The organism is Acaryochloris sp. CCMEE 5410, assembly GCF_000238775.2.
Lineage (GTDB): Bacteria > Cyanobacteriota > Cyanobacteriia > Thermosynechococcales > Thermosynechococcaceae > Acaryochloris.
Window position 1 is genome coordinate 3,919,186 of the sequence record NZ_AFEJ02000001.1, and the last position, 57,298, is coordinate 3,976,483.

The window sequence follows — 57,298 nt, forward strand, 5'->3', positions numbered from 1 at the left end:
ACTAGCCCTCCAATTACCCCTCCAATTACCCCTCCAATTAGTCCGAGACTTATGGAAGTTGCGATTGATTCTTTGATTCCTTGATTGGGACTTGGATGGTGAGTTCTCTTTGATTCTTTAACTATACCAGCGCTTAATCCTTCAATTAGCCCTACAACTAGTCCAAAAATAAGCCCTCCAATATGCCCTTCAGTCTGTCCAAAAGTTTGCCTAAAAATTAGTCCTCCAAATAGTCCTCCAAATAGTCCTCCTATTAACCAGAACATCAGCTTTTGTCTGAAATTAGTCCAAGAGAACTTAGTTTTCCCTGTTACTTTAATGTCAGTGTTCCATTTTTCATGTCCTCGTTTTAATCCACAGCTTAGACCAATTATTAGACCTCCAATTAGCCCTCTGTTTAACTTGAATATTGGTCCTCCAATTAGGCTATCTAAAAGCCTTCCAATGAAGCCTCCAACTAATCCTCCGGTTAGTGAAAAAATTAGTATAGTTACCTGTCTAAAAAATCTTTTTTGGTCTGGTTTTAACCAAGATGGCTGTAAACCCTCAATCCAAAAACAGGTTGGTGTTTTATGGGTATCTTTGCTTTTGCTAAGGTTCTTGGCTAGCCAACCTAGGTAATCTAAAATCTTATCTGATGTTGGCAATTTTTTTGATCTATGAATGCTATTTTGACCATCTTTACTAAGTTGATGATGTATATATTTATCGATAATCTCATCACGACAGAGTGGCATGGTAAGTGAACCAATATCCTCATCTTGATAAGCAGCTACCAACATAGAGAGGAAAAAAGGTAAATAAGTTATGTCTTCCTCTTTATGAGTAAAATTCTTGCGTAATACACTTTTGAGTGATCCCTTACCTAAGTTATGAAAATAACTTTGAATTTGGAGTGTATCAGGTTTCTTTAAGTTAATGACTCCGTTCAAATATTTAAATATTTGAGTGTTGCTTTCTGGATTTTCATTCCCTTCACTTCTACAGCAAATTAGACATTTAGTTAATGGATTCTGTTCTAAGAAGCCATTTATAGATTGAATACATAGCCTCTGACTTTTTGTGTATGAAGATTTGATGCTATCTAACTCATCTATTTCTCTTAGATCATCTAATCCATCTAGAAATAGAAAAATATGATTTTGATCAATTAATATTTTGGTTTCTGATTTTGGAACGCCATATTTGTTTTTAATCTGAGTAAATAGCCATTTCTCAAACTCTTGTTCTTCATAAGAATATTGAGATAGGTCTAAAGGTATTGGGATAGGATTGTCAGATAGTGTTTTATGCTTTTGTAGAAAAACTATCTCTTCTAAAAGAAGTTGTTTAGCTGTTTCTAACAACTCATCAGTTTTTCCTGACCCATGTTCTCCAAGCATGAGGCATCTACCTTTTATATAGTCATGCTCTAAAAAAGAAACTGTTGTTGGGTGATCTGCATAATTTAGGATTGGTGGTGTTTTCTTGTCTGAAAAATTTTCATTAGGTGGTATGACTGTGAGAAGAGCTGTCTTATGCTTAAGACCAATACGAAATTTGGATTCATATCTTGAGTCTTTAAGTTTTAAAATGACTTCTTTCCAAACTTTTTTGAGTAAGGTTTGACGAGTAAATAAGATTTCTTGATCTTTGATTTTTGCTTGTCTAGGGAATAAATTATTAGTGGTTTTTTGTATGCCTTCAATAACTGTAGGAGCGTTCTCAGTAATCTTTGCTAGTGCTGTAATTATTGAAGACGTACCTAATGTATTTAGGATGTTTTGCCAACTGCTAGCCACTTCAATGGCATCAGATGGGTTGGCTTTGCTACTGGTTGCAATGGTAGACACCCACGATATAATGTCATGAATCATAATTTTTACCGATTTATAGAGATTCTTTTGGAATGACTCTCTTAATGCAGATAAAATATTTTCGATTTATAGATAGTATTATAAGACAGGTGATTATGTGAATGGAGGTTCTTGACCAACTTGCTTGGTTCAACGAATGTCACCTTGAATTTATAGCGATCTGATGATCGATGCTATGGCTTGATGACGGTATTTTCAGTGGTTTACAATTACATAAACTGAAAAATTAATTTTTGAGATGAGCATATGTCGAAAATAGTATGTGTTATTTTATTTGGCACCAATAAGTCTTTGGCATAGCCGGTCCTACTCTATATCTGTTGAAGCGTGATTAGTGTGTAAGACTTTTTTTCAGTAAGGAATTCTAGAATTTCTTTAGCAAGCACTCTTGAAAATCTTTCTAGTTTTAAGTTTGATATCTCTATCACGATTGAATAAAAATAGTGCTAAATAGACCAGTACAATTATCCCTACTTATTTTGTATGGATTAGAGCATTATGCCTCGTTTCCTCCATGTTGCTGATGTGCATTTGGGCTACACCAAATACGAATCACCAGAGCGTACCAAAGATTTTTTCCTCGCTTTCAGTGATGCGCTTGAACGCTATGCCATCGAACCCCAAGTCGATTTCGTCCTCATTGTCGGGGACTTATTTGAGCATCGTCAGGTCCTTCCTGCAGTCCTGAATCAAGCCCAACTCTGTCTGGATCGGCTACAAGAAGCAGGCATTCCTGTCTTAGCCATCGAAGGGAATCACGACTATCGACTCTATGGCACCAGTACCAGCTGGTTGCGATATCTGGCCGATTGGGGACGTCTGATGCTGTTGGAACCCAATGCTGAAGAAGAATTAGAACCATGGGATCCTGAAGCGAGGCGCGGTGGGTATATCGACCTGGACTGTGGTGTGCGAGTGATTGGATCTCGGTGGTATGGAGCAGCTGCGCCTCAAGCCATTCAATCCCTAGCTCCTCTGATAGAAAAACTCCCCTCTGGACCGGACCATACGGTCATGATGTTTCATCATGGTTTAGAAGGACATGTCTCCCGCTACAGTGGGGCATTGCGCTATCAAGACTTTGCTCCCTTGCTAACCGCAGGTGTAGATTATTTAGCCCTTGGCCATATCCACCGCAGCTACTCTGCTGAAAGCTGGATCTTCAACCCCGGCTCTATCGAAGCGAATAGCGTAATTGAAAACCAAGACCAGAATCCTCGGGGAGTGTTCTTGGTCAACCTAACCAAAAAAGGAATCAAAGCTGATCTCAAATCCGATTATTATCAACGCCATATTGAGCGCTTAAACCTAAAAGCGGATCCGAAGCAAACGGCTGCAGAATTGGAAGCAGCGGCAATTACTACGATTGAAACGGCCTATAAAAAAGGTAAAACAGAGGATGCCATCGTAGAACTAAAAATTCAGGGCACGATTGGATTTGAGCGTTCGGATCTGAATGTGAAAGAGCTGAGAACTCAACTCCATACCCTCAGTAAGGCTTTAATTATGCTGATTAAATATGAAGTCACTGGGGTTGAATATCACAGCTATATCAGCGATCAAGAAGAACTCCCCTCTCGCAACGATATTGAGCGATTGGTTTTTACCGATCTTTTAGCTGCGAATGCTCATTACCGAGACCAGGCAGAATCCCTTTCTTCGGGCCTTATGGATCTAAAAGATCGTCTGCTTAAACAGCAGACTGAACCCGAACTTTATCAATATGCTCAGGAACTGCTGTCTGCGAAGCCTTCTGAAGTGGATGAGCCAGTGCAAGATTAAACCAAAATTCTATTCCACAGGAATTTTGCACCGATCTGTAGAGCAATCAATTTGCTGTTGTCGTTCAGCTAAGATGGTTGCTAAATCTGCTCTGCCCGTCAATTTCAACCGCCAGTTTGCCCAGATGCCATAGATAAAGTCTGCGATGGGGCCAATGATGGGGAGCTTAGTGATGGCATAGACCCAACCCATCCCCAAGACTTCATAGACTTTGCGAAAAACGGGGACGCCCACCATTACCGTGCCATCAGGCAATAAGGCATGAATCGTTCCCATTGCCGTTTCAAAGTCAATGTTGCCATTCTCTTCTGGGGCATAATTCAAGTCTGCAATATCGACAAAGGCTACCAACCCTTGGCCTGCATCCCGGTTCTGTAAAAAGTTGACTTCTCTCAAACAGAGAGGGCAAGCGCTATCGTAAAGCAGCTTAATTTGCCAAGAGGGGTTTAAATCAGATACAGCGGCTGCAGTCGTACTGGGAGATGAGGTGGTTTCAGTAGTCATAAAGGCTAGATAGGAGCTTCTTTTTTGACTATAACCTTATCTTTATGAGCAATGGGGCTTATTCAAGTCTCCCTAGCAGGTCAGCCTAAGTTGATAGGGTTGTTCTCAGCATGTCATGGATCTGAGCAGGAAGCGGTTGGTTCCTAAAGTTAGGATGCTGGGCGTCAATTTGATGGGCTTTTTGAGTAATGGAGCTAAATTGACGGTCGGTTTGTTCTAAATCGCTGAAAATTTGCTGTGGATCGAACAGATGGGTCGTTGGTAGTGTTTTACCGAGGGTTTTGAGCACTAACCCGATGGGTACATTAATCGTTTCCTGCAGCTTGAGATAGCGTGCCAAAACAGGAGCAAATGCACTAATAATCGAACCAATGCCGCCCCTAGGTTGATACCACCCTACAAAATAGAGACCCTTGTAATCATCCAGAAATGCACCATCATAGCATTTGACCACTGAGCCTTGGACGCGCTGCAGCTCTGGTGCTAAAAACGGGTAAGCAACATAGTAGCCCGTGGCGCAAACGATCAGGTCGAAGTCTTCGCGGCTGCCATCTTCAAATTCCACTGAGTCTTCATCTAGCTTGCGGACGCCCGGTTTAGGAGTAATGCGACCATGCTTGATGTAGTAGGGAACTTCACTATTGATGGTGGGGTGTTTCTCAAAGATGCGATGTTTGGGGGCCGGCAGGCCATAGCTCTCATGTTTGCCAAAGGTCAGACGGATCAGCAGGTACACCATCAGCCGCTGATACCAGAGGGGACTAGGGCTTGTACTGTTCTTGCTGAGGTCAGCCACGGGAACACCGGCAAAGGTTTTGGGAATAAACCAAGGTACATCCCGCATACTCAAAACACATTTAGTCCCCACCCGGGCGGCTTCGGCGGCCAAGTCACAGGCTGAATTACCCGCGCCGATCACTAAAACGCGCTTGCCGATGAGCTGTTGAGGGCGTTTGTAGTCCTTGGAGTGAATGATTTCTCCGTTAAAGTGCCCTTCAAATTTCGGCAGTCGCTTGCACCAGTGATGGCCATTACAGAGCACAACCCCTTGATACAGTCGCTGTTCACCATTGGCAAAGCTGACTTCCCAAAGATTATCTTCGACGGGGCGAACAAAGGTGATTTCGCGGTTGAGTTCAATGGTGTCTCGTAATCCAAAATGATCGGTAAAAGCGTTAATATAATCCCGCATATTTTGAGCGCTGGGAAAGTCAGGATACGTGTCCGGCATGGGGAAGTTCGTAAACTGAGTGATGTTACGAGAAGAGATGATATGCGCCGTTTCGTAAACGCCATGGTACCAATTCCCGCCGATATCATCGCTGGCATCCACCTGGTCATAGGGAATTCCTGCTTCTTTTAGAGCCTGAGCCATTCCCAAGCCTGCGTAGCCAGCACCAATAATTAGATATTTTTCGGAGGTTGTTTGCACGGATTTTCGAGTGAATAACTGCGTTAAGACGGTTTTTGGTATTGTCGTTTGATCTGGTTTGTGGTCCATTGGAGCAGGCCCGGACAATAGCGTTTGATTCGGGTTAGGACTCGGGCTGGCAGATCAGGAAAGACTTCTGGTTTGTTCTGCTGAACGCCCTGAAGGGTGGCTTGCATGATTTTATGAGGATCTGTGGTCATCCAGTGGGGCAGTTCCGATTTCCCCTGAGCGAGGGAGCCAAAACTATCTGAGTTGAGAATCGGCGTCCGGCTAAAAAAGGGGTAGACCGTGGTGACTTTGATGTTGAAGTCTTTCACCTCGCTGCGGACCCCATCACTGTACCCCCGTAGCCCAAATTTACTGGCGGCATAGCCGGTTAACCCGGTTGGAGCAATCCAGCCAGCGACGGATGAAATATTCACGATATGGCCCTGGCGGCGGGTAATCATATCTGCTACAAACCGGTTACTCAAGCGCATGGGAGCCAAGAGATTGAGCTGCATCATGACTTCCCAGCGTTCGGTTGGGGTCTCATCCATGCGTCCATAGAGGGCAATGCCAGCATTGTTAATCAAAATATCAACAGGATGATTGAGGGCTTGAACGTTCTGATAAAGATCCTCACACCCGTCTGCCGTGCCTAGGTTGGCAACAAAACTGGGCAGTAGTTCTCCGGAGTGGCGGTCTGGATTGAGTTTTTCGGCCTGCTGTTCCAGCAAGGCCCCATCGATATCCGTGCGGATCACTCGACTGCCTGCCTCTAACAACAGTTGAGTCAGCTCGTGGCCAAATCCCCCGGTTGCTCCGGTTAAGAGAACGACGGCATTATTTAACTCGGTCATGGCTAGACCTTCAGTTACTGTGATCAAATTGTAAAAGATGTATGGATGTCAGGGATCTCTTGTCTATTCACTTTTATGATCGGGGGGCCTATCCCTACTCACCCTTGAGGCAATGAATGGACTTCCAAATCCGACCGGCTCAACAAACAGATCTCCCTAGGATTCGGGCTTGGGCTGTACAAGAATCTTGGAATCCGGGCCGGTATGACTTGGAGGTGTATTGGCGACAAAATAGTTTGCTGGTGGGGTGGTTAGGAGATCAGCCTGTGGGCTGTATTTCTGCAGCGGCATATGATGCAGACTTTGGTTTTTTAGGCTGTTATTTGGTGGATCACCGCCATCGAGGCCATGGCTATGGCCGATTCCTGTGGGAAAAGGCAATTTCGTCGCTACCAGCTCGCTGTATTGGCTTAGAAGGAGCGGTGGCTCTGCAGGATACCTATCTCCGTCATGGGTTTGTCAAATCTTGCCTGCATGTTCGCCATCAATTGAAGTCTGGTAATGGCAATCCAGTTGCGTCGTCGTTGCAGGCTATTCACTCCATACCGTTTGAGCAAGTGCTGGATTACGATACGCGTCATTTTGTGGGGATGCGATCGCAATTCTTGCAGCATTGGCTAGGAAGTCCGGAAATGCAGGGCTGGGGAGTTGTCCAGGCGGATCATCTGCTCGGATATGGGCTGATTCGTCCGGCGGATATGGGGTATCGGATTGGACCGCTATTTGCCGATAGGGCTGATGTGGCCCAGCAGCTGTTGGCTGCTCTATTGCAGATACCGCCCTCCGATCAGCCCGTTTATATGGATGTGCCGAAAAGTAATGAACAGGCGAATCAGTTGATGAAAAACGTGCAGGCTATTCCTTTGTTTAGTAATTGTCGGATGTATAAGGGAGAGTTTCCGGAGTTGCCCTTGGATGAAATTTATGGAGTGACCACTCTAGAAATGGGCTAGGGGCTGGGTGTGCGGAGGATAGTGCCTGAGAGAGGATGGGCAGTAGGGGTATAGGATTTGAGTCCATATTCGGCACCGTAATCCGTGCCGAGGCCAAAATACCACTGGTCTTGGTAGTGGGTGAGCGATCGCGCAAAGGTATCCGATTCAAACCGCAGAATTTCACACCAGTGCTGGGGGTGGGTGGCTTTCCTGACGCGATTGATAAACCGGAGTTTGCCTGCGTTTCGCTGTCGCTCACTCGTCAAAACAAACAGACCTTTAGGAGTCGTAATCACATCCCAAGGGACTTCCTGGGGCTTCAGTTGGACGCGCTCCACCTGGGTGTTGTTGGAGGCTAAGGAAGTGGCGATAAATAAACCAGGGGGTTGAAGATGAGGATCTTCACTGTTGAGCACTCGGACAGCTTGTGAAGTATGAGAGATATACCGGGAGCCTTTACTGATATAAGCCAGCTGGGATTGGGAAACCGCCGTTTTCTTGACCTGAGTGGCTTGCGGGTGATTGGGGAATAGAGTGGTTCGATCTAAATCTTGTCGTTGAATCGGTTTTAGAGTCGGCCCCAGCTGCCAAGGACGCCCGCTGACAAAGATATACAGAGACTCTTCAAACTGGACCATATGGGCAGGACTGGTGTTCAAAGTTTGGATATCTTGCCAGGTCTGTCCTTTATCCCCGGAGGTGATTAAATAGCCCCGGTTATCTGACCTGCGAATCACGGACCATAATTGGTCTGCGAATTTTGCAATGGACCAGACATGCACTCCCCCAGGCAAGGTGCGAATTTTTTGCCACTCCTGCTGTTGGAAACGGTAGATATTGCCCAAGTCCCAGCTTTCTCGAGCATCAATCCCAGGGGTATATAATTCCGAGTCAATGGTCTGAAAGCTGCGAATCTCTTCTTCTGGGGCAACGAACTTGAACTGAAATTGGTTGGCATTGGGGTCGAAAAACCACAAAGGAATTGGCCCTTGATTGGCATTGCTATCGCCATGACCGAGATAGATTTGATTCTGAAAAGGCACCATGACCCACACATTGCGAGCATAGGGTTGAGACTTGGCATACTGGCCGGTGGTAAAAGGCGAACCCAAGTTTTCGATGCGTGGAGTGACATCAGTGGTCGGAACCTGGGCACAGACCTGGGCAGCTGAAGAAGACCCTAAAGGCCATTGCAAAAACTGGGAGGCGATGGCACCAGTTCCTGCGATCACGCCGATCAGAATCAGCGCCCAGCGCCCATAGTGGGGTGGTTGAGGGAGAGAAGGTCTGATGTTCACAAGCAACAAGGGCTAGGCAAGTAAGACGGCTTGGAGCTAGAGCGCAAAGGCTGGCCATAGTCCCCAGAATATAGCGGATTAATAAGCTGGCTCAACTGGATAACAACGCATAACGTTTGGAATTGATCAGAAATTCGCAATGTTTCTTTACAAAATTTAGCTGTATGTGTTACATTTATTTACATAGTCAATTACGGAGCTTACACACATGACATCTAGCGGATATACCTCTGACGATCGCGGTCGCGTTAATCGATTTGCAGTAGAGCCTAAGACTGCTGCTAAAGCCGAGCCTGTATTTGGTTTTAATAAGGATGCTGAAAGATATAGTGGCCGTCTAGCTATGATCGGCTTCTTCGGAATTTTATTAATTGAACTGGCCACCAATCTCACCTTTGTCCAGATTGTGACTGGCGCATAGTTGCTAACACCATCATCCATGTCAAGCTGAGGTACTGCCTCAGCTTTTTGCTTTTTAAAGGTTTAAAGCGTCAAGGGACCAGAGATAGCCTTAGTCACCCCGTTGGATGGCATAGCCTACGCCCCGCACTGACAGAATCAAGTCGGGTTCTTCCGTATCTTCTTTCAGCTTGTTCCGAAGACGCGACATATGAACATCGACAACACGGGTATCAATCTTGCCGTCAGGGCTATAGCCCCACACCTTTTGTAAAAATTCAACTCTAGAGATGGGTTCTCCGGGGCGGCTGACCAACAGCTCTAGCAGATTAAATTCGAGATGAGTGAGCTGAATGCGTTCTTTATCTTTATAGACTTGCCGTTTATTGGTATCAATTTCTAGATGGCCGACCTGAATCACACCGGCTGATTTGTGGTGAGCAGAGTGGGATTTTGTGATCCGTCGAAGAATGCAGCGAATGCGTGACTCTAGCTCTTTGGGAGAAAATGGCTTGACCATATAGTCGTCTGCGCCCATTTCCAGACCTGTAATCCGATCGGCGACGTCTGAAAGAGCCGTCAACATAATGATGGGGACATCGGACTCTTGTCGTAGGGATTGGCAGACCTGATACCCGTTCAGCTTGGGCATCATGACATCCAAAATAATCAAATCTGGTTCTTGATGCTGAAACACTTGCAGGGCTTCCTCGCCATCAGCGGCAGTGATGACAACAAATCCCATCATGGAGAGACGAGTTTCTAGGATCCGACGAATGCTAGCTTCATCATCAGCGACTAGAATTTTTTGCTGCTGATCTTTCAAACTACTTTAGTATCCAAAGACAGACAACGTTGAAGAGATTAATACTCTTTGAACCATGAATAAAAAGCCCAATAAAGTATGAATATGAAGTTTTTTTACATATTCTTAGAGGCTTCTAGAACTTGAGTTTAGCAGTTGGTAGTCGGTTCACTGCATTGTTGTGTCAAAGTTTGCGCTTTCGGTGACAGAGACGCCACTGGAGACAGACAACAATTGCCTTTTGATGGGCAAGGGACAGATACAGTTCAACCCAGGATTAGGGTTGTGTGGACAACGATAGACCTGGATGTCAGTAGGATCAAACCTTACAAGACCTTGAATATCCATAGTTTGGACAAAAAGCCCTTAATTGTTTGACATGTCTTTACATTTCTGTTACATTTATTTACACAAGGTTACGACACACATGCATTAATCGGAGTCTACTCACATGAATACATCTAATAATTTCTTTGGATTTAACCCTTTTGCTGAAGCTTGGAGCGGTCGCTTAGCTATGGTGGGTTTCTACGCCGCTATCGTGATTGAACTGGTGACGGGCAAAGGCGTGTTGCATTTCTGGGGCTTGATGTAAGCGCTCAGGTTGATGAGCCAATCATCTCTAGCTCAACCTTAAAGAGATGAAATAGCCCTCATGCCTTGCCTGCACTTCATGGATAGAGACTGAAAATCACTATCTTGCAGCGCTCTGGAGTCTAAACCAGCTGACTTAGTGCAGCCCCAAAAAGTTCAATCCTTCTCTGTTAGTGGCCAGCCAGCCAAACTGCAAAAAAGCTTTTAATCCTCGCCAGATAAAGGTTTGCCGGTGGTAGGGCCCAGCAGCTTAATTCTCATTATCAAACAGACCTCAGCTACATAGCTGGGGTTTTCTTTTGGATGTATGTAACAACATGTCTCCTCAATATGAGAAGCCCAAACCCTTGTGAAATCGTCATTTCGAGCATATGAAGGAAGCGATGTTTTCATATTCTTGACAAAACGTTACACATTAAGTTACATTTATTTACATAAGATTCATTCCTCGTTTACGGAGTCCAACGCTATGAGTACACAAAATCCAATCTGGGGTTTCACCGACTTTGCAGAAACCTTTGGTGGTCGCTTGGCCATGATGGGATTCTTTCTCGCCCTAGTGACTGAAGTGCTGACCGGTCAAGGCATTGTCGGTCAGATTGCCGCCTTACTAAACTTCTAAACCAGTGTTTTGGGTTTAGAACGACTCTAGTTCATCTTTAATATTTTTTCCCCGGCATGTGCCGGGGAGTTTTATTTATCAGTTATCTGTGTTTACCCAAACATTGCCATTATGAAAAATTCATTTGTTAGTAAAGATTCAATCACTACCTATCTGCGTGAGATTAGCCGCTTTCCTCTGTTGAATCATGAACAAGAAGTCATCTTTGGCAAGCAGGTACAACGTTTAACAGCTTTGCAGGAGATGAAGCAGGAACTGCAAGACCACCTCGACCGAGAGCCGACCCAACAAGAATGGGCAGAAAAGGCCCAAGTGTCTGTGGCGCAACTGCAAAAAGAATTGAAGTTAGGCCACAAAGCCAATCGCAAAATGGTGGAATCTAATTTGCGTTTGGTGGTTTCAATTGCCAAGAAGTACAACAAAGCGAAAGTTGAGTTTTTGGATTTAATTCAAGAAGGCACAATCGGTCTGCAACGGGGTGTCGAGAAATTTGACCCGATGAAAGGCTATCGCTTCTCTACCTATGCCTACTGGTGGATTCGTCAAGCCATGACTCGTGCGATCGCAGAACAAGAACGAACCATCCGCTTACCGATTCACATCAATGAAAAGCTCAGTAAGCTCCGCAAGGTCAGACGCCAACTGTCGCAAAAACTCCATCGCGACCCTACCGTGCAAGAGCTAGCGGTAGAGATGGACCTCGCGCCTAAAAAGATTGAAGACTATCTCAACTACGCACGTCGCTCGATCTCGTTAGATATTCAGATTGGCGATCAGCAGAATACGGAATTGTGGGAGTTACTGGAAGATCCCAATGAATCTCCCGATACCTATGCCACAGCTTCTTCTTTGAGATCTGATTTAGCTAAGCTGCTTCAGGACCTCAGCCCGCAGCAGCGGGAAGTGATTACGCTGCGATACGGCTTGATTGACCAAAATCCCTTGACCTTAGCGAAGGTGGGTGAGCGTCTGAACGTTAGCCGGGAGTGGGTCCGTCGAGTTGAGCGAGAAGCCTTTAAGATTTTGCGATCGCAAAAAGTGATGCTGCAAGAATATATGGCTTGCTAAGCATCGATTTCAAATCTCAATCTGCGCATCAGCTACTCTTTTGCCTAAAAGAGTAGCTTTTTTGTAACAGAAAATTTATGCTTATGCGATCTATAGGGGTTTGTAAAGAATATGAGATGTTGGCTCGCGAGGAAAAGATGGCTCTTTTATGGCTATTAAAAGCTTAAATTGAGTTAATTTACAAAAAATTTGATCTTTTGAGCCACTAAATAGGAAATTTTATAGATATTAATCGACCTTAAGGATGATGAAGTTGTTTATTGGTTCTCTTGTCATAAAATGATTGTTTAGCACTAGATCAGAATCTGCGCAACTTTTGTTGACATTATGTTACAAATTAGTTAAGATGTTTACATAACGTTACACAAAGGAATTCATCATGTTTGCTCCCCTCGTCGTGCTAGTCCGCAACATTGTCGGCCAACCCAGATTTATCAAACTCCGAGGGAAAGCCATTGCTCTGCACTCTAAGGCCATTACCAATTTTTGTAATCAAGTGGGTATTGACCGGAGCCGTCGCCAGGGCTGGATTCGACTCGCACGCGACAACGGCAAACGACTAGGCTTATTGGCCTAAAGGATGAGCGCCTGGAATGGACATCTATCCCCTGGAGCAGATGTGCCATAACTCAATAGGTTTCATCATGGTAAAGAGCCACACTCTTCAGATAGGCTAACCCTTCAAATTTCCATTTTCGTTTCGGATGGCTCTGGGTAATTGAAGATTTTTCCCTCGCTTGAACCATCCGCATCATTTTTTAACTAAGGACATTCTCATGCCAGTAAACGATAAACCACGACGCCCACGTCCCAATCCCTTCAGCACCATTTTGTTGCTGCTTCCATTAGTATTACTAGTTGTCAATTTAGTCTTGACCTTTGGTAATGGTCCCCGCGTCTCTAAAGTGCCCTATAGCTTTTTTATTGAGCAAGTGCAAGATGAGCAAGTGGCTCGGGTCTCCGTTGGCCAGAATGTCATTCGTTATCAAATGAAAGATATGGATGGTAACCCGGGTCAAGTCCAAGAAACCACCCCAATCTTCGACCTAGAGCTGCCCAAGCTTCTCGAATCCAAAGGCGTCGAATTCGCCGCCACTCCCCCTCCCAGCAATCGCTGGTTCACCACCCTCCTCAGCTGGGTCATCCCCCCCGTCATCTTCGTCGCCATCTTCCAATTTTTTAGCCGTGGCGGCATCGGTGGCGGGGGTCCCCAAGGAGCCCTCTCCGTCACCAAAAACAAAGCCAAAGTCTACGTCGAAGGCGATGACAACAAAGTCACCTTTGATGACGTTGCAGGCGTCGAAGAATCCAAAACCGAACTCGAAGAAATCGTCGAATTCCTCAAATCTCCCCAACGCTTCACCGAAATTGGTGCCAAGATTCCCAAAGGTGTCTTACTAGTTGGCCCTCCCGGAACCGGTAAAACCTTAATGGCCAAAGCCGTCGCTGGCGAAGCAGGCGTCCCCTTCTTCAGCATCTCTGGTTCAGAATTCGTCGAACTTTTCGTCGGTACGGGTGCCGCTCGGGTCCGTGACCTGTTTGAACAAGCCAAAAAGAAAGCCCCCTGCATCATCTTTATTGACGAACTCGATGCCATCGGTAAATCTCGAGCAGGCGGTAACGGCTTCGTTGGCGGAAACGACGAACGAGAGCAAACCCTCAACCAGCTGCTCACGGAAATGGATGGCTTTGGGGCTGGAGATGCCACCGTCATCGTTCTAGCTGCCACCAACCGTCCAGAGACCCTAGACCCCGCCCTCCTGCGTCCCGGTCGATTTGACCGCCAAGTCCTCGTAGACCGTCCAGACCTCACCGGTCGTCTGGCCATCTTGGAAATCTATGCCAAGAAGTCAAACTGGGTGAAAATGTTGACCTCAAAGCCATGGCCACCCGTACCCCAGGCTTTGCTGGAGCTGACTTAGCGAACTTAGTGAATGAAGCTGCCCTCCTGGCTGCTCGTCGAGGCAGCAAAGTCGTCGAAACCCAAGACTTTGCCGAAGCCATTGAGCGAGTCGTTGCTGGACTAGAGAAAAAGAGCCGCGTCCTCAACGACAAAGAGAAGAAGATCGTTGCTTATCACGAAGTCGGTCATGCCCTCGTCGGTGCCAAGATGTCCGGTACGGATCAAGTGGAGAAGATATCCATTGTTCCTAGAGGTATGGCAGCCTTAGGCTACACCCTCCAGGTCCCGACAGAAGACCGCTTCTTGTTAAACGAAGCTGAACTCAGAGGTCAGATTGCCACCCTCCTAGGTGGACGAGCTGCAGAAGAAGTCATCTTTGGCAGCATCACCACGGGTGCCTCCAACGACTTACAGCGAGCCACGGACTTAGCCGAGCAAATGGTGACCTCCTATGGCATGAGTGAAGTATTAGGACCCCTGGCTTATGACAAGGGTCAGCAGAACAACTTCCTCGGTGGCGGTATGAATGCGAGACGGATGGTCAGTGATGAAACGGCCAAAGCCATTGATAAGGAAGTCAAGGGCATTGTCGAAACCGCTCACCAGGAAGCCTTGAGTATTCTCAAGGAGAATAAGGAATTGCTGGAGACGATTTCTGAGCAATTGCTGGAGTCAGAGGTGATTGAAGGCGAGGGTCTGCGACAGATGCTGGCTAAGGTTCATCCTGAATCCCATGTCCAGGCTACTGAAGAGCCCGTAGCGGTCTAACAATCCCATCGTGTTTTCCTTTTAGATGGCCCCCTGCTTAGCAGGGGGCCATTTTTCGGTTGATGGAGGGATAGGCTGAATTGGTCGATAAACCATTTTGCCTGCAGTTCAGCAATACTAATGATTTATTCATACAAGGACAATCACTTTTTGCTCTCAAACTGCTGACTCATCTGTATTTAGTCATTCTAGCTGTTGACTATAAAAGCTAGAAAATAGCAATAAATCAATACTTGTTAAATTACTTGAACCCAGACCTTTTGAACGCTAACGTTGGCCGCGTTCGCTTGGTTTAATTCTTGTTACTCTAGGTCGCTTTGTCACCGCTGAATTCTAAAATGTGTCGCAGGATACACTAATCAGGTAGCTATGGAACGTGTTTTCGGACGGCTAAGATCGAATGCCATTACTGCAGTTGTCGCTTTACCTTTGGGTTTAGGATGTCTTGTCAGCGGTTCAGCTCTGGGGCAATCTTCTATTGACTATGAGATTTGGGGGTCAGATCAGTCCAATTCTAGGGCTGATGCTGGGGCACCCGGGGTGAGCGGGAGTTGGCTCTGGATTTGGGACAGTCAGGATATCCAAGGAAAACTGAGGGCAAACAAGGCCCCGCAACCGCTCGGCTGCGACGGGAACAACGCTGTGGGAGCAGGTCCATGCAATCTCTACGATGTGTTTCCGAGCAATCTGGCTGAGCATGATAGTGATGGTGCTACGGGCAAAACCCTGGAGGATTTGTCTGGGTTTGGACGACTACACGGTATGTTGCCCGATCCGCAAAATCGCTACATGAACTTGAATATTTTTGCCCCAGATGGGGGCTATGTAGGGATTATGGATGGTGAGAGTAAAGCTGCGATCGCCCTCTTCCGGGTGTCAGGTACCTCTAGTGGTCGTTCAGTTCACATGTCTTTCTGGAATGCAGATGGTTCAGCACTGTTGGTGGCAAACCTGAATGGCAAAGTTCTAGAGCGGATTGACGTTAAACGGGACAGAAATGGCAAAATTATCCAAGCAACTCTGAATCGGTCTGCAGCTTTGGGAGTGGGTAAAGGCTTGCAGATTACCGATCAGCCTAAGGTCTATCTGGGGAACAACGCTCAAGGGCAGCCGATGCTTGGCAGTATTTCAGGGGTTTACGACCCAGATGCCCTAGGGGATTTAACCCCGAAAGGGGACTGTAAAGAGAATGGGTGCGCTGCTGAGGCTGACGGTGACCAAGGGGGACGCCCCAACAACGTCATTATTTGCCCCATTGTTTCTAACAGCAATAAGGCTTATATCACCTTTGGCGCTGGCGGGCTACTGGTGGCAGATACAACGACGACACCGATGACCATTGTGGGTGAATACGGCAATCAAGCCATCAACGGTGCAGGCTGTGGCGGTGTGCAGGTCAACAAAAATATGTGGTTGAATGCAGGGGTTTCAGCCTCTAGCGCAGGGGCAACCCAATCCACCTTTACCATCTACACCCTGGATGACTCAGCCTTTAGCTCCACCGCTAGTCAGCCTGAGCCGCAGGTGATCTTTAGAGACAGTACCAATACTGCCACCATCGGCAGTGCTCAGGGCGCAGCGGCCAACGACACAGGCCAACTACCCGGAACCACCACTCGGCGTGATTCCCACGGTATGGCCAAAACGACTTCGGGCAAATTCATCCACACTGTAGACCGCATCCAAAACACAGTGGACGTCATCAACACAAAGACGCTTGAACGAAGTACCTATGACCTCACCTCTGCTAATGGAAAAGGTCAAGGACTGGGAGCCTGTGCTGCTACATCGGTGTCAGATGACCCTGCGTTACCCAAAAACGATCCAGCACCCGATCTCTTGGAAGCAACGCCCGACGGTCAGTATTTGGTGGTCGCCCTGCGAGGGCCTGTCCCCGTCTCGGTGAACCATTCTGCTCAGGGGAGTTGCCCTGGTGTTGGCTTAATCAAGCTGACCCAGAACGGGGCCTCAGGACGTTTGTTTGGCGTGCTGAGATCGACGAATACGGTTGATAATGCCACAGGCAGTGCACCAGGAGGACATTCCTATACAGGGCTGGAGCGCAGTGATGTCCATGGAGCGGCGGTGCGACGGAAGTCGCCTCTTCGCTGAGCAGGCCCAGGGGATTACTGCTGAAACCGTTGATATACGGACGATCCAGCAATGAAAGCGCCTACAAACAGTACCGGATTCCAACTCCCCAGTACGAGGGCTGTGAGGCTGGGACCGGGGCAGTAGCCTGCAATGCCCCAGCCAATTCCAAAAATGGCGGCTCCAGCGATCAGTTTCCGGTCAATGTCTTTGCGATTGGGCACGCTGAAGGTATTGGCCAGCACGGGCTGCTTGCGACCCAGAACCCAGCGAAAACTTAAAACCGTTACCCCCACGGCCCCTCCAAGCACGAAAATGAGGGTTGGATCCCAATTTCCCGCAATATCTAGGAACCCGATCACCCGCTCTCGATCCACCATTTGGGATAGGCCGAGTCCTAGGCCAAATAAAATGCCGGAGAGTAAGGCGATCAACTGTTGCTGCATCCTATTCTCCTCACCATCCGCCTGGTAGAACGTGGTGGGTGAGAAAGACCGTTGCGATCGCACTCGCCATAAAAGTCAGGACTGCTACCAGGGATCGCAGAGACAGGCGACCCAAACCACAGACGCCGTGCCCGCTGGTACAGCCATTTCCCATCCGCGTGCCAAATCCAACGAGGAAACCACCGCCCAGCATTGCCCACGGTGCAAAGGTAGAGATGGGGGTGGGCTGGGCCGCAAGAACATACTCATAGAGAGCGCTACCGATTAGCATCCCAATGATAAATATCCACCGCCAGCTTTCCGCAGATTTGAAGCTAATTGCACCGTTCACAATGCCGCTGATCCCAGCAATACGGCCATTGAATAGCAGTAGCACTGTGGCACTGGTACCAATTAATATCCCCCCGAAGAGGGCCGTTAGTTCATTGAAGCCAATCACTTAAAACCACTAGTCTGCAGGGCTGGGGATGTTGCTTTTCACTTGTTTAATATACTTGAGTTTGGATTAAGTTGGGATTGTGCCGAGTAGATGAAAACCAGATGAAATGACAATAGTCCCGGTAGAATCGGCTTCATGGTCAGGAGCTTAGACAATGCGAATCCTGCTGGTAGAAGATGAAGAAGATTTGGGATAGGCAACTAAACAAGTGCTGGTCAGTGAAAAGTATGTGGTGGACTGGGTGACTGATGGGGCACAAGCGTGGCACTGTTTAGAAAGCCAGTGGACGGATTACACGGTTGCCATTTTTGATTGGCTGCTGCCAGAATTCTCTGATCTAGAGCTATGTCAGCGACTTAGAGACCGCCAAAACCCACTTCCCGTTTTGATGTTGACGGCTTTGGGGCAACCTGAAAATCGTATAGCTGGCCTGGATGCTGGGGCCGACGATTATTTAGTGAAGCCCTTCATCATGGAAGATCTGCTAGCAAGACTGCGAGCCTTACATTTCTTGATCTATCAAGGCTAAACCCAGATCTAGGGGTAGTTTGCAAGCTGTGGTTTTTCTGTCAATCGTCTGCAGCGATTTGCTCAAAGAGATTCGGGTGCCGAACAAGCGCAATTCGATGAGCTGAGAATTGCAGTTTTGCCTTTGCCTTGGTGTTGGTTATCAGTTTTTGAGTAAAGCGGTGACGGTTGAGCTATTGAAGGGCAAGGGTAAGACTTGGCCGTTGAGAGCAAAAAAGGGCGTTCCCGTAATCCCAATGCTTTGGGCCAGATCTAGATCTGAATTGATGGCTTTAAGGGCGGCATCACTGTTGCGATCGCGATCGAACTGCGCCAGATCTAACTGTAGCTGCTGGGCAATCTCGGTGTAGAGTGTCTCCCCCAATTCATCCTGGCGAGCAAAAAGGGCATCATGGTAGGGCCAAAACTGTCCTTGTTGTTGAGCGGCCCAAGCGGCCTGAGCGGCAGGCAGTGCTTGCTTGTGAATAGCCTGGAGGGGGAGATGTTTATAGGTAAACGTAAACTGGTCAGAATTTTGCTGCAAAAAGGCCTGCACATCGCTAGCGGCTTGGGCACAAAAGGGACATTGGAAATCAGAAAACTCCACCAATAAGTTGGGACTATTTTGAGCACCTATTGTGGGTGAGGTTCCGACTAAAGTGTTGGGCTTGAGCTTTTGAATCGCCGCTTGCTGGGCTTGTTGTTGGGCCTGTTTTTGATTCTGTTGATAGGCTTGTACCGACTCAATAATGACTTCGGGATGATTCCGAATAATCTGTAAAACTTGTTGTTCGAGGTTGTCTACGGCTACGGCTGGTGTGCCCCAATAAAGCCATAGCCATAGACTCAGCAGTCCCATTGCTACAAACCGAAATGATTGCATTAGTCCCCCTTCCATTGGTTTGAGAGAATAATAGCGTGATTTGTCCTTGCTAGTGCCTGAAATAGTTTCCTAAAAAAAATGCATGAATACACAGTAGCCCTGCTGATTTTTGGAGATGATTAGACTTCAGCTAGGAGCCATATGCTCTGGGAAAGTAGTAGTCATCCAGTCCGCTCGCAGATAGGCAACTAGAGGTTTAATCTACCTTGGAAAAGCATTTAGCCTTGTCTATCCAATTGGACCATTTATCCACAATGCCTCAATCGCAATATTCGGTGTGCACAGACTCATATGTACGAGGTTCTCTTCCAAAGATTGAATCAACTGGTTTTTCTCAATCCAAGGCAGCAACAGGAACTGAGGGATGTCTTGCAAGTGATCAAACGGCCCAAAGATGATTGCTTCTTAGAAGTAGGGCAAGTTTCTAATCATATTTATTTTGTTCAAGCGGGAATTCTGCGCTCCTTTTATACCTTTGAAGGGAAAGAAGTGACACAGTGGTTTTGCTTCCCCAACCATTTTGCTGCGTCTTATTTTAGTTTTGCCTATCGTCAGCCCAGCAAAGACTGTTTATCGTCCCTCACGGAAGTGACACTCCTAGCAATTAGCTATAACAGTCTGCAGCAACTCATCCACCAAGATAAGGTGTGGGCCGACTTAAATAGACGTTTACTGGAACACTACTACACGATGTCTTTGCAGCGTATTGCCTCTTTTCAGGTGCTGTCCACTGCTGAACGGTATGAACAATTACTGTACGAGCACCCAACCATTGAGTCTGAAGTTCCTCTAGGCTATCTTGCGTCTTATCTGGGGATGACCCAAGAAACCCTGAGTCGGATTCGTCGCCGCAAGAAGAAGCGGAAATAGTGGCCTGTCAGTTGACTTGATTTAAATCAAAATTACTGTGGGATTTGATTTAAATCAAAATAATCAGGCTGACGTACGCTATGGATACTCTTACGATTGGTTTATGAAACGACCTAGCCCTTTGTAAGGCCGTGGTTAAGCGCAATCTCTGATGTTGGAGAGTGCACTTTCTACGGCATCACTTAGTTCTCGATCAAAGAACACACGGTACGCTTAAATCCGTGAAATAGGCGGCCATCATTCTGTACAACGCTGATGTGCAGTTTCTTTGAGGTAAACGCTGGGAATGGTTGGGCAGCAGATTGAGTCATCGCAGGAAAGTTATATGTTAAGACAGGTGGTTCGACGACGGCTCAACCTATGGGCATTGATCCTCACTGTCCCGTGCACCAGCATTGGAGCAATCATGGTACTGCTCGTTGCTCCTGGCAGAATTGGACAGACGCTATTGGTAATCGGCCAGATCTGGTTGTTAGCTGTACCGATTGTTTGGCTAGTCTGGGTGGATCATCAACCGTTCAAGATTCCTCGACCCAAACCACGCGATTGGAGGGTGGGGGCTATTGTTGGGTTAATGATGTTTTTTACAATTCTGATATTTTATGGGTTGTTTGCTAGGCACTGGATTGATGGCGTTAACGTACTAAGCAAATCACAGCAGGTTGTTGAAATTAATCAACAGAGTTTCTTGCTGTCTAGTATTTATTTTGTGTTGATCAACTCATTGATTGAAGAATATGTGTGGCGTTGGTTTATTTATCGACGATGCGAAGAGTTAGTTCCTAAAAGGGTTGCGGTGTTGCTTGCTGCGTTCTTCTTCACGCTCCATCACACCATCGGATTGACCTTTTATGTTGAGGGGCAGATGGTTGTGTTCGGAACTGTGGCAGTTTTTATAGCGGGGGTAATTTGGTCAGAGTGTTATCGGAGATATCGATCCATCTGGAGTTGCTACCTGAGCCATGCAATGGCAGATTTGGCCATTTCGATGGCGACTTGGCAAATCCTATTTAGCTAGGATGAGCTGAAGCCAGTTATCGTATCGGCGAGAGTTCGAAAACCTCACCGTTTTCGGGTTGGATACATCTAAAATAGTTGCGTTTCGTTATGTTTGTTGAATCTCGGCTGCGATCGCACGCCCAAACCCAACGTCGACAGTAGGCTAGAATCAGCCCTTCACAGCAGGATAGTCTCATGGGTACGGATGATCAACTCTTTAACGATGCCACTCACCGCCTAACCACTGCCTTAGCGCATGTGGACTTACCCGAAGATGTTTTGGAAACTTTGAAATATCCCAAGGCCCAACTCGGGGTCTCCATTCCGGTGCGTATGGATAATGGTGAACTAAAAATCTTTCAAGGATATCGTGTCCGCTATGACGACACTCGCGGTCCGGCAAAGGGTGGGGTCAGGTATCATCCTGGCGTCTCGATTGATGAAGTCCAGTCCTTAGCATTTTGGATGACTTTTAAGTGTGCCGCCCTAAACTTACCCTTTGGCGGTGGTAAGGGTGGCATCACAGTAGACCCCAAATCCCTCTCCCGAATGGAGCTAGAGCGCTTAAGCCGAGGCTATATTGATGCCATTGCTGATTTTATTGGCCCGGATGTGGATATTCTGGCTCCCGATGTCTATACCAACCCGATGATTATGGGCTGGATGATGGATCAGTACAGCATTATCAAACGCCAAATTTGCCGAGGCGTGGTGACAGGCAAACCCCTGGCGATTGGTGGCAGTGTGGGCAGAAACACAGCCACGGGGATGGGAGCCTTTTTCGTGATTGAAGCGATGGCACCAAAGTTGGAGCTGATTCCTGAGAAGACGACTGTGGCGGTACAGGGATTTGGTAATGCTGGCGCGGTCGTGGCTGAGCTGCTAAATCAGGTGGGCTATAAAGTTGTTGCCGTTAGCGATTCCCAGGGCGGTATTTATGCCCCGCAAGGTTTGGATATTGCCAGTATCCGCAAGCATAAAGACGCCAGCCGCTCCATGAAGGCGGTCTATTGTGATGGCAGTGTCTGCAGCATTATTGAGCATGACACGATCACCAATGAAGAGTTGCTGGCTTTAGACGTAGATGTGCTGATTCCCGCAGCGTTAGAGAATCAAATTACGGCTGATAATGCCCAGCAGATCAAGGCGAAATATATTTTCGAGGTGGCCAATGGTCCTATCACTTCAGCTGCAGATGCAATTTTAGTAGAGTCTGGCACGACGGTTTTCCCAGACATTTTGGTAAATGCGGGGGGCGTCACGGTGAGCTATTTTGAATGGGTGCAAAATCGGAGTGGTCTCTACTGGACGGAGGCAGAAGTGCAGAAGCAGCTTCAGCAAAAGATGGTGGAGGAGACAGAGACGATTTGGCAAATCGCTCAAACTAAAGCAATCTCTGTAAGGACTGCAGCCTATGTGCATGCCCTCAACCGAATTGGTGAAGCTGTGACAGCTAAAGGGACAAGGGACTACTATGCGAATCACCCATCATGATCTGCATTTGTGTTCTGTCGCTATTGCTTTAATTGGTACGGGAATGTCCACTTTTTTGAGTAAAGGTCAGTTTCTAACGCAACATAACGGCTAAAAATTAATCTTCATCCCAGTAGAACCGATAAAATAACTCTTCATCTTTAAATTGATGACTATCAGAAACATGATGGATCCATTTGTCATCCATTAACCGTTGCCCTAATCCAATCGCCTCTTCTCGCGACAATTTAACATTGTGCATCAACCAGCGAACTGCCTCAGACCCAATAAAGCAATATGGATACTCTTTTAGCCGATAAACCCGATTCTTGATCTTGATGCCACCGACAGTACGCATCTTGGCGACCAATTTCTCCAGATTAATTAAGGTAATTCGGTCGATAGTTTTTTCAGGGGCAAGAGATGCTTGCTTATCCTCAACCCAGGCAGTGAATTCTGTTTCATCCTCAACTAGTAAAACCGAGCTATTACCTTTGGATTCAAGGAAAGCTGTTCGACAATATTCTAAGGCCTCTTGTCGTTGATTTTTGGAGAAATTTGACTGACGGACATATAGTCTATCTTGATAGCTAGCACCAGCTAACTTCTTTTGATTTCCATCAATATTATGATATAAGCTACAATGCTCGATTTCGGAACTTTCAAGTATTAGCATTTTGTTCCATCACTTCCTAATAATATGAGTACATCTCTGTAAATATTATTCCCAGAAGACCATACTGATATTACATAATTTAAGAACGATATAAATTCTATAAATCAGTCTCAGAAGGGGTTAAGAAGAATTTCAGCATAATCTCATTTATGTTTTATTGCCATAGACTGAATGACTCTTTATAGTCAGTAGTTCTATTTTTTTGAAGCTGTCATCATTGACGAATTGTCCCAGGATTTTATTGTTTTGGCTCTCTTGTAATGCTTCGGTTTTACTGCCCATATAGATAACTATAATTCGACATGTTTTATGGAGAACTCTTGACAATCATCAAATGGCCTTTTGATAGTCAAGTTATTGAATCGATCGAAAAATATACTTCGTATTTCTCCAAAATATGGAGATTATCCCTAAGCGTACGGAAGCAGTAGGAATATCGTGCACTGCCTTGAATATCATCTGATTGGAGCTTTCGGGGCAGGATTATTTAAAGTGTCAGATCACTTCCTTCTGGTCTAAACCGTAAATACTGCAGTGGGGGAAGGTCAGGGCAAAGCCGTACCAGCGGAGAAAGTATTGTAAAGGTCGAGTGCCGTCAGCCCAGGCTGCTCTGGGGACACCATCTAGGGGATTGAGTGATACCTGTAGCGTTCGCCCATTCCAGTCATCGGTAATCTGCGGTTCAATCTCACTGTGAGGATAGAAACGAGCACATCCATCTACCACAACTCCCAAGCCCATTGTCATTCTGGGTAATCGCGGATCTTCGGGAGCTATGGTTTGGGTAAACAACTTCGGTAAATAGCCTGTTTGACCAAACATCCACTGGCCAAAGCGCATCACTCGTCGGAAAATAGGACGCTGATGCGATCGCAAAATCCGTAACTCAGGTTCTTGCCGGCGGGCCGCCGCCACCGTAGTCATTTCTAGACTCCAAGTATCTAGCTGAGTCCCTTCTAGGGGACCATAGACTGCTTGCCCCGTAATGTGGTCCCAATAGGTGCCCGTTTCATCATCCGTGAGAATGGCAACCCCGTTGTACAGTCCACCTACCTGAAAATGATAGGGTTGCCCCTCCACGACAGGCGTCAGTCCCACACCGCTATGACAGACGCCACAAAATGAAACGATATAAGGCTGATCCGCCAACGTTCCTTGAGCCAGATGGTGATACGCCATCTCTTGCACTAACAAAGCCCGTCGTTGACCGTGTCGTTCAAACACAATCAGCTCAGCAGAGTCCGGTAGCCGGGTGGAGACAATGGCTCTCCCTTGATCCATTACCTCAAAACGCTGAAATAAATCCGGCTGCTTCTGCAAACGGCTGGGTTCGAAGTGAGACATGCTCTGACTCCTTGGGAAGAAAAGGGTGACTTAATTAAACACTTGTTTAGTTACGCTATCGCTGCTGAATGGAGCTGTCAAGTTTTACCCTAGTGCTCATGACTATGACGAAGGATATCTGCATGGCGTCTCTTGATCCAAAACCAAACGCTACTCCAAAGGGGAAGCAGAAACGAGATGCGGCAGCGACAAAAGCTCGGATTTTGGCCGCGGCAACGGAAGAGTTTGCTAAGTATGGGTTAGCGGGGGCGCGCACGGCTGCGATCGCAACCCAAAGTCAAGTCACTAAAGCGATGCTGTGCTACTACTTCACCAATAAGGAAACCCTCTATCGGGCGGTGTTACAGCGGTTAGTCAGTGATATAAATTCGGCTTTTAAACCGACTGATTGGGACCAACAGACGCCAGCGCAAGCCTTAGAAGCGATGATTCGGGCCTACCTGACCTTTGAATCCCAAAACCGATGGCATGGCATGTTGTGGTTTCAGGAAGCAATTCAGAATCAAGGGCGGTATGGAGAAGAGACGGGTTGGCAGGCAGGTTTTCAATCGATGGTTAGTGTCTTAGAAAAAGGGATGGCAATAGGCCAGTTCCGGCAGCTCGATCCGTTTTTGACAGCGATCAATATTTTGGGGGTCTGCTCGTTTTATTTTGATGCCCACGAAAACTTGAAATATCTGGATGCCCAACAACAACTGTTGAGCCCCGAAATGGTGGGGCGACAGACGGAAGAAGTAGTGCGTTTGGTTCTCGCTGGCGTTTCCGTAGGTCCCGAAATATAATGACTCTCTTACATGACTTGGAGACATTGGGGAGAGCTTACTGGGATAGTTTTGCGGTTACGGTGGCGAGCTTATTTGCGATCGCACATACCGCATCAACCTGTTTCTCATCGACTAAATGACCCTGATCGTCAAAGGCTTGATAAGCCCCTGAAATCGCCTTCTGCTCAGGAATGACTAGGACTCCAATCCCTTCTAAAATGGCGCGCACATGCACTAGACCCCGCATTCCCCCTAAACTACCTGGGGACGCAGATAGCAGCGCAGCCACTTTACCCTTAAAACAACTCAACGCCATGGGTGCTTCCCCCGGTTCTGGGCGAGAGGCCCAGTCAATTGCATTTTTCAGCAATGGGGTAATAGAACCGTTGTATTCAGGACAGGCCAATAGTAAGCCCTGGTGGCTTTTAAGGAGCGCCTTAAACTGAAGGACCGACTCTGGGAGGCCATCTTTGGCTTCCAAATCTTCATTAAATAAGGGCATGGGATAATCCAACAAGTCGATTAGGGTGACCTCAGCGCCAGCATCGGCTGCACCGGCCGCCGCGATCTTGACGAGTTTTTTATTGAAAGACTCAATACGGGCGCTACCGGCAAGGGCCAGGATTTTAATGGGGGATGACATGATTCTTCTTCCACCAACTAGAAATTTGCAAGAGTGCTACTACCCCATGTGCGTTTGATGAATCATAGGGAGGCGCTGTAACCTAACAGAATTTTAATCTACTTGTCTTGTTCTTCCTTGACAAAATTGTTGGAATTTTGCGCAAGGTATCCACCTTGAGATGGCTTCAGTGTGGTATTTGTAGCCGTCTTTCGTCGTTCGATGACTATCGTAAGCACTCCGAAAGGATCAAGATAACAACCAACATCTTGAAAACCTAAAACGACGAAAGAAATCCTAGAATGACCTGATTGAATTTCTGGGGATGCTCAATGGAACTCCAATGACCACATTCCTCGAAAATTTCCAATCGAGCATTGGGCATGATTTGAGCAGCATTCTGACCATGGCTGACAGGAACCATCGGATCTTGTTGTCCCCAAATGATGAGGGTTGGGGCTGTGATGGTCTGTAGTCTCTCGGTAATGGGCTGGGAGAACTGCCCCCAGACGTTGAAAATGGAGCGTCCTAAGTTAATCGTTGCCGCTGCGGCTCCTGGCAGGATAGCCATTTGATAGAACTCATCGACCATTTCTTCAGTAATGAGATTCGAGTTATAGACTGACTGCTTACACAACATTCTTAAACCTGATTTGGTGGGTGAGCTTAATAATTTCCCTAGCCCCGTAATCGTTGTGATCCGAAGTAACAGATTAATTTCTGGACCTAACCCCGCACTCCCAGCTAAAACGAGGCGGTCGATTAACGCTGGAAATTTCAGCGCAAACGTCAGCGCCACACCCCCACCAGCAGACTTTCCGATCAAACTCGCTTTAGGGATATCCAATACCTTCATAAACTCTCGGGTGAACTGAGCCATAAAATCATATGTGTAATCGGTATTTGGTCTTTCAGAGCGACCGGCACCGACCATATCAAAGGCATAAATGCGATGATGCTTGGCTAATTCAAAGATGTTGTATTTCCACAACTCGATATAACCACCACCGCCATGCAGCAAAATGACAGCGCTACCTGAGTCGCCCATTTGCCAGTATCGCGTCTTCACTGACCCAACTTTGACATAGCGATCTTCTGGGAGGAGCTCAGTTGGTTTCATCTCAGCTGATTCATACTGGGTAGCGACCACATCACTTCTATCACGTTTAACCATTTCCGAAAGTCTGCTGCATCTGAAAACGCCAATCAACAAACTTTTAGTAGTTCTTCAAGTACGATTCCAGCAATCTAATGTCCCAAATCAGCAGCGGCAGATGATCTTGAAGTTTCGTCTACTGCGTTTAAATAGACCTTATCGGAAATAACGTGGACACCTCGCAGAAGTGCTTTTTACTCTCACGTTTGTGATTAGGCAGTTCCCAATTGCCCGGTAGTTTTCCCATGACGGTGAGTCAACCGGAAATTATGAAGCCCACAAGCCGTTTCCATCACGTCATCAACATAATGGTCAACCCAATTTCTAAATCTCTGAACCACTATCTGACAGCGTTTAATCCCCCCAATTTGATGCTCCACCTCCACTCGGACCTTTGAAACTTGTCGATTTTCCTCTTTCTGCGGATCTGTCAATTCTGCTTTTTGAGGTTTCTTCTTTGGTTGCTTGATGCTCACTCCGTCTGGGGCAAATCCTTGGAACCCAGTATCTTGCCAAAGCTGACTCCCTTCTGGGAACTGATACCCTTCCTCATCAGCAATCTTCTTATCATGCTTTTTGCCTTCATAGGTGTCACTCAAAAACAACACCTTGCCTCCCCGTTCGCTGATGATCTTGTTTTTGACCGTATGGGCTTTTTTCTTGCCACTGTAATAAATCTTGCGGTCTTTCTTATCCTTCGGTCGATTGATGGGGCGTTCGGTCCCATCAATCATGAACTCTAAGCTCGGGCAAACGTCGAGTACTGCTTTTAGGTTCGCTGGTTCTCGCTCTGGGAGCTGTTTCTCATAACCTAAGGCTTGATTGAGTACACCACTGAGTCGATGGATCCATTCATTCGCTTGAGCTTGACTCATTCCAAATAGATATCCTTGGACTTCTTGGGTCGGATATAGGCGAAAGTACACCAAGATAAATAGCAACTTATCCTCAAGGCTTCTCAAATGAGCTGTCCTCCCACCACCGTAAGCCCGTTTGCGTCCTTCGCGCTGAAATGTTTCTTGCACAAATGTTTCCCAGGCTGACTGAAAGCTGACCAAGAGCGTTGCAAACTCGTGAACATTGATGCTGGTCAAGCTTTGTAAAACCCGAGGTTTATCCTGAAGCTCTTCAAAGCTCATTTTCATACTTATACTTCAGCACTGAATGACGATACTCAATTCTAAATGCTTAATTCCGATAAGGTTTAATGAATGATGCGATTATCTATCGAACAACCCATAAAGAAAATAGTGGTCAGTACTATGAACATGACCCAACCATCCTAAGCTTTGCAAGGATACTTGCACTTGAACGAGGTCATGGAAAATTTTGATCACACGGTACGTCCGACCATCATTAATAAGCAATCTTAAAGCAAGCATATGGAATATTTTCAAAAAGCTAATGAGCTTTATGATTTAGGGCAGTTTGAAGAGGCAGTAATGACTTGTGATCAAGCTCTTCAAGTTAATCATAAGGATGATGCAGTTTGGTTTAGACGAGGTATCTCTCTAGGTAAATTGGGTCGTTATGAGGAAGCAATTGATAGCTTGGATCATGCTCTAGAGATTCAACCAAGTTGTTATGAAGCTTGGTATAGTCGAGCGCTTTATTTACACTGCTTAGGCAATAATCGTGAGGCGATTACTAGCCTTCATAGTGCATTAAAGATTCAGCCAAACTATCTTTTAGCTTGGGACATGCGTGGACTGATTCTAATAGAATTAGGTCGTTTTGAAGAAGCTCTTGCTAGCTTTGATCATGCTTTAGATATTGAACCAGATGATGTTCAAATTTGGATAAATAAGGCAGGTGCCCAAGTACTATTAGGGCGTAAGAAAGAAGCAACTCACAGCCTCAAGCAGGCTCTAGAAGTTACCCCAGACAATTATCCAGATTGGAAAATGCTTGGAGACATGCTACTCGATCTAGGCCAATATGAAGAAGCAATTACGAGCTTTGACCATGCTCTAGATATAAAGCCAAAAGATTTTGAAATCTGGTTCCTCCGGGGAATTGCTTTACGGAAGTTAGGTCGTTATGTAAGAGCAATTATAAGTTGCAGTAGGGCGCTCTTCCTGAAAGTGAAAACCTAGAAAAACCAAATAGAGTAATGCTTCCAGGCTCCCAGATACTTGAGCTCCTAGAGCAAGGTACGGAGTCGATGGCTAACAAGATTCGCTAAAGACCTTCGGTGTTATACCCACACACTGTTGAAAGTGCTTTATCAAATGACTCTGATCCGCAAAACCGCCTATCACCTTATGATCGAGGAAGCGGCAGCGCGATCGCAAAGCATGTCTTTCCCGGTGCAGATTCCACCATCAGGCTGCCACCATGGCGATTTTCAATGATCCGACGGACGACATCCAGTCCCAATCCCGAGCCCTTCCCCATGGGTTTGGTGGTAAAAAACGGTTCCAAAATGCGAGTTTTAATCTCAGGCGGGATGCCCGGACCATTATCCTCCACTTCAACTCGGATACAGCTGTTCTTTTGACAAGTCCGAATTGTAATTTTAGGTGGTTCGGAAGTGGGAGGGCTTTCCCCTAAAGCGTCGATGGCGTTATCCAATAGATTGGTCCACACTTGGTTCAGCTCACTGCCAAAAGCCATCATTTTAGGGAGGTCTTGGTCATAGTGACGGTCAACCTTGATGCCATGCTTGAGCTTGAATGCAAACAAGCGCAGTGTATCTTCAATACCATCATGGATATCCACCTCTTGCTGGGCCGCCCGATCCATATAGGAATAGGACTTCATGGACTGCACTAGCGTCGAGATTCGCTCAGCCCCATCTAAACCTCTGAAGATCATCCCCATGACGTCGAAGGAGAGCGCCAACCACCTCAGGCCCATATCCCGTAGTTCGGTATTACTATCACGCCAGCGGTCCATGAGTTGTTCAAGGATGTCAGGCTCTACTTCTCCTGCAGCGAGTGGTTCAGCCAACTTCCAAGCTTCGTCAACCCCATAGTCCTCTAGCCAGTCAGTCAGGGCATCTTCTCGATCCCCCAAGACTAGGGGATCATTTTGGGGATGGGCAATGGCATTAAAACCGTGATCTCTTAGCGCCAACCATTCCTGAGTATGCTCATCATCCACTTGGTGTTGACCATACACCAAATTCATTCGTTGCAATTCCAGAATGGCGGGTTTCACGTCTTTCAGTACCCGCACTAGTGCGGCTGCCGGGTTGTTGAGTTCATGGGCCAGTCCTGCTGAAAGTGTTCCTAACGCAGCCATTTTTTCCCGGCTTTGAATAAAAGATTCTAGGCCGCGTAGCCGCTTCTCCATGGTGCGAAAAATGTCTTTTTCAAAGTCACGGCAACTATGGAGCACCTCTAAAAAGTCAGGACAATTGAGTCGATAGAGGTCGGTATTAGTATCAGCCGTGAGCGTAACAGGGACTAAATCTTCCGTCAGGCATTGAATTTCCCCAAAGAAAGATGGACTCACATGGCGACCCACGGGCATATCTGCCCCATTGCTGTTGCGGCTTACGGTAATTTGGCCGCTGACTTGGATAAAAAAGCCCAGTGGGGGCTCGCCTTCTCGGACGAGGACTTCACCTGGGGTTAAGTGGATATGTTGTGTGCGATCGCAGATCCAATTCAGGCGTTCTGGAGGCAGTGTGCGAAAGACTTCTATCTGGGTCAAAGTGTCTGGACAAAGCATGGATTAATTGCCTATACATTGGGGATACGCTACAGGTTGGCTAAATGGCGATGAACAAACTGGACGCAAATGGAGCCTTCACCCACGCCAGAGGCCACCCGTTTGATCGAGTTATGGCGCACATCACCCACCGCAAAAATGCCAGGTACGTTGGTTTCTAACAAGAAGCGATCGCGCTCCAGGGGCCAGCCTAACGATGTATCCACATCTGGCCCCGTACAAATAAAGCCCCGTTGATCTCGATATACCTGGTCGCCCAACCACTCCGTACTGGGAGTTGCTCCGATAAAGATAAACAGGGAATTGGTCTCAAACGTTTTCACCTCATCGACCTGGGAATCCTTGACCAGAATCCGCTCCAGCTTCTCGCTCCCCTGAGCTTCCACCACACTATGAAACGGCAACACTTCAATGTTGTTTGTGCCATCGATTTGGTCAATCAGATATTGGGACATGCTTTTGGTGAGAGACTCGCCCCGCACCAATATGCGCACTGTCTTGGCAAACTTAGAAAAGTACATAGCTGCTTGGCCCGCTGAGTTGGCACCACCTACCACGTAGACCTCTTCGTTCGTGCAGGCGGCGGCTTCCGTTTGGGCTGCGCCGTAGTACACGCCTGCCCCCGTAAACTGTTTAATGCCAGGCATGTTTAGCCTACGCCAGGAGACCCCCAGCGCCAGAATTAAGGCATGACTGCTGATTTCGCTACCATCGGACAGCGTCAGAAAATGGTAATTGTTCTCGGTACGCAGGCTTTGGCCAGCTTGGGGCGTGAGAATTTCAACACCGAAGCGCTTGGCCTGGGTAACGGCGCGGCGGGCCAGGTCACTGCCGCTTAAACCAACCGGAAAGCCCAAATAGTTTTCAATGCGAGAGCTGGTGCCCGCTTGGCCGCCAGGCGCTTCGCGCTCAATCATCACTGTACGCAGTCCCTCAGAGGCACCATAAACAGCAGCAGCCAACCCCGCTGGGCCACCCCCCACAATCACTAAATCGTAGAACGGCTTTGCCGCTTCGGTCGTTTGCCCCAGAGCTTGGGCCAGTTCTGTGACGCTGGGGCTCGTCAGTTTAGAGCCATCTGCTTGGATCACGAGGGGAAGGCAAGGATGATCCGCCTGGCTCACTTTTTCACCGGACAGACTGACCAACTGTTGGGCTTCAGGATCGCTTTCGATATCCAGCCAGCGGTAAGGAATTTGGTTGCGAGAGAGAAAATCGCGCAGGGCATGGGAGTCCGGGGACCAGCGATCGCTAATCACTTTCACTCCCTTAAACTCTGGCTTAAAGCTCGCTTTCCAGTCGGCGATTAAGTCATCCAGAACGGGATACAACTTCTCTTCTGGCGGATCCCAAGGTTTGAGCAAATAGTAGTCCAGGTTGGCATCATTGATTGCAGATATCGCCGCATCGGTATCGGCATAGGCTGTCAGTAGCGCCCGCTTCGCAGCAGGAAAAATAGGGCTGGCCTGTTCCAGAAATTCCACCCCGCTCATACTGGGCATTCGCTGGTCAGCCAAGAAGAGCGCCACGGTATCGCCGCGCAGTTTGAGCTTCTGAGTCACATCCAGGGCACTGGTCCCAGAGTCAGCCCGCATAATGCGGAAACGATCGCCATATTGCTTGCGCAGGTCACGGGCGATCGCTTGGAGCACGGCTGGATCATCGTCGATGGCTAGAATGACGGGCTTATCCATTGTGATTAACTCCTACTGAAGGGCGATAGTTCGTACCAATGTAAAGTTTTTGTCAAAGGCATAGTGCAAAATCTCCGTACAACCTGAAACTAATAAAGGGTTGAATGTGGACAAGCTGATAGTCCATTCGTTTGAGATTGGGCCTTAATATATAAAGTATCTGAAGCATCTCTAAATAACCTCCAGATGTTCTCTGAACACGCGCTTGATTGGGGCTTAGTGCTGAGTTGTTTTGCGCTTTTCTAGGTCAGCAATAATCAGATCTTGGTTCATGATTTTATGTCCAAATTTCCTGTAGCTTAGGAGAAAGTGGATTAGCCATGGATCAGCGCTTTGCTTCACGCAATAGAGATACGATGGCAGATGCGATATCACTGGGCTGATTTGTGAGTCGTGTTTTAAAGGTAATCCGCAATGTCAAAAGCCTGACCGAATTCACTGATTTCTACGGCGTACTTATAAGCTTTGGCCGTATCTGCTGCTGAGATCCCGCTTGAACTATCCATACCCATTTTTTCCATAGTTTCTTTTACAAATCGAGGACTAACGGTATTCACTCTTAGGCTTGAACCTAATTCGAATGCAGCTGCTTTCGCGAACGCATCTAGAGCGGCATTGACAAGGCTGATCACTGCTCCCCCCTCCATTGGGTGTTGTGCCAAATAGCCTGATGATAAGGTAATGCTTCCTCCTTCGCGCACATATTTATTGCCTACCTGAAATAGATTGACCTGCCCCAATAACTTACTGTCAACGGATGATTTGATCTGTTCAAAAGGGCCGCTCAAATCGGATCTCGATTGCCCCTCTTGTGCCAAAACCAGGCGCAATAACCTCCCAGTTATCGGTATTGGGGAGACTTCTAATGGCTGCTGTCACTACAAATGACTTCGAAAATGCTCTTAAAACCGATGTACCATCGGCTGTTGGCCAGCCGCCTCAGTGCAAACTGTCCACCAAAACAGGGTTTCAATCAGGCTACACACATTTTTTGCAGCCATAGCGCAGGACGTTGCGGGACAGCATCATCCTTCGGGCTGCCTCATTTCTTGCGTTGCCATGCCAGTTGTGGGAAGAATGCCGAAAGTAGCCACCACTACACATGAATTGTTGGTAAGACGGCAAGAGCAAATGGCAGTTTATTTTGAAACCGAACTGTAAAAAGGGATGTTGCCTTCTACGTTCACTGTTTCCGTTGCAGTGTCGCTCATCCAGGATCTAAATGATCTCGATGGGGTTTTGGGGGCGAATGGGCACTTCTCTTGCGGAACTGGAAGAGCTTGCAGCTTGGAATGCCGAACTGGTCATACTAAGTGGTACTACAAGAGGTTAGTCTGAGGCGCTGCATTTTCGTTGTTAGGGGTACTGTGGCATCGAAACCTGTAACAACGTTATGGCGACTGCGATAGTGATTTAGGCAAAAAAACAGCGAATTTATGGGTGGAGCGAGTTTTAGCCCTAGGTGGCTATTCTAGTTGCGGTGGTGCGATATCCTTCTTGCGAATGACAAACCTCACATCAGGCATTATTGCTGAAGCGGTCATCCAAAAAGGATCGGGAGTGGCAGAGGTCAGGCTTCATGAAGACTGTGATCTTCAATTGCCCCTAACGCTTTCAGCGTCGCTTGTTGAGCATGAGTGACACCTGTTATACCCGTGATATTCATGCCTTCATAGGGGCCTGGCAAGTGCACCGTTCTCAAGCATTCCCCTGTATGAATATTCCAGAATTTGATGGTTTCATCACTCCCTCCACTGACGACCATTTGACCGCAGGGACTAAAGACGACCGACCAGACAGAGCTGGTATGCCCGTGACAGATTTGGAGGCACTGGCCGGTCTGAATGTCCCAAATTCGAATGGTCTGATCAAAGCTACAGCTTGCTAAGAGGGTTCCATCCTGAGAAAAGTCAATGGCACTGATCAAATTCAGATGTCCAGTTAACTTATGACGGCACTGTAGGTCACTCAATGGTTGGAGGATCACCACTGGCTCACCAGCAGAAAAACTGGCTAGGAGATCACCCTGGGGTGAAAAGGCTAATTCGCCAACCCAGCCTGAATATTCAAAGACTTCGCAACAGCTGCCATTCTCAACTTGCCAGAGTCGTAGTGTTTGGTCCATGCCGCCACTGGCGAGTAAACAGCCATCGGGCGAGAATGCAACTGACCAAATCGCATTGCTGTGCCCTTGTAAACGTTGAGTACAGAGGCCAGCATTGACATCCCAGAGTTGCAAGTCTCCTAAGTCACTGGTGCAGGCGAGCAGATTACCGTCAGGGCTAAAGGTGATCGCTCGCGTGACATCAAAGGAAACGGGCAAGTTGGAATACAAGCGGTCGTTGTCTAAGTCCCATATTTTGAGCTTGTTGTCTTGAGCATATCCACCACTGGCCAGCAGATGTCCGTCTGGGCTAATAGCGACAGTCGACACAAAACCTTCTTGTTGATGGGCTTGTAGGCAATCGCCCCTCTGGGTGTCCCAAAATCGAATCCATCCGTCTTGAGATCCACTAATGAGCCGATTCCCCTCTGGCGTAAAGACTAAAGACCAGACGGTATTGGTAAACCCCGAGAACGTTCTGAAACACTTACCCTTCGCAATATTCCAAAGACGAACGGATCGATCTTGACCGCCACTAGCCAATAGATTGCTGGAGTGAGCAAAAGCGACCGACCAGACCCAACTCGTATGATCCGTGAAGCAAGCGACACAATGACCGGAAGAGGTATCCCATAGTCGGATCGTGTTGTCTTGACTTCCACTCGCGAGGGTTTGCCCATCGGCTGAGAAATCAACAGACACAATTGCATTGCTATGGCCAGATAAACTCATCAAGCACTGGCCAGACTGGATATCCCATAGGCGCATGGTTTTATCGTTGCTGCCACTGGCGAGATAATGGCTTGTAGGCGAAAAGGCAACCGACCACACCGTTTCGTTGTGTCCTTGAAAGGTGGTGATGCACTGACCCGTCTCCAAATCCCAGAGCTTTATGGTGGAGTCCGCACTACTGCTGGCGAGATAGTGGCTTGTAGGCGAAAAGGCAACCGAATGAACCGGTGCATCATGCTCCTGCAGAACATTGAGGCAGCGACCCTCTGCAAGATTCCATAGACGAATCGTTTGGTCTGAACTGCAGCTGGCTAGAATATCACCCTCTCTGGAGAATGCAACGGACCAAATGGCATCCTGGTGCCCTGTCAAGGTATTAAGGCACTGTCCTGTATCGATATCCCAGATGCGAAGGGTGTGATCAAAACTACCACTTGCGAGGCGATCGCCATTGGGAGAGAAGGCGATGGAGGAAATCCAGGCCGTATGCCCTTTTAGGGCTAACAGTTGTTGACCATTCGAGATTTGCCATAGATAAATATTGCCGTTGGCATCGGCAGCAGCCACGAGGGATTGAGCAGGGTTTAACGCGACGGCAAAGACCGCACCGAAAGTATGGGTGAACAGCGATTGAGATAAATCTGACTCTGTGAAATTGACATGATGGAGCGAAATATCCTGTAGGTTGGCTTGCCAAATGGGGAGATGGGACAAATCATACCCACTGAGATCTGTACCGATCTGGCGCAGTAAATTGATAATGTTGCCTGGTGTATAGCCTGCTTGCACGATAGGTTGATGTCGAAGGTGGTCTAGCAGTTTTGTGAGGTGATCGGCAATGGCTTGCGTATTGCCCAAGGTGATCAGCAGTTGGTCTAAGACGGGCTGCAAAATTAGACCGGTTTGGATATCTCGTAAATAATCTTTGGCTTGAGCTTTGACAATCGCGAGTTGACTGCATAAGGACACGTCTTGGCTGAGTAGCTCATAACTAATCTGCTGGGTGAGTTTGCGAATGACAAACTCCATCACCACAGGCTGTTGAGTATATTGACCCCGTCGCGATTCAATTAAACACCGGGATACGAGGGATTCTAGTGCCTCTAAGAGATGGGCGGTGGTTATGGTGGGTATGAGGTCTGTTTTTAGGTCTAGGGTGGTGGTCCATTCTCGGTTGATGGCGAGCCAGTACATTAAAAGTCTTTCTAATGGAGAAAGTCGCTCAAACTGTTGATTCAGTAAACGTCGGACTCCGCTGAAAATAATGGTTTCTTCGGCTAGGAACTGGGCAATATCACTGTCAAATAGGTCATGAATGGAGCTGGCAGTAATCTTCAAGGCTAAGGGACTACAGCCATAAGATTCACATAGGGTTTGTTTCTCCTCAGCCGTTCCCTTTAACTGCTGATTCTTGACTAACGCCAGGGCCATATCTAAAGCCCCACCAATGGTTAGGGACCGGACCGGTAGCTCGACGCCTTCGAACATTGCGATCTCAGCTGGCTTTTCTCGACTCGTGAGTAGCACACAACTTTGGTGCTGGGATTCACCCACAACCCGGAATAGCTCTGCGTAGTCTTCATAGCCAGGTCGATAGTATCCCGTCTGCTGCTCTGGCTGCAAAATGGTTTCGATATTGTCCAGAACGACTAAACAGCGAGCAGTTTGCAGACATTGCAACAGCAGTCGTATATCTGTTTCTAAGGGTTGCTGATGGGACAGAAAAGGCACCAGTTCTCCTAGTAAGGAGGTTAAATACGGGGCGTTACGCAGGGACCGCCAAATGATAAAGTCGAATTCCTGTTGCAGTTGCTGAGCTAATTTGACCGTTAGCGCGGTTTTGCCAATGCCGCCCATGCCCAGAATGCAAAGGAGCCGACAATGGTCAGTTCTCACCCACTGGCCCAAGGTGGCTAATTCTTCAACTCGGCCATGAAAGATGGAGACGTCCATGGCTTCCCCCCAATCTTGCTGAGGTCTTGAAATTGTTGTCGGGAGTGGTGTTTGATCCGCTGTTGGTTTAGGGGAGGGTGAAGTATAGTCTGATGATGTTAGATCAAGTCCAAAAGTATTGAAGTAAGCTTTCAGGGTTTTACGATCGACGGCATGTTTGCAGGCTCGAACTTTGCTGAGGGTGTTCGGGCTGAGCTGAGTCAGCTCTGTCAAATCTTCGATGGTGTAAGGTAATCCATTATTGTTGGCGGCTTCGAATTGGTGCTGGGCCTCTTGGAGTCGCTGCCAGCCCTGGGGAGAAAGAACCACACCTCGCTTACGTTGCGAACGGCTTTTGGCCCTAGACATCGGCGATATCTCCCTTGCTAGCCATGTGCCTTCCTATAAGCGGCCGCTGATAGCCCCATTTTAGGTGAAATCTGTGTTTGAATTCCTAAAGTTCACAGCCGCTGAAAAGCTTTCGCTAATTCAATTTCACCAGTTTTTATTAAAGTTGAGGCTTAAGTTGGGGGCTTAACTTGTTATCTTGCATGGACGAGCGGTTGATTGTGCTGCACTGTATCAGTATTGGTGATATCAGGATTGGTTGGTATTTGCGACCGGAAGCCTCTTTCAAGAGATTGATGCAGACCGAAAGCAACTGACCCAAAAAATTTATTATCCAAGTGACTCCCCTGAATGCATGGTCTCTCCCCATTCATTTGCCCAGTGAAGCGAATCACCTAAATTGAGGAAAAAAAATATGGTTTTAGTTCTAGAAACCCTGAATTAGCGATCTCATGAATCAACGGGTTGGTTCGTGTTGATCTGGGTAAAAGCGGTTTGGGATTTACATATTGGCTCTACGAAGACAGCGGTAGCCAAATATAAGTTTCTTTTTTGCATATTTTTTTAAGTCGGAGAATGATCATGCCACACACTGCATTGCCCCCCAACGTATTGCCTGGACTGACTGTTGCGTCTATGCAGTCTTCTGACCCGTCTTCGATCGTGATCATTGATGCAGCGGTAGATCAGTACCGTTATTTGTTGATGAGCCCGCTTGACGGTATGGCAGTACATATTCTTAATGGGCAGGAAGATGGTATTGCCCAAATTGTATCTCTGTTGAAGCAGCACCAACGGTTGTCGAGACTGTTCTTATTCTGTCAGGGAGCGTCTAGCCAGCTTATTTTGGGTAAGACTGCTTTAAGTGATACCAATCTGTGGATGTATGCAGATACCATTAGAGAATGGCGCCACTATTTTGCTCAAGATGCTGAAATTTTAATTCATGGATGTAACCTGAATACGAATCGAATGGGTCAAGCTTTGATCTCGTGGTTGGGCTTGCTGGCAAGGGTCTGTGTACAGGTTGTCTAACGTCTGCTCGTTGATCGGGGGCTTTACCCTAATCGACCTCCATCATTCCATTGGCCAAAGCGCTTGCCTGCAGCGGTCTTGGAGATAAAATTTTTCAGGCGTTTATCAAAGTCTTCTGGCCGCTTTCGCATTTCTTCGATATATCCGATGCGTACTCTGATGTAGAGATCGGGGAAGGTCTTGAAGTGGGTCCATGCCTTGGGCTCTGCCTGGATGGCTGTGATGATGTCATCGGCAATATCAAACGGTAATGACAGATCTGGCAGCTTTTTTTGTCCGGCTGAGGTCATCAACCCCAATTTAATCAAGCGTCGAGTCCGTTCTTTGTTAAGTTCAGTCCAGTGGCTGCGGGGGCGACGGGGGGTAAATCGCTGGGCTTTTTCAACGCTGGAAATGCGTTTGGCAATCCCGTCGATCCAGCCAAAACAAATAGCTTCTTCAACAGAGTCGAGGTAAGAAACCGTCGGGACTCCAGGCCGATCGTCCGAGAGTAACCAAATCTCAGATGCGGATTGATGATGTTGGGTGAGCCAATCTCGCCACTCTTTTCGGCTGGTGGCTTTGAAGGTTACCGTTACCTGCATAAATAAACGGCCAATGTTGTTACATTACGGTTCACCATGGAGCTGGCAGTTGATGACTGTTGCTAGAAGTGTATAGCCTGCAAACTACTATAGGGCACTTCGAAAAATAGAATTGAATGCTTCCAAGGACATTACAAAAGCTCAATCAAACTTGGAGCAGCCCAATGAACTTGCAAAAGTCTGCATTTAAGGGCAAACCAGCTCCCCATCTTGCCTGATTGGGGCTGTTTAGGCATACTGATTCTGTAAAATCTGCAGTTCCTTCTTACGCCAAAACACATAGCGCCTTACGTTATAGGCCAAATCCTTCAGACCGAGTTGAGCGCGGACTCGCTGAATGCCAATACAACGAACCTGCTTGCCTCCTAAATTCATCACCCATGCCCCAAAAACATGTTCAACCTTAGCGCGCACCTTCGATTTACCCCGATTCGTTTCTTTCTGCTCTTCGGTTAACGGATGATGGCGATATCCTCGCTCATGAATTTGGCTGATATAGCCAATGGATTCGAGTCCAGCTTCTAACGCTTCGCTGCGATAGGCACTGTCAGCCCAAATCTCATCGGCGTCATTCTCTACATCCAAGATGTCGCAAAATGGCTGGGAGTCATGGACGGATGCGTCAGTCACCTGATGCTGGCGGATAAACCCATACTCAGCGTCGATGTTGATATGGTTTTTGTAGCCAAAGTGGCTTTTGCCATTCTTTTTTGTCCATCGGGCGTCGGTGTCTTTATGAGACTGTTTATGAGGTTTATCTTTCCACTCTGGGGGGATGTTGCCTTGTTTGATCTGTTTGTTCTCTTCGCGAGTATTGCGTTGAATCGGAACTGGCACCAGGGTTGCATCCATGATTTGCCCTCCTTTGGCGGTATAGCCACACCCTGCTAAATACTCGTTAAAAGTTTTAAAAAGCGTCTCGATTAAATCGGCGTCACTTAGGCTCTGGCGAAACAGCCATACGGTCGTTGAATCAGGGACTTCATCATCGGCAGACAAACCTAGAAATCGGCGGAATGAAAGTCTGTCATGGGTTTGATACTCTAATTCCTCATCACTCAGGTTGTACAGTTGCTGGAGGATTAACAGCTTCAATAGCAACAGTCTATCGATGGGTTTGCGACCTGCTTGGCTTTTGCGCTTTGGCTGCGGAAGTTGTTCTAGGCAGTTGTGGCAGATGTCCCAGTCTATGAGGCGATTGATCTCACTTAAGTTGTCTTTGCGTGCTTCTAGCTGCTCGCGGCGATGTTTGATTCTGCCAAAGCCTTTGGATTGCATGGCCAACTATCCTGTCAGGGCTGGGTCATATTCTCAATATTAAGGCGTTCTATTTTTCGAAGTGCCCTCTAGCGTTCTGCCTACCAGTGTTGGGATTCCAGCTTAAACTGATACTTGTCGCTTCAGTGTAATCCTGACAAGATATGGATTCCTTGTAAGCGTCTAGGCAGGTTTCGTGATGTTCCTAGAGCTGAACAGGTTAGATGATGGATTCAACACTAATCCCTAAGACTCGACGGGCCTTATCCCTAATCTCTTGGCGGCGATCTTTATGTACTGCAAAATAGTTGGTTGTGCGGCGTGGATAGAGATGACTCTCAAGGAAGCCTGCTTCTGTTAGCCCATGGTCGTTGTGGGCCAGACGATTGGGCACCAAGATAGCGTAGTGGCGCTGATTGAAATACCCAAACAAGTCTTTTTTGGCGTCACTGAAATCGGATGGGATAGGCGCACTTTCAAACATGACTGTCGGACTGCTGCGTGAAAGAATGCCGATGGCTCCACGAAGCGCTCCCAGTTCGGCCCCCTCGATGTCAATCTTGATCACGTCAACTTCGGTATCGCTGGCGATCAAATTATCCAAGCGCTTGATCGGCACCTGAATTTCTCGGATCTGGTTACTGCTGGGCCGGTTGATAGAGCTGTAGCCAGTTTGTTTGAGGTCGATAAAAAACTCAATTTCGCCTTCTTCTTCTCCTACGGCACAGGCATGTACCACAACTTTTGGAAACTTGCAGCGTAGCTGTTCTGCTTTTTCAGGTATGGCTTCTACGGCAATGATATTCACTGTTGCATCGTATCGTTGAACGGCTGAGGTGATGCTGCCAATATGGGCACCAATATCGAGAAATGTTCTGTTGGGGTCGCAGATGGAGCAAACCAAGCGCCCGGCTAGCTGATCATTGGCAATGGTGCCTACCGCTTCTGACTGTGTAATTGCCGCCCGTAATAAATCGAGTTTCTCTCTGGAGAACATCGCGAGGTCGCCGAAACGGTTGCCAAGAAGTATCTGCTTAAGATTCATAGGGGCTTACCCATTGGGTTCGGTTGCGACCTGCGGACCATTATAGGGATGGTAGCCGATACTTCTGGGAGATGGCGCGGATCCTGCACACCAGGCCAGTTTGACACCTGGAATACTGTGTTATGATACCCAGACTGAAATCCCTTGTCATAAGGAATTAGGAAGATGGGTGCTGATGAGCTGTTGTAAGTTGAGATGGCCACAGGCCGGTTGGAAACCATCGCAAATCTGTTCAAATTCCAACAAGGCAATATAAGGATCGCCCTTTAACCCAAGGATTTGGGCAAAAGCAGGTTCCGTTTTGATGCCCTTTTGCTTGAGTTGCTGTACTGCAATTCTAAGACTTGGCTCCAATTTAAGTAGGCGTTGCTCTATCCTGAAATGACGAATGCCCCACTGCTGCTCGGTTGGGACAGTTTGACAGAATAATTCAATATCCCATCCCATCGCCTTGAATTGAACCATCACTGAAGGTAAATTCTGAGCGGCAGAATCGTAGCACCGATAACCCTCTAACCTGCCAAAATTCTCGTGAGAATAGTGGCGGAACTGGGATAGATCGTCAGCGGAGCAAGCAATATCAATATCACTGGTGTCAACGTCAAGATGCAGGGGCGGTGTCCCAATCACACACGGCTTAAATGGGTGAAGAACGCTAAGTAAGCTGAGTTCGTCAAGAACATGCTCAAATTCTGGTTTCATGGATGGTTGACTCGATGCCAAGTCCTAAGCAGACCGACTATCAGCGTCATTAGAAGGCTACAGTGGTTGGTCAGTCAGTGCCCTGGAATGAAAAAAGCTACACTGATGATCGAATGATACCAAAGCTGTCTTAAGGGTTGACTGGAGTCTCTGGCTGAATTCGTATGACTCTATCAATTCTCACACAAGGTAAGCCAGCGCTACGTAAAGCGTTGATGAGTGAGTCTGAATGGTCAATTCTCTTAGGCGGGACTAGTCTACTAATATGGCGTTCTTCCACGGTATCCACTTCAATCCATTGAATATCTCGCCATGGCACTGGCCCCAGTAAACCTGTTTCAAGATTAACCAGATGTTGGTATGAATAGTGAGTGCTCCCACGGTGTTGGCTCGGCATCACCAGACCATTGCACACGAGTTAGAAGGTTGAATGTTTTGAGGACATTCACTGGAGGGGCGACATGCCCTGTGGACACCTTGCTTCTTTGGCTAATAATCAGGTAGACAAGAAAAAAGATGGGCTGAAAATGATGTATCTCCAGCTCACCTTATTGACAATGATATTGCCACTATACCAACCCCATTTACGCCGTCAACTGTCTCCTGCCCAGTATCTTCTCCTTGAGATTCTGGTTCATCTTTTACAAACGCTTCGCTGTGTCAAAATCGAGACCCTAGCAGAAGGACTGCCACTGCCGATTCTATTTGAGAGTCGCCGAAAAAAATACAACGGTTCTTATCCTTACCGACCCTTGAGCTTGAAACGCTTTGGCTACCGCTGGTTGAACTGTGGCTGAGCAAGCAGTACCCTCAAGGCTCCCAGCTTTATATCGTCATCGACCGTACCAGTTGGGGTGTGATTAATCTATTGATGGTGAGCGTGGTCTGGCAACATCGCGCTATTCCCATATGGTGTGAAGCGCTCGCTAAAAAGGGCAGCAGCAACTATGACGAGCAAACGGCTATTTTGAGCAACGTCATTCGCCATTTATCCGCCTATCGTCTGGTTATCCTCGGTGACCGAGAGTTTTGTTCCGTCAAGCTCGGACAGTGGTTAGCTCAACAGAAGGTCCACTTTTGTCTGCGCCTCAAGCGGAATACCGAAGTGTCTATGGACCAGCAGTTTACTCAACAACTTCAACAGTTTGGCCTTGCCCCTGGTCAAAAGCTGTTTCTCAATGATGTACGCGTCACTCAGGCTAAAGGCTTTGGACACTTCAATGTGGCCGCCAAATGGAAACGACGCTATCACGGCTTTGCGCCTGATGAAGCCTGGTTTATCCTCACGAACTTCTGTGACCTCAACAGCGCTATCGTCAGCTATCAAAAACGCTTCTGTATCGAAGAAATGTTCCGCGACTTCAAACAGGGAGGCTATTGCCTCGAAGGCTCTCAAGCGATGGAAGAGCGTTTGGTTGCGATTGTCATTCTGATTGCCATTGCCTATACCAGTGCAGCCCTGCAAGGGCAAAGTCTTAAGCAAAAGGACTCCAGCGCTACATTACTAGACCCGAATCTCCCACCTCACCGAACAAGCGTCATAGTGCATTCCGAGTCGGACTCTCTGCTCATCTGTGGGCGATAACAGGGGATGGAGTTCTGGCTCGATTGGTGGATGAGCTGATGAAACTCTCTCCCAATAAGCTACCTGAATATCAACGGGGGATGAGAGCGATGGAGCTTGTCTGTGCTGGGTTATAGTCGCCATGTCGCCCTTGCAGGGACATTCACTGATCTCACCCAAATGATTGGCGTTTCGAATTCCATTCCATTCCATGCTTGGTTAATCTGTACAGATCTGGTCTCTTCAAGACGATATCTACCGTTCTCAATCTCCTGAGTGGATGACCTCTTGAGTCATAATGCCCTGAAGTGTTCTTGCTTTTACTCTAGGGAATCTTCGATGGGAGATTATTGTTGCTGGTTTCTATGGTTTTTCCTTTTGACCCCTCTAGCTAATAAGTCTCGTGGGGCAGAGTCTCGGTCTTCCTGTGAAACAAGTGGTAGTAAATAGTTGTAAACCTCTTCATGTCCACCTTGAGCTGCTAAGGATAATGCTGATTCGCCCTGGCTATAGGTATTTAGCTCTGCTCCGGCATCCACTAATGTCTTGACAATCTCTAAATTGCCGGTGTTGGCGGCAGTCATGACCGCACGCTCTCCATCTTCCATATCGATATTGATATCATTTCCAGCACTGATTAATTGTTGGATCACGGCCAGGTTTTGCTGACCAATAGCTAGGTTGAGAGGCGTATTATTACCATCACCATTATCGACAACAGCGCCTGCATCTAGCAGCATTTGGACAATGGAAGGATTACCAAATCCCACTGCTGTATAGAGAGCAGTGCACGAAACATTTAACTCATCTAATTGCGCTTCAATTTCAGAGGTTAACAGGGATTCAGGGCGGTCACTCAAGTTATAAAAAGAGAGACAATCTGCACCGGCTTGAATTAAAACTTGAACAATATCTGAACGGTCATACACGATAGCCATTATGAGCGGACTCCACTCGCGCTCATAGGTGTAATATTCATGGCTAGGCGAATTGCAATCTACCCCTGACTCGAGTAGTGTCTTCACCATTGCTATATTGCCAGCGCAAATGGCTTCAAACAGCTGGCTTGTTGTGCTCGTCACGTGGTACAAATCTCCAAAACTCTGGTTGGATATATTTAATGGCTGACTTGGCTAGGTATTAGACGAAATGATCTAACTTGGCTCATTAGCAAGTGTTGTACAGCCCATGAAATTCTGCAGATTGAAACGGATTGCCAACAGACTTAGCAATGTAGATAAATGCTAAAAATCAACCGCTAACATAACCCATAAAAAAAATCTCTGAAGGCTGATCGTCTGTATAAACGACGAAATGGCATCCACCAGGTGTCCACACTAAATCTGCAAAATCATCCCATGCATCTAGAGGGTCGATATCATCCTCATCAATCAGTTCTTCACGAATGATAATGCTTTCTACCATGTCACGGGTCGGCGTTTCGGTTTTAAAAAACGCAGTAAGAACTCTGTAGGTAATGGTGAAGATGTCATTTGCTCTGGAGTGGTAGATATTCTCTGAATATCTAAAATGGAACCTGTCCCTTCTGGGCCACCCGCTTTAAAGGCTTCCTCAACGGAAGAGTGTTGAGCCCCACAATCTACTGATGCTGGATTGGGTGGGAAATCTAAATGAGTTGCCGCAGGGTAATATCGACCTTGTTCAAATTCATGCTGACGTAGTTGCTGTAATGCGATGTCTGCATCTTCTTGAAATTCACAAAAATAGTAATAAGGCTGTGATCCCATATACTGCTTTCCTATCAGCTTTCAATTAGAATTCCCAGATACCTCGCGAACAAATACTTGTGTTTGACTGGTTGGTTTACTAATAGCGGTTGATGGGGATATTGTCTTCTGAAGATTTTGTCACTCTGAGATTAGGATATTAAGGTTGGATAACTTTCAAGACAGAGTTTATAAGCTATTTTTCCCAGTACTGACGTAGTGCCATACGTATTGCTGGGTGATCAAATTCATATTCCGCTTGATCCAGACACCACGTCAGATACATCACGATGGCTTGTCTTTGCACAGGATTGAGTGCCGTTAACTTAGATTTTGCATAATCATCTAGCTGCGTTAAATGAAATAGCGGATCATCGACCTGATTTTCTAGACTTGCCACGATATAGGCGGGCAAATGAAATCTCATCCCCTCTGCATCAAAAAAAGAAAGGCTACTGTGACATCTCTGTAAATCCTCACAGCTCAGCTGAGTCCATTGTTTCTTCTCGTCCCTGCCGCGATTTTGCTTCTGTACCTCCTCAGTCTCGTAATCGTCGATGGCTTGGGCTTGCCATAAACCAATACCTTCACCCAGCGTCACTTCAGCAAACGCAGACTTGATATGGTTCGCGACGATTTCTTTGTCCATGAAAATTTAGCGTTCAAGGCTCTACTTTTTCGATTGGGTTACATTCTGGATTTTGCCGCAACCCAAAATTTGCGGCAAAACTGAGTATTGCCATTTTTTAGTAGATCACCCACACCTCACCAGTCTGAGCAAAGCTGTGTTTGATGACCTGAGGGTTGGGCGATGCCGAGTGCTTGCTTTAGCGCTTCATCAGTCTTATCTTCCCAGTCCGGATCAGAGAGTTTGATAGTTACTTCAGGGGAACGAGATCTGAGTTCTTGATAAATGGCGTTAACAGCAGGAGTACCTTTAAGCTCCCAAAGCAGGGAGGTTAACTGCTGTTTATCAAGAGACGTGAGGTCTAAATGAGTCATAGCTCATAATTTGAGGCGAGCGGCCTAGCAGTTTCACATCAATACCGTAGAATAACCAACAATCAGCATTGCGTAAAAGCTATAACTTGTGCCAGCGCAGAGGTTTAGTCTTTTCGCGGATGACGCTCCCTTTCGCCTCCAGATCCAACTGCACCGTTTTTGCCCACCATCCTGATGTTTGCCCCTGAGGAAACAGATCATCAGGGAGATGTGGTTTAACCTGCTGCTGAATCTCCTTTTGGGTCAGACCCGGTGACTGTGTGGGCAGGATGTTGAGAAACGCCACTTTCATCGCTGAATACTTGGCCGCATTGACCCGAGTGACTTGTCCGGGAACGTTGATATTTTCGACTTCAATCTTGGCGTCTTTGTTAGCCATGGCGTTCACCCTGAGCAACGTTGTCCAACAATTGCTTACCACTATAAGTGAAGTCTATAGCTGCTATAACCCGAAACTAGCTCCGATCGATCAAACCTTCATAAGTAACGCGGTTAAGAGTCTGCAATCACCTAGTACTTACTGTTTTGGCTTTCAGAATGGGAACTATAGGAATATTCAGAGAAAATAACTTGCCGTATGGATGAATTGCTTCTGCCATTGAAGTAAGCTTATTCATAGGATAGGTTAACGTCAGAAATGCTCAGTAATGAGAACATTTTCGCATTTAGATATTGAAGAACAGACTACCGGGACGTTGAGCTATGACCGAGTTAATGGTTGGTCAAAACCTTTTCCAGATCTGGATTCTGAAAATACGCTGGTTGTTGTCTTTGCTGCCCATGAATACTGTGACTCACCAGAGCCATTGCTAGAAATCCGCAAATATTTTCCAGAATCGAAGATTATCGGCTGTAGTTCGCCAGTTGTGATCTGTGATGGATCGTTGCTGGAAGGTGCGATCGCAGTCGGTATCATCCGTTTTGAAACTACCCAAATCCGACTTGCCTCTGCAGCAGTCACTAATTTCGAAACCTCTCGAACCGCAGGCCAACAACTGGGCGAACAATTGACGGATCCTGATCTTAAAGGGGTGCTGATTTTTTCGGATGGTGTGACGACAGAAGCCACAGAGCTAGTGCGAGGCTTGCAGGAACGATTACCACCCGAAGTGACAATTGCTGGTGGTTTGGCAAGCGGTCACACCCTGGATGACACCTGGATGATTTGCGATGGCGAACTGCAACGGTTGCAGGCTTGTGCCGTCGGTTTTGTGGGGAATCGGGTCGAACTGACCCGAGCCACTGGAGGCGGATGGCGATTGATCGGAGCCGAATGTCAGGCGACGCGAACCGCCGATCGAACGTTATACGAACTTGATGGCGAACCTGCTCATGATGTGTACCAGCGACAGGTGGGTAACGAAGTTGGATTTGGGTTGCACGAGTCTTCTACTCGCTACCCCCTGACGATTCGGCTACCGAGTCTAGAAATGCAAATCGTTCGTGACGTCAACCGCTTTGACGAAGCCTCTGGGGCCATTGAATTGGCAGGGGATATTCCCGAGGGCGTGACCGTCCAAGTGATGACGACCACTGCCGACGAAATTCTGGATGGGGTGGACGAAGCGGTCGAGCGCATGCGGAGCAAAACCATCTTGCCCCAGAACAATGCCTTAGCTATTTGCGTAAGCTGTGCGGGTCGACGCACGGTTCTGCTAGAGAAGACGAGGGAAGAAGCTGCCCTTGCCTATGATGGCTTGGGGCATGGAATTCATCAAATTGGCATGTATGCCTTCGGCGAAATTTCAACCACCTCATCGGGGCCGCCTCAGGTTCATAACGAGACCATCACGATGGGGCTAATACGAGAGTATTAGGGATTGACCATGGCTATCCAACCTGTTCCCGACCATCGATCTAGCGTACTCAGCCGCATGCTCAAACGGCTGATGCGTCGACAAGGGGTCACGGTGGATGAAGTCCCTAATCTTTCCGGCTGGACCAACTTTGTCTTAGCGGTCAATCAAACCATCCAAGAGTTCACTGCCAATCGCGAACTGTTAGAACAGTCCGTACAGTCGACATCGCTCAAACTCAAGCAGGCCTACGAAGATCTCAAGAGTGAATCGAGTTTACGGTTAGCCCAGGCAGACTTGCACCAGCGAGAATTAGAGAACCTCGTACAGGAAAGAACCGCTGAGCTACAAGCTGCTCAGCTCCATCTCGAACAAATCAATAAGCGCTTGGAATATGATGCCACCCACGATGACTTAACGGGGTTGGCGAATCGCAACCAGTTGATGCGGGAGTTAAATCGGTGTGTGGCTCAGCTCGCCACGGATTTAGCTGTAGGACTATGCTTTTTCTTTATCGACTTTGATCGCTTTAAGCAAATTAACGACCGGTTGGGTCACCTTATGGGCGACAAAGTGTTGATTCAGGTTGCCAATCGCCTGTCCACTTTGGCCGGTGATGCAACCTGCCTGGCTCGTTTGGGGGGAGACGAATTCGTGTTGCTAACGGGGCAACTGACGGTCGCTGAAGCCTACAAACTGGCTCAGAACATCACGGCTACCTTTGCTCAACCCCTGCGCATTCGCGAGACCGAAATCCCCATGTCGGCGAGTGTTGGCATCGTCTTAGGGGATGCATCCTATCAATCTGCGGATGACGTCGTTCGGGATGCTGATATTGCCATGTATCGCGCTAAAGCAACGGGAAATTGCTATCAATTCTTCGACGAAAGAATGCGGACAGAGTATTTAGAAGGCTTGGAACTAGAACGAGAATTAGAAACCGCTGTGCGGGAGAAACAGTTCCGCGTCAATTTTGAACCCATTATTGATATCCATCAGTCCGACATCTACTCGATTGAGTCGCTAGTGCGCTGGATTCATCCCGACAAGGGCATGATCTCGCCCGGCCGCTTTATTCCCCTGGCAGAAGAATTAGGGCTAGTGATAGATATCGACCGAATTGTCTTCGAGCAAACTTGTAAGCAGTTTCGTCAATGGCGGGCTAGCGGCATCACCCGTCCTCAACAGAAGTTCAATGTCAATCTGTCCTGTGGCCAGCTGGAACGATCCGATATTATCCCCTTCCTCCTCAGCACTATTGATGTATCCGGTATCAGCCCCCACGACGTTGTGCTGGAAATTACGGAGAGCTACTTGCTGGCAGACTCTGTCCTGGTAATGAAGAATCTAAATGAAATGAACGAGTTGGGATTTAGCATTTTTGTGGATGACTTTGGAACGGGATACTCATCCCTGAGTTATCTCGCCAAGTATCCCATCCACGGCATTAAGATTGATCGAAGTTTTGTCAGAGATCTGACAGAAAGCCCGGAAAGCAAAGAGTTAATTCGCTCTATGATTGCCATGGCCGATGCGTTGAATCTGCAAGTGGTGACTGAAGGGGTAGAAACCCTAGAGCAATTGCAGATCATGACGGAACTGGGCTGCCGCTATATTCAAGGCTTCTTATTTACACGCCCGATGAATGCCATGCAGGCCGCATCGTTTTTGGTGGATCAGCCGTATCGAGAGGTAGGTGCGATCGCACCCATGTAGCACGAACCTGAAGACTCCACACAGGCTATGAGAGAGGTCACCCAAACTCATCATCAACCGGTGATGTTTCAAGACGAGACTTTATCGTCAGCAACGGATTCTTCAACGCTGAAGACGGTCAAATTCAGGGGGACTGATTCACCCAGCCAAGATGCATGGGTCGTGTGATCCGCTAAATCATTACCCGTTAAGGCATGGACAAAGACTGTTAAATCGTTACGATTCTCTTCCAGCCACGGAATCAGTCGATCAAACTGGTCCTTACCAAAAGAAAGCTGACAGCTCCATCGAGGATGTGGCCCTACCAACTTTTGGTGAACTCGGCCCACCTGAATATCAAATCGCTCGCCTGCTTGGTGGCAAATAGATGAGGCTAACTCTACCGAGTCTGCGTCGAAATAGACATGGGCATGATAGTGGTCGTAATCGTTAGTCGGCCGCTTGGGGAGTGGAGAAGAAGGCATGGCACTGTAGAACTTGCTAAATGGACTAGGACTCGTCGGTCTTGTACCGTAAAGGATTGGATGGCCCCTTAAACCGTATTTATCAGCTCCTCATATTCTTGCGAACTCAGTATTTGAGGAGTGGTGATGGGCAAACCAGAGTCCACTTTGAAGAAGGGCGTCTGTTGATAACTGCCATCGATACGTGCTTTCAGGATCATCAGCAGATTACGAATAATCGCTTTGACCTGACCCGTGGGCTTGGGCTTAGGATCTCCTTTGGCACCTGCTGTATTGACGTGGGCGCTTTCGGAGTTGCAGATGCCATCCAGTTTGACATCAGAAGATTCCAAGCAATTATGAACCACACCAACAAAGGACATCCTATGGCTCGGTAACGTATTGCCGATGGGAGTGTTGCAGCACGTGGTATACCAACGCAATAGCCCCGTTGCTGTCAGGCGCATACAGGCCAAATATTCGCCCCCTTGATCAAACGAGATATGCTTTGGCAGCATCTGAACGATCTCTGTGCCCCCCTGAGGGTCGAGAATTTCATTACTTCTGCCCAGGAAATGCGCAAATGCCTGACAGTCCCGACAATAACAGGTCACTCGGTTGATATTTTTAGGACGATTAACACGCCCTTGAACACGTCCACATTGACATTGGATGGAATAAGCCATTCTTTACTTCTCCGCAGAACTGAGCAACTGGTTGAAAGATAGCTATGGCTGGGAACCTCAAGCACCAAATCAGGAAATGACAAATATTATTGGATGCAGCTAGATGGTTTTAGGCAGTACAGCACAAAGTTCCAGCGCATGACCATCGGGGTCTTCAAAATAGACTGACTTCGCCGGAATCCAATCATGGACGATGGGACCTTCCAAGGCAATGCCATTCTCCCGAAGCTGTTGTGCCGATTGCTCTATTTCAGATTCACGAACCGTGAACGCGAAATGTTGTGTAGGCCAGTGTCCCTGGTCCTCTTGCAACACGATCATGCCAGAGGAATCACCAGTTCGTAGAAATAGCCAGTTGCGCTGTTCATCTCGAAGACCCACTTTTAGGCCGAGGAGCTGACAGTAAAATGTCTCTGCCCTAGCGAGGTCGCGGACACGGATCGCAACTTCGTAAACACCGCGGATGGGAATCATCAACTGCCTCCCGAGGGTACTGTTTTATCTTAACAAGATCGGCTAGTAGCCCTTTAACGCACGGTGAGATAGTTCGTTATGTTCGGCTTCACTCCTGTTTAACAAAAGGCACCAAGTGCATCATGTAATCTCGTTTGCCAATCGGTACACCTGCCATGCGCAGGATGTCGTAAGCAGTGACCAGATGGAAGTAGAAATTAGGGATGAGAAATTCGTGGATATAGTCACCTCCCGACAGCTCAAGATAGAGATTATCGCCTAAGTCAACGCGCGTGATTTCAGCCAGTTTTTCATCTGCAACGCTAATGTCTATAAGCATGCTTTGAGTATTGGCGATGTGCTCATAGGCTTGGGCAAGGGAGGTGACCTCTGGATCGAGATTATTCGCAGGTTGACCCTCACACCAGAGGGCGAAGTTTCGGGGTTGATTGCATGTGAAGGCAACCTGTGTACCGAAGGGCAGCATATCTGCCACGATTTGTTTTTGTAGGAAGGATTCATCCCTGAAATGGGTTTGAGCAGTCTTTAAAAGATGCTCGAGAGTTGCTAACCGGCTTTGAAAGAGGGTTTGAATTGAAGCGATAGCTTGACTGGACATCATATGCTCCTTCAAAACTGATTCTATAAAGTCTGTTGATTTAGCCTAACGATTTGTGGAGCATTAGGGGTTAAGTTTCTATGCTTGAAGCCACACTTTGCGCTTGGTGTGATCTCAGAATCTTTTGAATTTCATGGATTTCAACCCAGCCCTGTGTTGCCGATAGTCCAAGTTCGTTCATTCCGTGTTTGCCAGTGTGCTACCAAAATCCCGGTGCTTCAGGGAGGGGTTGTTGTAAGGGATCAGCCAGCTGATGGAGTGTGCCGTCTTGGCTGGAGATATATGCTGAAGCGACCAGTTGATCCCAGTCAGGTGTCCAAATAACGAGATCACGCAGCTGATCTTGATCGACATCTTGCCAGGAAAGATAGCCAGGTCGGATATCAAGCCAAAGATCGTTGTTAAATCGTGAACTAAGAGATGTTTCGGTCCCGTTGGTAGAAATAATCAGCTGGGCAGGTCCATTATCTCCTTTGGTGAATGAAAAGGATTGGGTCTCGATGGTGACTGGGTGCTTCCCTACTTTGAAAGTATGAATTTGGTCATACTCCAGTGGTTGTATTGAATTAGCTGCTTGTTTCGTACAGCCGAAGCCAATAACCACTATCGCTGCAATTAGCCGGGCTAAACGAAGTGTTTGATGTTCCATACAGTATGTCCACCCGGTGCGTTAGCCCACGCCAGCCCGTCATGCCAATGCTTGCTCAATGGCCTGGACGAGTTGTTCCAATTCAGATTCCAAAGTCAGATAATGCACACAAGCTCTGACGCAATTAGGATCTGCGATCAGACGCACCATCATCTTTTGGCTTTCGAGCTGTTGTACAAAAGGACGATGGTTGCTGAAGCCTTCAATTTGGAAAGCGACTAAACCGGACTCTGGTGCGGTAGTGCGTAAACAAGTAATTTTTGGAATCGTGCTGAGCAGCTCCCACAAAATTTGACTGAGATGGACAATGCGTTGATAGCGATCCGTCGGCGTTCCCCACTGCTCCTGTAGTTCAATGGCAGCGGTTAACCCCGGAAACAGCGGAAAGGCAGAAGTCGCGACCTCATACCGACGACCATCTGGCTTCCACCCTGTTGGTTTACCCTGGACATCCATATCAATTCCACGCCAGCCGATAAAGGTGGGTTCTAAACGATCCAAAGAGGCTGCTCGAACATACAGCCCGCCTAACCCATCAGGGCCGCAGAACCACTTATGACCGGTAAAAGCATAGAAATCGACATCCAATTCATCTACCTTGAGGGGCAATACCCCGACGGATTGGGCAGCATCCACTAAGATCGCCACGGTTGGTACGGCTTGTCGACAAGCGGCTGCCATAGCCGTGAGGGGTAAGACCTGACCAGTGTTCCATAGGATGTGACTCACGATAGCCAATCGTGTGTTGGGACGTAAATGCTCCACCATTACCCCAATTGGATCACCCTCGTTCAGGGTCGCCATCAAGGGGAAGGTCGAGACTTCGACGCCATAGCGATGGCTGAGCTGTTGGGCCGTGGCGATGATGCCAGGATGTTCACAGTCCGACAGTAAAATGTGATCACCCGGTTGCCAGTTAAACCCCCACATGGCGATATTGCAGCCGCTGGATACGGATTCTGTCAGGGTGATGGTGCTGGGAGAGACGTTGAGTTGAGATGCGATCGCACGTCTAGTACCTTCAACTTTCTCCGTCATCCAAGCCAATGCCCCCCCGGTAAACGGGCCAAGCTCTTGCATTTGGGTATAGGCAGACTGAATGGCAGTGAAAGCAGGCTGTGGCAGGGGGCCTTGGCCACCGTAGTTGAAGTACAGCTTATTCCCTAAAGCAGGAAATTGCTGTCGATGTACTTCTAAAGAATGCTGCTGTTCGGAGGTCATACCTATCCTTAGGGTTCAGGTCACAAGGCCAGCATACTAGCCTTTGCTATTCTGCCTGATTTTGTCATCCTGTTAGATCGGCAAGTTCCGGGTGTGATGTGCTTGATTAAAAATCTTGCTGGTTTTGATCGCTATCTGCAAACGCATCCGTCAGAATGCTATGCAAAAACAGGCCGAAATAGATTGATTGCCAGAGCAATATCCAGACAAGTGTATAGTCTTTCATTCTTTCCTCCAAAATGTTTCCACGGTGTATGCTCAGGGACCCAGCAGGGAATATCCCGATACCAGAGAACCTGTTGTGAATCAGACGATTCGTAATTGACTGATTGGGGTGAATTTGAGGGCAATGCTGCTAGCAATGAAGTTTGTTCAGAAAACTGTAACAACCTCAATACGCGAGTCAACCCTATTGTTCTAGCCAGCTAAAACCTAGCGATAGCTATCCAAGCAGCCGTTCAATATATGGGCCCTAGGCTGAATGCCAGAAGGTAGCGATTTTTGACTACCTTGATTGCTGTAAACATCTTGATCATACATAGATCTATATATAGCTTCAACTAATTATTGATTGATTTTTATCTATATCAAAATTAGAGGCTTGATTTTGACTTGAGCTAACTTGGGGTAGGACGCTGCATAAAATCAGCAACACTACCAATTCAAGTCGGACTAACCATCTCAGCTCTGGCTGAAGATATCGCCAGAGCTGAGATGATGTGAATCAATCCGCAAGCCAATGAAGAACAGGTTCTAGAAGCAGTACGGTATCTATTGTGCGATCGCGCATTTGCTCCAGCGCTATTGGAATATATCAGGGTCACCTCAGATTTGCCTGTGGCCAAACTAGAGTATTGGGAAAGAACCTTCCGGTATGAAATTGAGCTAGCATCCTACTCACAGCGTTTCTCGTGGAAGAGCCACCGTTTGCTCCCGTAGTTAGACTGCTGCAGTGGCGATGGATATCAGCGTGAAAAAGCATTGCGCGCTCTTAATAAAGGGGCACCTAATGCATTTCTGTGTGCTCTGGTTCTGCGGCGGTTAAATGATTGGGTTCCACAGGTGCGAGCTGAGGCTCGTGAATATATTCCTGCGATGGCATCCTGTACTCAACCAAAATACTCTTCTGTAGACTTGCGGTAAAGCGAAGTCGTTAAACTCGCAAAAAGTTATGAAGCATTTTTGCGAAAGCATTCATAACACATGGATATTTTCGAATAGGAGCTAGTTGAGCGTTGCTTCGCTTATCAACAGCTATTATCCTCGCATATTACGTTGTTCTGGGGAGGTATCGGCCATTTAATTGCGATAACAACTCCCAAAGTTGATACAGCAATCCCCAAAATGGCCAGAACTATAAAAAGCCAGAACTTTCTAGTTTCGGCTTCTTCTTCTTTTTTCTTTCTAGCTTGTTCGGCTTCAATCCTGGCTTGTTCGGCTGCTTTTTCCTCTTCAATCCTATCGTGTTCGCGAATAACTTCATCGAGTGCAACTTGGTCGATAAACTTGTAGTGTTTTATTATTGTCTCAAACCAACCATCGTAAATCTCTTCGTCATAGAGTTTTTGACGGTTCAGACCATCCCCACGGGACTGTGCAATAAGTTGTTCGACTTTGTTGAGATCCTCAAGAATTTCCAGTCTCTTTTGGCTGAGCACATTTACTGCTGCAACAGGATATTTCTCAATGAGTGCATCCATAGTGCGAGTAATCTGGATGAGTAAGCCATCTACGAGGTCATGATAAGCGTTGCGCAGGGCGTGATGTAACTCTTGCACGGAGGTATCGTATCTTTGTCGATCTTCATCAGATAGATGTTCAAATGATGCTTGATCGAGTAACTTAATAGCAGCCCGGAGAGCATATCGCATCTCGTTCAGAACTACGATGTCCGGAAATTCGCCGTCCGTAGTTTCGTACTCTTTGTAGCGGGTTCCTAACTTTTTATGTAGCTCAAGCGCATCTTCAAGTGCCCCCATTTAGAAAACCTGTTCTTAACTACTGCTGCGGTTATCTGAATCTTTATTTCAAGTGTTTGTTGATACGCTTCAGCCGGTCAGAATGGGTACGTCTCCGTTCTGCCCATTCTGAAGAAGTAGCGAATGCTCTGCCTTGAATACGCAAGTTGCCACGGGCAAGGCGAACACTCGCAAAGGCACTTGCTTCATTGCGAATTGATTGCGCCCTGATGTCTTTACTACTCTTGTTCTTCACTGCTTTTTTTAGGCCACATTATGTTCTGCTTATAAGCATTCAGCACCGCCTCAGTGCTTTTTAAATACCAGCATGACAAGTACCGGTACCGTAATGTTACCCTTTCTTGTTGCAAAATTGACACGGAGTACAATTCTAACATCACTCAGATCATAGTAGTGTTTGGTTTAGATTTGGGCTAGCAGTAAATGACATACTAATTTCATATTGATAGTGTGGAGATGACTACCGGGTTTAATGTTGGAGCTGATGAAACCAGTACAGTCTATTCTGCATTATGTGGAAATCGGTTGCGTAGAGCTTATCAAAAATGGATTAGGTTTAGTGCAGTGCGTTGAATGTAAAGCTTCAACCTAATGTGATGTGTGACTTTCCTGAAAGTATTGATACTCCGTTGTTACTGATCACAGCATGTAGCCAGAAGGAATGAGAAATCAACAGCTACAAGTATTGAGTCGTACATCGCCTAATCTACGAATTTATGTCTTACGTCAATAAATAGCCTCTTATACCTAACGGCATGCTAGCTCTCTGCAATCACTATAGGGCATGGTTTTAGGGGGACTTAACAAGCGCTTATGAGAAATTCAGGTGCGAGAATGCCATTCCATAGCTCTCTACGATAGCCTGTAAGCAATGCCACTCAAATAAAGGAGATTCTTCCGTGATTGAGTATCGAAACAACCCCACAAGTAATGTTGTTGAACTGATTGTTGAGGGCAAGATTACCGAGGCTGATTTAGATCAAGCTATTGCTCGGCTGAAACTTGATATTTCCAAGCATGGCAAGCTTAAACTTCTGGAAGAGATCCGTAGTTTTGATGGCATAGATCCCATTGCCCTGTGGAAAGATGCCCAGTTTGGCCTCAGTCATGTCAACGACTTTTCCCATGTTGCCGTCGTGGCAGAAGCAGAATGGGTGCGGACGATTGCTGCGGCATCTGATAATATTCTGTCTGCTCAGGTCAAAGCTTTTGCGCCCTCTCAACATGAAGCAGCCCGGACCTGGTTGCTGACGG

General features: G+C 47.2%; 55 protein-coding genes and 2 pseudogenes (2 of these 57 running past the window's edge). 21 read left to right on the forward strand and 36 right to left on the reverse strand.

Annotated elements, in window-relative coordinates:
* Window positions 1-1,832 carry the 5' portion of an NACHT domain-containing NTPase gene (locus ON05_RS18085; RefSeq protein WP_236618925.1) on the reverse strand. Its footprint begins 346 nt before the window's first position, so 1,832 of the gene's 2,178 nt are visible here — the first part of the coding sequence; it begins with the start codon at window positions 1,830-1,832; the stop codon falls past the left edge of the window.
* A gap of 522 nt (window positions 1,833-2,354) precedes the next feature.
* Here ON05_RS18085 and ON05_RS18090 point away from each other — a divergent pair.
* Window positions 2,355-3,638, forward strand: coding sequence for a DNA repair exonuclease (locus ON05_RS18090; RefSeq protein WP_010472307.1), 1,284 nt, complete (start codon window positions 2,355-2,357; stop codon window positions 3,636-3,638).
* A gap of 9 nt (window positions 3,639-3,647) precedes the next feature.
* Here the strand turns inward: ON05_RS18090 and ON05_RS18095 are convergent, their stop codons facing one another.
* The 3 genes from ON05_RS18095 to ON05_RS18105 form a co-directional block, all read right to left on the reverse strand.
* Window positions 3,648-4,142: a thiol-disulfide oxidoreductase DCC family protein gene (locus ON05_RS18095; RefSeq protein WP_010472308.1), complete on the reverse strand. Its 495-nt coding sequence runs from the start codon at window positions 4,140-4,142 to the stop codon at window positions 3,648-3,650.
* 85 nt (window positions 4,143-4,227) lie between these two features.
* Window positions 4,228-5,574 (reverse strand): NAD(P)/FAD-dependent oxidoreductase, encoded by a 1,347-nt coding sequence (locus ON05_RS18100; RefSeq protein ID WP_010472309.1) that lies wholly within the window; start codon window positions 5,572-5,574, stop codon window positions 4,228-4,230.
* A gap of 23 nt (window positions 5,575-5,597) precedes the next feature.
* Window positions 5,598-6,416, reverse strand: coding sequence for an SDR family oxidoreductase (locus ON05_RS18105; RefSeq protein WP_010472310.1), 819 nt, complete (start codon window positions 6,414-6,416; stop codon window positions 5,598-5,600).
* A 116-nt stretch (window positions 6,417-6,532) separates the two neighbouring features.
* Between ON05_RS18105 and ON05_RS18110 the strand changes: the two genes are divergently transcribed.
* Entirely contained in the window at window positions 6,533-7,369 is an 837-nt protein-coding gene (locus tag ON05_RS18110) for a GNAT family N-acetyltransferase (RefSeq protein ID WP_010472311.1), read from the forward strand.
* Here the strand turns inward: ON05_RS18110 and ON05_RS18115 are convergent.
* The gene (locus tag ON05_RS18115; protein WP_010472312.1) at window positions 7,366-8,649 is read right to left on the reverse strand and encodes a hypothetical protein; all 1,284 of its coding nucleotides are present in this window, start codon (window positions 8,647-8,649) and stop codon (window positions 7,366-7,368) included. The genes ON05_RS18110 and ON05_RS18115 overlap by 4 nt on opposite strands.
* 208 nt (window positions 8,650-8,857) lie before the next feature.
* Between ON05_RS18115 and ON05_RS18120 the strand changes: the two genes are divergently transcribed.
* Window positions 8,858-9,070 (forward strand): chlorophyll a/b-binding protein, encoded by a 213-nt coding sequence (locus ON05_RS18120; RefSeq protein WP_010472313.1) that lies wholly within the window; start codon window positions 8,858-8,860, stop codon window positions 9,068-9,070.
* A 90-nt stretch (window positions 9,071-9,160) separates the two neighbouring features.
* Here ON05_RS18120 and rpaB read toward each other — a convergent pair whose 3' ends face one another.
* Complete coding sequence (rpaB, locus tag ON05_RS18125; protein ID WP_010472314.1) at window positions 9,161-9,874, reverse strand: response regulator transcription factor RpaB; 714 nt, start codon at window positions 9,872-9,874, stop codon at window positions 9,161-9,163.
* 430 nt (window positions 9,875-10,304) lie between these two features.
* Here rpaB and ON05_RS18130 point away from each other — a divergent pair, with 430 nt between their 5' ends.
* The 6 genes and pseudogenes from ON05_RS18130 (at window position 10,305) to ON05_RS18155 (ending at window position 16,920) form a co-directional block, all read left to right on the forward strand.
* On the forward strand, window positions 10,305-10,448 hold the full coding sequence (locus ON05_RS18130) for a hypothetical protein (protein ID WP_010470165.1): 144 nt from the start codon (window positions 10,305-10,307) through the stop codon (window positions 10,446-10,448).
* A gap of 468 nt (window positions 10,449-10,916) precedes the next feature.
* Window positions 10,917-11,069: a high light inducible protein gene (locus tag ON05_RS18135; protein ID WP_010472315.1), complete on the forward strand. Its 153-nt coding sequence runs from the start codon at window positions 10,917-10,919 to the stop codon at window positions 11,067-11,069.
* Window positions 11,070-11,180: 111 nt separating this feature from the next.
* A complete protein-coding gene (locus ON05_RS18140; protein ID WP_010472316.1) occupies window positions 11,181-12,137 on the forward strand; it encodes an RNA polymerase sigma factor, RpoD/SigA family in 957 nt (318 codons plus the stop codon).
* A 379-nt stretch (window positions 12,138-12,516) separates the two neighbouring features.
* Complete coding sequence (locus ON05_RS18145; protein WP_010472317.1) at window positions 12,517-12,714, forward strand: hypothetical protein; 198 nt, start codon at window positions 12,517-12,519, stop codon at window positions 12,712-12,714.
* A gap of 199 nt (window positions 12,715-12,913) precedes the next feature.
* Window positions 12,914-14,808 (forward strand): annotated as a pseudogene (ftsH4, locus tag ON05_RS18150) (ATP-dependent zinc metalloprotease FtsH4).
* Between the two features lie 369 nt (window positions 14,809-15,177).
* Window positions 15,178-16,920: a hypothetical protein gene (locus ON05_RS18155; RefSeq protein ID WP_010479088.1), complete on the forward strand. Its 1,743-nt coding sequence runs from the start codon at window positions 15,178-15,180 to the stop codon at window positions 16,918-16,920.
* Window positions 16,921-16,934: 14 nt separating this feature from the next.
* On the opposite strand, the gene ON05_RS18160 is transcribed toward ON05_RS18155, so the two are convergent.
* Together ON05_RS18160 and ON05_RS18165 are read right to left on the reverse strand one after the other, a co-directional pair.
* Window positions 16,935-17,345 (reverse strand): DUF6691 family protein, encoded by a 411-nt coding sequence (locus tag ON05_RS18160; protein WP_010479086.1) that lies wholly within the window; start codon window positions 17,343-17,345, stop codon window positions 16,935-16,937.
* A gap of 10 nt (window positions 17,346-17,355) precedes the next feature.
* Complete coding sequence (locus ON05_RS18165; protein WP_010479085.1) at window positions 17,356-17,784, reverse strand: YeeE/YedE family protein; 429 nt, start codon at window positions 17,782-17,784, stop codon at window positions 17,356-17,358.
* Window positions 17,785-17,992: 208 nt separating this feature from the next.
* Here ON05_RS18165 and ON05_RS18170 point away from each other — a divergent pair.
* Window positions 17,993-18,289: pseudogene (locus ON05_RS18170) on the forward strand (response regulator); the annotation flags it as partial.
* Window positions 18,290-18,454: 165 nt separating this feature from the next.
* Here ON05_RS18170 and ON05_RS18175 read toward each other — a convergent pair.
* A complete protein-coding gene (locus ON05_RS18175) occupies window positions 18,455-19,174 on the reverse strand; it encodes a thioredoxin domain-containing protein (RefSeq protein ID WP_010479081.1) in 720 nt (239 codons plus the stop codon).
* A 291-nt stretch (window positions 19,175-19,465) separates the two neighbouring features.
* On the opposite strand from ON05_RS18175, the gene ON05_RS18180 reads away from it, so the two are divergent.
* The 3 genes from ON05_RS18180 (at window position 19,466) to ON05_RS18190 (ending at window position 22,537) form a co-directional block, all read left to right on the forward strand.
* Window positions 19,466-20,044 carry a Crp/Fnr family transcriptional regulator gene (locus ON05_RS18180; RefSeq protein ID WP_010479079.1) on the forward strand — a complete coding sequence of 193 codons (579 nt, stop codon included), beginning with the start codon at window positions 19,466-19,468 and terminating at the stop codon, window positions 20,042-20,044.
* A 325-nt stretch (window positions 20,045-20,369) separates the two neighbouring features.
* Window positions 20,370-21,062, forward strand: a complete 693-nt coding sequence (locus ON05_RS18185) for a CPBP family intramembrane glutamic endopeptidase (RefSeq protein ID WP_029315566.1) — start codon at window positions 20,370-20,372, stop codon at window positions 21,060-21,062.
* A 176-nt stretch (window positions 21,063-21,238) separates the two neighbouring features.
* Window positions 21,239-22,537, forward strand: a complete 1,299-nt coding sequence (locus tag ON05_RS18190) for a Glu/Leu/Phe/Val dehydrogenase (protein WP_010479076.1) — start codon at window positions 21,239-21,241, stop codon at window positions 22,535-22,537.
* A 97-nt stretch (window positions 22,538-22,634) separates the two neighbouring features.
* Here ON05_RS18190 and ON05_RS18195 read toward each other — a convergent pair whose 3' ends face one another.
* Both ON05_RS18195 and ON05_RS18200 read right to left on the reverse strand, forming a co-directional pair.
* On the reverse strand, window positions 22,635-23,192 hold the full coding sequence (locus ON05_RS18195) for a mechanosensitive ion channel protein (RefSeq protein ID WP_010479074.1): 558 nt from the start codon (window positions 23,190-23,192) through the stop codon (window positions 22,635-22,637).
* Window positions 23,193-23,687: 495 nt separating this feature from the next.
* A complete protein-coding gene (locus ON05_RS18200) occupies window positions 23,688-24,536 on the reverse strand; it encodes a DUF3179 domain-containing (seleno)protein (RefSeq protein ID WP_010479072.1) in 849 nt (282 codons plus the stop codon).
* 122 nt (window positions 24,537-24,658) lie between these two features.
* Between ON05_RS18200 and ON05_RS18205 the strand changes: the two genes are divergently transcribed.
* On the forward strand, window positions 24,659-25,318 hold the full coding sequence (locus ON05_RS18205) for a TetR family transcriptional regulator (RefSeq protein ID WP_010479070.1): 660 nt from the start codon (window positions 24,659-24,661) through the stop codon (window positions 25,316-25,318).
* A 37-nt stretch (window positions 25,319-25,355) separates the two neighbouring features.
* Here ON05_RS18205 and ON05_RS18210 read toward each other — a convergent pair whose 3' ends face one another.
* The 3 genes from ON05_RS18210 to ON05_RS18220 all read right to left on the reverse strand — a co-directional run bounded on the left by ON05_RS18210 (window position 25,356) and on the right by ON05_RS18220 (window position 28,223).
* Window positions 25,356-25,943: an NADPH-dependent FMN reductase gene (locus ON05_RS18210; RefSeq protein ID WP_010479068.1), complete on the reverse strand. Its 588-nt coding sequence runs from the start codon at window positions 25,941-25,943 to the stop codon at window positions 25,356-25,358.
* A gap of 256 nt (window positions 25,944-26,199) precedes the next feature.
* Window positions 26,200-27,096 (reverse strand): alpha/beta fold hydrolase, encoded by an 897-nt coding sequence (locus ON05_RS18215; protein WP_010479066.1) that lies wholly within the window; start codon window positions 27,094-27,096, stop codon window positions 26,200-26,202.
* Window positions 27,097-27,290: 194 nt separating this feature from the next.
* Window positions 27,291-28,223, reverse strand: coding sequence for a transposase family protein (locus ON05_RS18220; protein ID WP_010479064.1), 933 nt, complete (start codon window positions 28,221-28,223; stop codon window positions 27,291-27,293).
* A gap of 237 nt (window positions 28,224-28,460) precedes the next feature.
* Between ON05_RS18220 and ON05_RS18225 the strand changes: the two genes are divergently transcribed.
* On the forward strand, window positions 28,461-29,174 hold the full coding sequence (locus ON05_RS18225) for a tetratricopeptide repeat protein (protein WP_010479062.1): 714 nt from the start codon (window positions 28,461-28,463) through the stop codon (window positions 29,172-29,174).
* A gap of 166 nt (window positions 29,175-29,340) precedes the next feature.
* On the opposite strand, the gene ON05_RS18230 is transcribed toward ON05_RS18225, so the two are convergent.
* The 4 genes from ON05_RS18230 to ON05_RS18245 form a co-directional block, all read right to left on the reverse strand.
* Window positions 29,341-30,756 carry an ATP-binding protein gene (locus ON05_RS18230; RefSeq protein WP_010479060.1) on the reverse strand — a complete coding sequence of 472 codons (1,416 nt, stop codon included), beginning with the start codon at window positions 30,754-30,756 and terminating at the stop codon, window positions 29,341-29,343.
* Between the two features lie 29 nt (window positions 30,757-30,785).
* The gene (locus tag ON05_RS18235) at window positions 30,786-32,450 is read right to left on the reverse strand and encodes a response regulator (protein WP_010479058.1); all 1,665 of its coding nucleotides are present in this window, start codon (window positions 32,448-32,450) and stop codon (window positions 30,786-30,788) included.
* 398 nt (window positions 32,451-32,848) lie between these two features.
* A complete protein-coding gene (locus ON05_RS18240) occupies window positions 32,849-33,280 on the reverse strand; it encodes an SDR family oxidoreductase (RefSeq protein ID WP_262561936.1) in 432 nt (143 codons plus the stop codon).
* 740 nt (window positions 33,281-34,020) lie between these two features.
* Window positions 34,021-37,587 (reverse strand): NB-ARC domain-containing protein, encoded by a 3,567-nt coding sequence (locus ON05_RS18245; protein WP_010479053.1) that lies wholly within the window; start codon window positions 37,585-37,587, stop codon window positions 34,021-34,023.
* A 561-nt stretch (window positions 37,588-38,148) separates the two neighbouring features.
* Between ON05_RS18245 and ON05_RS18250 the strand changes: the two genes are divergently transcribed.
* Window positions 38,149-38,601 (forward strand): DUF4347 domain-containing protein, encoded by a 453-nt coding sequence (locus tag ON05_RS18250; RefSeq protein ID WP_236619116.1) that lies wholly within the window; start codon window positions 38,149-38,151, stop codon window positions 38,599-38,601.
* A 23-nt stretch (window positions 38,602-38,624) separates the two neighbouring features.
* Here the strand turns inward: ON05_RS18250 and ON05_RS18255 are convergent, their stop codons facing one another.
* The 5 genes from ON05_RS18255 to ON05_RS38615 all read right to left on the reverse strand — a co-directional run bounded on the left by ON05_RS18255 (window position 38,625) and on the right by ON05_RS38615 (window position 42,586).
* Window positions 38,625-39,185, reverse strand: a complete 561-nt coding sequence (locus ON05_RS18255) for a YdeI family protein (protein WP_010479048.1) — start codon at window positions 39,183-39,185, stop codon at window positions 38,625-38,627.
* A 228-nt stretch (window positions 39,186-39,413) separates the two neighbouring features.
* Entirely contained in the window at window positions 39,414-40,463 is a 1,050-nt protein-coding gene (locus tag ON05_RS18260) for an IS5 family transposase (protein WP_010479047.1), read from the reverse strand.
* A 199-nt stretch (window positions 40,464-40,662) separates the two neighbouring features.
* Window positions 40,663-41,487, reverse strand: coding sequence for an FkbM family methyltransferase (locus ON05_RS18265; RefSeq protein WP_029315563.1), 825 nt, complete (start codon window positions 41,485-41,487; stop codon window positions 40,663-40,665).
* Between the two features lie 147 nt (window positions 41,488-41,634).
* A complete protein-coding gene (locus tag ON05_RS18270; protein ID WP_010479042.1) occupies window positions 41,635-42,189 on the reverse strand; it encodes a DUF4269 domain-containing protein in 555 nt (184 codons plus the stop codon).
* Window positions 42,190-42,319: 130 nt separating this feature from the next.
* On the reverse strand, window positions 42,320-42,586 hold the full coding sequence (locus tag ON05_RS38615; RefSeq protein WP_396149577.1) for a DUF6678 family protein: 267 nt from the start codon (window positions 42,584-42,586) through the stop codon (window positions 42,320-42,322).
* Window positions 42,587-42,650: 64 nt separating this feature from the next.
* Here ON05_RS38615 and ON05_RS18275 point away from each other — a divergent pair, with 64 nt between their 5' ends.
* Window positions 42,651-42,986: a hypothetical protein gene (locus ON05_RS18275; protein ID WP_010479041.1), complete on the forward strand. Its 336-nt coding sequence runs from the start codon at window positions 42,651-42,653 to the stop codon at window positions 42,984-42,986.
* On the forward strand, window positions 42,968-43,774 hold the full coding sequence (locus tag ON05_RS18280) for an IS4 family transposase (RefSeq protein ID WP_262562174.1): 807 nt from the start codon (window positions 42,968-42,970) through the stop codon (window positions 43,772-43,774). The genes ON05_RS18275 and ON05_RS18280 overlap by 19 nt, the downstream gene beginning before the upstream one ends.
* A 326-nt stretch (window positions 43,775-44,100) precedes the next feature.
* Here the strand turns inward: ON05_RS18280 and ON05_RS18285 are convergent, their stop codons facing one another.
* From ON05_RS18285 to ON05_RS18310, 6 genes are all read right to left on the reverse strand, one after another.
* Complete coding sequence (locus tag ON05_RS18285) at window positions 44,101-44,835, reverse strand: ankyrin repeat domain-containing protein (protein WP_139025649.1); 735 nt, start codon at window positions 44,833-44,835, stop codon at window positions 44,101-44,103.
* A 169-nt stretch (window positions 44,836-45,004) separates the two neighbouring features.
* A complete protein-coding gene (locus tag ON05_RS18290) occupies window positions 45,005-45,178 on the reverse strand; it encodes a hypothetical protein (protein ID WP_010471338.1) in 174 nt (57 codons plus the stop codon).
* Complete coding sequence (locus ON05_RS18295; RefSeq protein WP_010471335.1) at window positions 45,172-45,501, reverse strand: hypothetical protein; 330 nt, start codon at window positions 45,499-45,501, stop codon at window positions 45,172-45,174. Before ON05_RS18295 ends, ON05_RS18290 begins: the two co-directional genes overlap by 7 nt.
* A 175-nt stretch (window positions 45,502-45,676) precedes the next feature.
* Complete coding sequence (locus tag ON05_RS18300; RefSeq protein WP_010471334.1) at window positions 45,677-46,129, reverse strand: DUF6714 family protein; 453 nt, start codon at window positions 46,127-46,129, stop codon at window positions 45,677-45,679.
* A 116-nt stretch (window positions 46,130-46,245) separates the two neighbouring features.
* A complete protein-coding gene (locus ON05_RS18305) occupies window positions 46,246-46,482 on the reverse strand; it encodes a hypothetical protein (RefSeq protein WP_010471333.1) in 237 nt (78 codons plus the stop codon).
* A 79-nt stretch (window positions 46,483-46,561) separates the two neighbouring features.
* Window positions 46,562-46,861, reverse strand: coding sequence for a DUF6958 family protein (locus tag ON05_RS18310; protein ID WP_010471332.1), 300 nt, complete (start codon window positions 46,859-46,861; stop codon window positions 46,562-46,564).
* A gap of 268 nt (window positions 46,862-47,129) precedes the next feature.
* Between ON05_RS18310 and ON05_RS18315 the strand changes: the two genes are divergently transcribed.
* Both ON05_RS18315 and ON05_RS18320 read left to right on the forward strand, forming a co-directional pair.
* Window positions 47,130-48,299 carry an FIST signal transduction protein gene (locus ON05_RS18315; protein ID WP_010471327.1) on the forward strand — a complete coding sequence of 390 codons (1,170 nt, stop codon included), beginning with the start codon at window positions 47,130-47,132 and terminating at the stop codon, window positions 48,297-48,299.
* A 9-nt stretch (window positions 48,300-48,308) separates the two neighbouring features.
* Entirely contained in the window at window positions 48,309-49,994 is a 1,686-nt protein-coding gene (locus ON05_RS18320; RefSeq protein WP_010471324.1) for a bifunctional diguanylate cyclase/phosphodiesterase, read from the forward strand.
* 68 nt (window positions 49,995-50,062) lie between these two features.
* Here ON05_RS18320 and ON05_RS18325 read toward each other — a convergent pair whose 3' ends face one another.
* The 7 genes from ON05_RS18325 to ON05_RS18355 all read right to left on the reverse strand — a co-directional run bounded on the left by ON05_RS18325 (window position 50,063) and on the right by ON05_RS18355 (window position 56,044).
* The gene (locus ON05_RS18325) at window positions 50,063-50,458 is read right to left on the reverse strand and encodes a DOPA 4,5-dioxygenase family protein (RefSeq protein WP_010471322.1); all 396 of its coding nucleotides are present in this window, start codon (window positions 50,456-50,458) and stop codon (window positions 50,063-50,065) included.
* 68 nt (window positions 50,459-50,526) lie between these two features.
* Window positions 50,527-51,123, reverse strand: coding sequence for a DUF6151 family protein (locus ON05_RS18330; RefSeq protein ID WP_010471320.1), 597 nt, complete (start codon window positions 51,121-51,123; stop codon window positions 50,527-50,529).
* 99 nt (window positions 51,124-51,222) lie between these two features.
* Window positions 51,223-51,597, reverse strand: a complete 375-nt coding sequence (locus ON05_RS18335; protein ID WP_010471318.1) for a VOC family protein — start codon at window positions 51,595-51,597, stop codon at window positions 51,223-51,225.
* Window positions 51,598-51,685: 88 nt separating this feature from the next.
* A complete protein-coding gene (locus tag ON05_RS18340; RefSeq protein ID WP_010471316.1) occupies window positions 51,686-52,195 on the reverse strand; it encodes a DUF1993 domain-containing protein in 510 nt (169 codons plus the stop codon).
* 199 nt (window positions 52,196-52,394) lie between these two features.
* Window positions 52,395-52,844, reverse strand: a complete 450-nt coding sequence (locus ON05_RS18345) for a hypothetical protein (RefSeq protein ID WP_010471314.1) — start codon at window positions 52,842-52,844, stop codon at window positions 52,395-52,397.
* 39 nt (window positions 52,845-52,883) lie between these two features.
* Window positions 52,884-54,065, reverse strand: coding sequence for an aminotransferase class V-fold PLP-dependent enzyme (locus ON05_RS18350; protein ID WP_010471312.1), 1,182 nt, complete (start codon window positions 54,063-54,065; stop codon window positions 52,884-52,886).
* 1,247 nt (window positions 54,066-55,312) lie between these two features.
* Complete coding sequence (locus tag ON05_RS18355; protein ID WP_010471307.1) at window positions 55,313-56,044, reverse strand: hypothetical protein; 732 nt, start codon at window positions 56,042-56,044, stop codon at window positions 55,313-55,315.
* 899 nt (window positions 56,045-56,943) lie between these two features.
* Between ON05_RS18355 and ON05_RS18360 the strand changes: the two genes are divergently transcribed.
* Window positions 56,944-57,298, forward strand: the 5' portion of a protein-coding gene (locus tag ON05_RS18360; protein ID WP_010471305.1) for an STAS/SEC14 domain-containing protein. 380 nt of this gene lie beyond the right edge of the window; the window shows 355 of its 735 coding nt (coding positions 1-355); the start codon lies at window positions 56,944-56,946; its stop codon lies beyond the right edge, outside the window.

What these genes read in the sequence shown, in the direction of transcription:
- ON05_RS18305 (WP_010471333.1), bottom strand. Translation starts at nt 46,482, where the DNA reads ATGACTCATTTAGACCTCACGTCTCTTGATAAACAGCAGTTAACCTCC.
- ON05_RS18140 (WP_010472316.1), top strand. Translation starts at nt 11,181, where the DNA reads ATGAAAAATTCATTTGTTAGTAAAGATTCAATCACTACCTATCTGCGT.
- ON05_RS18200 (WP_010479072.1), bottom strand. Translation starts at nt 24,536, where the DNA reads ATGTCTCACTTCGAACCCAGCCGTTTGCAGAAGCAGCCGGATTTATTT.
- ON05_RS18195 (WP_010479074.1), bottom strand. Translation starts at nt 23,192, where the DNA reads ATGCTAATACTTGAAAGTTCCGAAATCGAGCATTGTAGCTTATATCAT.
- ON05_RS18105 (WP_010472310.1), bottom strand. Translation starts at nt 6,416, where the DNA reads ATGACCGAGTTAAATAATGCCGTCGTTCTCTTAACCGGAGCAACCGGG.
- ON05_RS18175 (WP_010479081.1), bottom strand. Translation starts at nt 19,174, where the DNA reads ATGCAATCATTTCGGTTTGTAGCAATGGGACTGCTGAGTCTATGGCTA.
- ON05_RS18095 (WP_010472308.1), bottom strand. Translation starts at nt 4,142, where the DNA reads ATGACTACTGAAACCACCTCATCTCCCAGTACGACTGCAGCCGCTGTA.
- ON05_RS18310 (WP_010471332.1), bottom strand. Translation starts at nt 46,861, where the DNA reads ATGGCTAACAAAGACGCCAAGATTGAAGTCGAAAATATCAACGTTCCC.
- ON05_RS18330 (WP_010471320.1), bottom strand. Translation starts at nt 51,123, where the DNA reads ATGGCTTATTCCATCCAATGTCAATGTGGACGTGTTCAAGGGCGTGTT.
- ON05_RS18335 (WP_010471318.1), bottom strand. Translation starts at nt 51,597, where the DNA reads ATGATTCCCATCCGCGGTGTTTACGAAGTTGCGATCCGTGTCCGCGAC.
- ON05_RS18235 (WP_010479058.1), bottom strand. Translation starts at nt 32,450, where the DNA reads ATGGATAAGCCCGTCATTCTAGCCATCGACGATGATCCAGCCGTGCTC.
- ON05_RS18135 (WP_010472315.1), top strand. Translation starts at nt 10,917, where the DNA reads ATGAGTACACAAAATCCAATCTGGGGTTTCACCGACTTTGCAGAAACC.
- ON05_RS18185 (WP_029315566.1), top strand. Translation starts at nt 20,370, where the DNA reads ATGTTAAGACAGGTGGTTCGACGACGGCTCAACCTATGGGCATTGATC.
- ON05_RS18205 (WP_010479070.1), top strand. Translation starts at nt 24,659, where the DNA reads ATGGCGTCTCTTGATCCAAAACCAAACGCTACTCCAAAGGGGAAGCAG.
- ON05_RS18110 (WP_010472311.1), top strand. Translation starts at nt 6,533, where the DNA reads ATGGACTTCCAAATCCGACCGGCTCAACAAACAGATCTCCCTAGGATT.
- ON05_RS18155 (WP_010479088.1), top strand. Translation starts at nt 15,178, where the DNA reads ATGGAACGTGTTTTCGGACGGCTAAGATCGAATGCCATTACTGCAGTT.
- ON05_RS18295 (WP_010471335.1), bottom strand. Translation starts at nt 45,501, where the DNA reads ATGGGATCACAGCCTTATTACTATTTTTGTGAATTTCAAGAAGATGCA.
- ON05_RS18290 (WP_010471338.1), bottom strand. Translation starts at nt 45,178, where the DNA reads ATGGTAGAAAGCATTATCATTCGTGAAGAACTGATTGATGAGGATGAT.
- ON05_RS18345 (WP_010471314.1), bottom strand. Translation starts at nt 52,844, where the DNA reads ATGGAACATCAAACACTTCGTTTAGCCCGGCTAATTGCAGCGATAGTG.
- ON05_RS18355 (WP_010471307.1), bottom strand. Translation starts at nt 56,044, where the DNA reads ATGGGGGCACTTGAAGATGCGCTTGAGCTACATAAAAAGTTAGGAACC.
- ON05_RS18300 (WP_010471334.1), bottom strand. Translation starts at nt 46,129, where the DNA reads ATGGACAAAGAAATCGTCGCGAACCATATCAAGTCTGCGTTTGCTGAA.
- ON05_RS18340 (WP_010471316.1), bottom strand. Translation starts at nt 52,195, where the DNA reads ATGTCCAGTCAAGCTATCGCTTCAATTCAAACCCTCTTTCAAAGCCGG.
- ON05_RS18325 (WP_010471322.1), bottom strand. Translation starts at nt 50,458, where the DNA reads ATGCCTTCTTCTCCACTCCCCAAGCGGCCGACTAACGATTACGACCAC.
- ON05_RS18350 (WP_010471312.1), bottom strand. Translation starts at nt 54,065, where the DNA reads ATGACCTCCGAACAGCAGCATTCTTTAGAAGTACATCGACAGCAATTT.
- ON05_RS18275 (WP_010479041.1), top strand. Translation starts at nt 42,651, where the DNA reads ATGCCCTGTGGACACCTTGCTTCTTTGGCTAATAATCAGGTAGACAAG.
- ON05_RS18145 (WP_010472317.1), top strand. Translation starts at nt 12,517, where the DNA reads ATGTTTGCTCCCCTCGTCGTGCTAGTCCGCAACATTGTCGGCCAACCC.
- ON05_RS18120 (WP_010472313.1), top strand. Translation starts at nt 8,858, where the DNA reads ATGACATCTAGCGGATATACCTCTGACGATCGCGGTCGCGTTAATCGA.
- ON05_RS18250 (WP_236619116.1), top strand. Translation starts at nt 38,149, where the DNA reads ATGCCACACACTGCATTGCCCCCCAACGTATTGCCTGGACTGACTGTT.
- ON05_RS18320 (WP_010471324.1), top strand. Translation starts at nt 48,309, where the DNA reads ATGGCTATCCAACCTGTTCCCGACCATCGATCTAGCGTACTCAGCCGC.
- ON05_RS18255 (WP_010479048.1), bottom strand. Translation starts at nt 39,185, where the DNA reads ATGCAGGTAACGGTAACCTTCAAAGCCACCAGCCGAAAAGAGTGGCGA.
- ON05_RS18190 (WP_010479076.1), top strand. Translation starts at nt 21,239, where the DNA reads ATGGGTACGGATGATCAACTCTTTAACGATGCCACTCACCGCCTAACC.
- ON05_RS18090 (WP_010472307.1), top strand. Translation starts at nt 2,355, where the DNA reads ATGCCTCGTTTCCTCCATGTTGCTGATGTGCATTTGGGCTACACCAAA.
- ON05_RS18180 (WP_010479079.1), top strand. Translation starts at nt 19,466, where the DNA reads ATGTACGAGGTTCTCTTCCAAAGATTGAATCAACTGGTTTTTCTCAAT.
- ON05_RS18130 (WP_010470165.1), top strand. Translation starts at nt 10,305, where the DNA reads ATGAATACATCTAATAATTTCTTTGGATTTAACCCTTTTGCTGAAGCT.
- ON05_RS18215 (WP_010479066.1), bottom strand. Translation starts at nt 27,096, where the DNA reads ATGGTTAAACGTGATAGAAGTGATGTGGTCGCTACCCAGTATGAATCA.
- ON05_RS18245 (WP_010479053.1), bottom strand. Translation starts at nt 37,587, where the DNA reads ATGTCTAGGGCCAAAAGCCGTTCGCAACGTAAGCGAGGTGTGGTTCTT.
- ON05_RS18160 (WP_010479086.1), bottom strand. Translation starts at nt 17,345, where the DNA reads ATGCAGCAACAGTTGATCGCCTTACTCTCCGGCATTTTATTTGGCCTA.
- ON05_RS18270 (WP_010479042.1), bottom strand. Translation starts at nt 42,189, where the DNA reads ATGAAACCAGAATTTGAGCATGTTCTTGACGAACTCAGCTTACTTAGC.
- ON05_RS18220 (WP_010479064.1), bottom strand. Translation starts at nt 28,223, where the DNA reads ATGAAAATGAGCTTTGAAGAGCTTCAGGATAAACCTCGGGTTTTACAA.
- ON05_RS18210 (WP_010479068.1), bottom strand. Translation starts at nt 25,943, where the DNA reads ATGTCATCCCCCATTAAAATCCTGGCCCTTGCCGGTAGCGCCCGTATT.
- ON05_RS38615 (WP_396149577.1), bottom strand. Translation starts at nt 42,586, where the DNA reads ATGCCGAGCCAACACCGTGGGAGCACTCACTATTCATACCAACATCTG.
- ON05_RS18230 (WP_010479060.1), bottom strand. Translation starts at nt 30,756, where the DNA reads ATGCTTTGTCCAGACACTTTGACCCAGATAGAAGTCTTTCGCACACTG.
- ON05_RS18315 (WP_010471327.1), top strand. Translation starts at nt 47,130, where the DNA reads ATGAGAACATTTTCGCATTTAGATATTGAAGAACAGACTACCGGGACG.
- ON05_RS18225 (WP_010479062.1), top strand. Translation starts at nt 28,461, where the DNA reads ATGGAATATTTTCAAAAAGCTAATGAGCTTTATGATTTAGGGCAGTTT.
- ON05_RS18265 (WP_029315563.1), bottom strand. Translation starts at nt 41,487, where the DNA reads ATGAATCTTAAGCAGATACTTCTTGGCAACCGTTTCGGCGACCTCGCG.
- ON05_RS18260 (WP_010479047.1), bottom strand. Translation starts at nt 40,463, where the DNA reads ATGCAATCCAAAGGCTTTGGCAGAATCAAACATCGCCGCGAGCAGCTA.